Raw genomic sequence first — 54,243 nt, forward strand, 5'->3', positions numbered from 1 at the left:
AACAAATAATCTCAGGATTAAGGGGTGCTTCATAGGGATCGTCAATCCCTGTAAACCCCTTAATTTCACCTTTTCTGGCTTTGGCGTACATCCCTTTGACATCCCGCGCTTCACACGCTTCTAGGGACGCTTTCACATATACCTCCACAAAGTTAGGTTCTATGGCTCTAACTTCGTCGCGAATTGCTTGGTAGGGGCTAATGGCCGCGGTAATGGCGACAACTCCATTGCGGCTAAGTAGGTGAGCGACAAATCCAATCCGCCGAATATTGGTATCTCGGTCTTCTTTGCTAAATCCCAAACCTTTTGATAAGTTGGTACGCACCACATCTCCATCCAAAATTTCCACTTTGCAGCCTCTGGCTTTCAACTCTGGTTCCAGAGCTTGGCTAATAGTTGTTTTGCCAGAACCGCTCAGTCCGGTGAACCACAAAATAAAACCTTTGTTCATGTTCAATTGCTTTGTAACTAATTAATGGTGACATTTACCCGACGCCTGACTTTACTATCGGGGTTCCCCATTTTCAGATTGTTTTTTGATGGGAATTGCCATCTTACAACAATAGCTTAAAAGTAATTGTGGAGTTATAGATTTGTGTGAAAAAATAAAATATCCAGTCTTGGAGGCAACAGGAATTGGTAATATCGGTAATATTGAATTCTCCGGCGAAAGGTCGAAGGGCTGGATCAACGCAGTCCTTGAGCCATCTCCCATCTTCCATCTTCCATCTTCCATCTTCCCTCTTCCCCCCTTGGGGGGGGGTAGGGGGGGGTTCTTCTTAGATATTCCATCTTCCATCTTCCATCTTCTTTCTACTTAAAATTTAAAATTTAAAATCCTCATGTCTTCTGTCTTAACAGCCGATGTTTTAGTAGTTGGTGGCGGTACTGGTGGCACAGCAGCCGCCATACAAGCAGCCCGCTGTGGTGCCAAAACTATTTTGGTGAGTGAATTTCCTTGGTTGGGCGGTATGCTTACTTCGGCTGGGGTTTCGGCTCCCGATGGTAACGAATTAGCCGCTTTTGGGACTGGTTTGTGGGGTGCTTTTCTCCGCGAACTTCAGCAGCGACATCGGGAAGGTTTAGATTGGGGCTGGGTCAGTTTTTTTACTTACGATCCGCGCATTGGTGCGTCCATTTTTGCTGATTGGGTTAAGTGTTTACCAAATCTGCGCTGGATTTCTGGACAAAAAGTTCAAGGTGTGCTAAGGGAAGGCGATCGCATTGTTGGCGTTCAATTCCCCGATTTTATGGTGTCAGCCACAGTCACTTTGGATGCCACGGAATTGGGAGATTTATTGGCTGTGGCTGAGGTTCCTCACCGTTGGGGTTGGGAGTTTCAAGCAGAATTTGGAGAACCTAGCGCACCGATCGCACCTAACGATCTGACACAAACATATCCCATACAAGCTCCCACTTGGGTAGTAATGATGCAGGATTTTGGGGAAGGTGCTGTAGCGCCAGAAATTCCCGCGCCACCGATTCATGATCCCGATCGCTTTACCGGAGCTTGGGATAATTATACTCCTGAAGAATTTCTAAATTATGGCCGACTTCCGGGTGGGTTGCTAATGATTAATTGGCCGATTCGGGGTAATGATTATGGCTTTAAGGTCGATCGACTAATTGGATCTGAAACATCGCAAACAGAATTCCTCCAAGAAAGTCTGTGGCATAGCCAAAGTTTCGCCCGCTACATTCAAACCCAACTAGGCCGCCGTTATGGTTTAGCAGAGAACATTTTCCCCACTTCTAAAAGTTCTGCCTTATTTGCTTCCCCCCTAACCGAAAGTTCTCTCTTATTTCATTCCCCCCTTGGGGGGGGTTTTCATTCCCCCCTTGGGGGGGGTAGGGGGGGGTTAACTGGGCCTGGGGAGGGCTTGACTGGGCCTGGGGAGGGCTTGACTGGGCCTAGGGAAGGCTTGACTTCAGCCTTCGCCCTCCACCCCTACTACCGAGAAAGTCGCCGCTTGCAAGGAGTAAAAACAATCCGAGAACAAGATATTTTGCCCGTTGCCGGCGGCAGAGTCGCGAAGTTGCCCATAAATGCTGAGGGAATTTGTGAAACAATTGCGATCGGCAACTACGCCAACGATCACCACTATCCTAGTGGCGACATTCCCTTGCAGCCAAAATCGATCCGCTGGGGCGGGCGATGGACGGGAACTCCTTTTACCATTCCTTACAGTGCGCTGATTCCGGCGAATACCGATGGTTTGCTAGTTTGCGAAAAAAATATTTCTGTTTCTCACATCGCTAATGGTGCGACTCGTTTGCAACCTACGGTAATGAATATTGGACAGGCGGCGGGGATGGCGGCAGCTTTGTGTGTGCGGCGGGGATGTCAGCCGCGGGATTTGCCAGTCAGAGTTTTGCAGGAGGCTTTGCTGCAAGATGTGGAGGCTAGGGCGGCAGTTATTCCTTTATTTAATTTGACACCGAGTCGATCGGATTGGCTATACTGGCAACGCTATTATCTCGATCGACCTTCTTCATATCCCGCCAGTGGCAATTGTCCTTTGTCTGTAGATAAACCGATCGCTGACAGCAGAAATACTCAAAGTCCCTGGCATGGGATTTTCCACCGCCGAGGCGAACAAGATTACGCCCTGACGCTGACTGATGCGCCCTCCCATGGCGATCGAATTTGGAAACTGGTGACTTTAGATCCTGAAATCGACGAGTTTTTACACAGTTGCGAAACTCAGAAGCTTCTGAAAGTGTGGGGGAGGCTGAATTTAGCTGGTTTGTGGCTGCTGGTGGAGGCAGTTGAGTTGCCAAAATCAGGTTTTTTGCATAAGTCCTGAAATTTCCCAGAATTTTATCCTGATAGATGGGGGAGAGTCTGTATCAGTTAATAGACACTGACACGGATATTAACCTCATGCAAAATTACACATTTCTTCCTGTACTTGGTGTTTTGAGCGCTAAGGTCGATCGAGTTTTTTCATCTCTAGTCGAACTGCTCGAAATTGCCACCGCGAACTACATTTTCTCTGCCCAAACTCAACAAAAGGGCGATCGTTCTCCTGAAAGAGGCAGCGGACGCCGAGAGTTTCATCTCCTACAAGCATTTTAATGACGTTGCATGAAAGCGAGTTCCGTTATTGAGTTTGTTTTGACCGTCTGTGTCGATCGCTCAATCTGATTTTCTGGGCTGCTAGTTTTTCAGATTTGCCTGGTAACTTCACTTCTTGTTTATTGTCATTCGGATATCCTTTTATGTGATGAGAAAGTCTAAACCTTCAACCGCCATTTATGGAGACAGTGAGTCTCCTATTTGGCGGTTTTGTATATTATAGCAATCTAATTAGCAGTGCATCAAGGCTGTTTTTCATTACTAAAACAATAGATTTTATATAAATTCATCCCGATCTGCCTGAGTAGTGTCCGTATCTATAAATATACACCGATACGGATACTACCCATGAAAAACTACACCGCAATTGCTTTATTGAGCCTGTCTGGCATCTTCTTGAGTGCTACCGCTAGTCTATCTATTGAATCTCCTATCGCACAGTTAGAAACTTCCACTGCTCAATATATGTTGTCAGCGCAAACTCAACAAAGAGGCGATCGTCCTCCCAGCAGAAATACTCAACGCCGTGATTTCAGCTCCGCCAGCACTGAAACTAACTCGCTACAATAACTTTAATGGCCTTGGATGAAATCAAATTATTCCACAAAGTTGGTTAGAGGTTGGTTTCGAGCTGTTCAGCCGATAGCTCGGATTTTCGATAATTCTAGTTTTTCAGATTCGGGAGACAAATCTACTTTTTGTTACCAGTGACAAGAATATAATTTTTGGTGTAGCAAAACACTATCAAATCAACCTTTAACCGCCATTTATCTAGAGTTAGACTGCTAGACAAATCCAAGACTTGTCTAGACATTATTGTTGCTTGATTCTTATTTAGCTTTAACTTTGTTTTGATGGACAAAAGCATTGTTCGGCCTCAACACTGTATGTCTTTTTTGTCTGATTCTGATAGCTCTTGTATAGGTTTGTCAATAGCATTTTTCAAGTTTTCTTTGATTTGTTTAGAGTAAATTCGTAGACCATAAAGGCGACAAGAGAAGCAATGAATTATCGCCATCAAATCTTCCACTAATTCCTGTTGAGGAGACAACGACTCCTGATTTGCTACTACAATTTCACATCCGACTGAGATTGCAAGTTCTTGAATAAATTCAAAGGCAAAACGGCACATTCTATCTTTGTGTGCAACTACTATGGTTGATATTTCACCTTTAAGCATTGACAGCATAATTGCTAGAAACTTTTTTCGCTTAAAGTTTAGTCCGCCCCCAATTTCTGATACCCACTCATCGACGGCAAACCCTCTACCTAGACAAAAAGCTTCCATTGCCAGTACCTGATTTTTTAATTCTGGCTTTTGACTGCTAGAAGAAACTCGGCAGTAGACAATTGTTTTTCTCTTGGCTTCTATGGGCTTGAGTCCGTTGGCTATCAAAAGGTCATCTTCTGTGTAGAATCGATGACCTGACAAGGTACGCTTGGCTGGCAACTTTCCGCTGGCATCCCAGCGCTGAAGGGTCTTTACAGAAAGTCCAAGTTTTTCAGCAAATTGGTGAGGTTTAAACATAAATACACTTAGAGGTTTGTCAATAAGTGTACCATTTTGTCTATTTAATTACTAGCCAAGGACTTGCTCAGCCTGTGGCCAATCGGCAGTAGTTGGTAAATTTTTTATTCTAGCGAGTCGCGGGAGCATTTTGCCCAATTAAATTGGTAAATAGGGGGATTGGTAGCAACCTTTCTGACGACAGTCAGTTATGCTGGATTCCAAAGGGGTTTAGATCCCCAAGGTCTTTACCCCTAGAAGGCTCTACCCTGGTCAGTCACGGTATCGAGAGCTTCTCATCTGTTGTGCTAATAGATGGTGCCTTTATTTTGTCTGGCCTGGAATTAAAACCGCTTTCTTCAGCTAAAGCTTGACTTAACTGATATGTTGTTGTTACCCTACCCTCCTTTTCCTCCCCAACCAGTGCTGAGTCTAGCTATGGTGGGGGTTTGCCAGAGAGAATAAAAATGAAAAATGACTCCTTGGATCTGGTCAAAAGCCTCAGCCCTAGCGCAATGGATCAGATCATGCTTTATTTGGCGTTTAGCGCCATGCGAACCAGTGGGCACAGGCACGGTGCGTTTCTAGACGCGGCTGCAACGGCTGCTAAGTGTGCGATTTACATGACTTATATGGAGCAGGAGCATAACCTGCGGATGACTGGACACTTGCATCACATTGAGCCTAAACGGGTGAAGGTGATTGTCGAGGAAGTTCGGGAAGCCCTGACAACGGGGAAATTGCTGAAAATGCTGGGTTCCCAAGAACCTAGATATTTAATTCAGTTTCCTTATGTCTGGCTGGAACAGTATCCTTGGGTTCCGGGACGCCCTCGCATTCCTGCTACTAGCTTGACGGCGGATGAAAAAAAATATCTGGAAGGAAAGATTCCTCCTAATCCGCCAGATGCTCAATTAATCAATTCTTTTCAGTTTATGGAGTTGATCGAGTTTCTGCACCGGCGATCGCAAGAAGAAATGTCTCCAGAAAGACGGATGCCTTTGAGTGAAGCTCTAGCAGAACACATCAAACGCCGTTTGATCTATTCGGGAACTGTGACTCGTATTGATTCTCCTTGGGGAATGCCGTTTTATGCCCTCACTCGCGCTACTTACTCTCCCGCAGAGCAGGAAGAACGGACTTTCACTATGGTGGAAGATACTGCTAGATATTTCCGCCTGATGCAAGATTGGGCCGAAAAGCAACCTAAAGTGATGCGGGTTATGGAAACCTTGGATATCCCGCCGGAACGGCTTGACCAAGCTGTTGAGGAATTAGATGAAATTATTCGTAATTGGGCCGATCGCTATCACCAGCGGGGCGAACCGACAATGATTTTACAAATGGTTTTTGGACCCCAAGAAGATTAGTCCTGAGTCATTAGTCATTGGTCATTAGTCATTAGTCATTAGTCATTAGTCATTAGTCATTAGTCATTCATGAATTGACCGCTTGAGACTAATGACTAATGATTATTGTTGACCAAACTAAGCGAAAAAAGCTGTCCAGGCTGAGGCTAACACGATCGCTGCGATCGCTCCGATCAGAGTATTGATAAAATTAACCACTTCATTGGTGAGCCACTCAAACTTTGATTGGAGGGTTGCCCCAATCACGCTCTCGATGTTAGTAGCAATAAAAGCTGCAATAACACAAAAAACAATTCCTGTCAAGTCTATTAAACCCACAGCCCAACTCAAAAGTGCGATCGGAATAGAGGCGAAAATACCAGCGAGAGTTCCTTCTAAACTGACAGCCCCTTCCGTCCCCCTAGGTACTGGCTTGAAAGTAGTAATCAAAAACGTCCGCTTTCCATAAGCTTTACCAATTTCACTAGCAGTGGTGTCGGCAAGTTTAGTACAAAAACTCGCCGCATAGCCCAGCAATAACAGGGAAATTACATCTTGTGAGACAGGCATCTTGCCTGTCTCCCCTAAAATAGATAAAGCTAAAACTCCCAAGGCACAAAGAGTAGCAGTTAAAGCAGAACCCCAGACATTTTCTGGGCCTCGCGCGCCGGAACGCTTTTCGGCTATCCCTTCTGCCTCTTTTTGGGCTTGGCCAATCCGAGTAACTCCCGATCCGACGAGAAAATAGAACATCACCACAGCATAGCCTTGCCATCCCAAACAGCCCCAGATGATGACACCCAACAGCCAGCCGTGAAATTGTCCTGCGGGAGTGAGTAATTTTTTGGGAGTAATCGTGGCGATCGCCAGTAAAATTGTATTAAGGGCGATCGCCACCAACCAAGGATTAGACCAAGATAAATAATTAAACCACAACTCAGAATTCTGCACAGTCATCTTTTTACCTCCATGAACAAAGTCTTATTTCATCTTGCCTTCCCCGTGAGCGATATTGCTCAAACAAAAGCCTTCTATGTGGACGGGCTCGGCTGCGAATTAGGTCGGGAATCCCCGAATTCGGTGATTATGGGTTTGTGTGGCAATCAAATTGTCGCCCACCTTAGCCACGAACCTTTGACACCTCAAAGAGGTATCTATCCCCGACATTTTGGATTAGTTTTTACCTCCGAGGCAGACTGGGAAAGCTTGTTAGAAAAAGCACAACAAAACAACTTGAACTTCTATCAAGAACCGAGAAGACGGTTTGTGGGTTTGCCTACAGAACACCGCACTTTCTTCTTAGAAGACCCTGCTCACAATATACTGGAATTCAAGTATTACTGTGAAGCTGAGGCAATTTTTGGGCGCAGCGAATATGCCGAAGTAGGCGATGCGCTTTGATGGCAGGGGGAAATAATCACCGCACCAGATAAACTTTCGGATGGAATCGAATCACCGGCTGGCGGATGTCGCCCTATAACTTTGTCAGCAGCAGCAAGTCTGGGATAGATAAAAGACCATTTTACTTTTCATTAAGTTAACCTAGTCGTGAACTTGCAATGGTTCTGAAAGTGCTTCAGCAACTGCTTTTAAGCTCCGAGAATTTCTCGCCATCATAGCATGAGCAAATACTGACAACTTCACATCTTTGGCTGCGGATATTTGGGAACTAGAAGCAGGCACAATGATGAAATCCCAAGGTGTCCAAATAGAAGTAAAGTTAAGCTTTTTCAACAGATTAGCATCTCGATTCAAATCTTCTAAAAAAACACTACCAGGACGCATTTGAACACAGCCTTTTCCCCACAAAGTGTAAGCAGTCCAAGTGCCACTATGAGGAGAAGATATGGCAATAAATCGCTGCACTCGGTTAATTCCGCCTAGCCTTTGCAGATAGTAGCGAGCGACCAAACCTCCCATACTCAATCCTACTAAATCTAAAGGCTGTTCTGGGTCGAAGTTTGTATCTATATAATCTGCCAGTTGTTGGGCTAATTCTTCCAGGGTAGTGTTGCCCCAATTGGGTGCGAGGTCAAGGCTATATACGGACCATCCTAGTTGGGTAAGATGGCCGGACATTTTATTGAAAATCCCCGATTTTCTGAAGATGCCATGAATCAGTAACACTGGGTTATAGCTAGAATTGCTATTCATGATTAGCTGGAAATTTTATTTTTAATAGGTGCTGTTAGTTCTGTAACTAAGGCATTGATACTTTGGGGGTCTGTTACCATTTGGCGGTGCAGCAAAACCTTGAGTTTGACTTCTTTACCTACTGGCATTTGGGAGCTTTTTGCCGGGACTATCATTATGTCAAAGGGTGTCCACATAGAGGTGAAATTGATGCGTTTGAGCATGGTGACATCTTGATTTAAATCTCGCAGTAAGTCACTATCGGGACGCATATGCAAGTATCCTGGTAAGGGGAGAGAATAGGCGGTGAGAGTGCCGCTGTGGGGGGAAGATATGGTGATGAAACGCTGGACGCGATTAATCCCTCCCAGTCGCTGAACGTAGTAGCGGCTGACTATGCCGCCCATGCTGTAGCCTACTATGTCGATCGCCTGTTCTGGATCGAAAGCCTCAGAAATGTAGTCTGCTAGTTGCTTCGCTAGTGAGTCGAGGCCGATGCTACCGTCGTTGGGGGTGAGGTTGAGGCTATGTACAGGCCATCCGAGTTGGCTGAGGTGGGCTGACAAAGTGTTGAAAATTGTTTTTGTATCCCAGATACCGTGTACCAGGATGACTGGATTGCGATCGAGCGAACTGTTCATTTGGAGAGGAAATTTCTGATCGACTACAGCATAAATCACTCACCTAGGGAGTTTGACCCCTAGTGGGACAGATGGCCAATCGGATCGAGTTAAGTCGGAAATCTGTCATCAATTCTGAGATAATCGTAAATAAGTGCAAAGCTCAGACTACTATTACTGAGTAAAAATTACTATAGTATCGGTGTTTTTACTCACTAAATGTAAATTTTGATGAATAAATATAGACAAAGGTTTCTTTACCTCGTAGTCTAACTTTGTTGACAATGCTGCTAGAAATATAGAACAAGTCGGGATGGGGAATCGCCACGACTCTAAATGGGCGCAGAGGGATTGTCAGACTAGCAACGGTTAGCAGAACCCAATGAAGCGTCAAGAATCACTGCTGCTTTAGCGGGCGTGAGTATTTCAAAAGCTGGTACAAATTTCTCTAAAAAAACAAAAGGAGTAAATCTAATGTTTGGTTTTATCAAAAATTTCTTCGGCGCTATTTTCGGGTTTATCGGCGGATTGTTGGGCTTCAAAAAGTCTGAATATTTTCTAGATTTGGGAAACTCTGATGGGAAGGAGTCACCGAAAGTTGAGCTTGCTGCTGCTAAACAGCCTGAACCAGTAGTCGCAGTCCCAGCAGTAGCAAAAGCGAGTGATCCCAAATCGGAACCCGCCAAGAAAGCTAAGACAGAAACAGCCAAAAAGCCTCAGCCAGAAAAAGAACCTGTGAAAGTAGCCACAGCAACAGCAACTAACGGAAAAGTACCGAGTTCTAGCGAACCGACTCTGACCTTTGCTCCTAATAATTTAATGCCAACACCAAATACCAGCCGTAGGACTCCTGGACCCAGCATGAATAATTTCCGGGAAATGGCTCGTCAGGTAAAAACCAAGTAGGTAATATAGCAGTCCTAAATGAGTCGTAAAGTTTTTTACCCCACCCCAACCCTCCCCTTATGAAGGGGAGGGAGTAAGAAATTCACAAATGATTTAGGATTGCTATAGGTAATAGGTAATAGGTAATAGGATATTGGAAAATTGCAAATACTAATATTAAAAATTTAACACTGGTGTTTGTGATTTTTAATATTTAACTTTTTATTACTATTACCTATTTCCTAGGTTTTTCAGGAAGGCTAATCCGCTGTATAGCTGGAAAGCTGCATCCCAAGGGGTTTCTGATTTGCGATCGACCTCTACATAAGATTCGATGTTGCTTAACATATGAGTGTAATCCAGAACTGTCTCGGCAAAGGGAGTAAATTCTGACCACACTGTCACATCAAGCTGTTGGTCAAGTATTTCTAGTAAGTGATTCCAGTTGATTCTGGTGGTACTTTGAGGGATTTGTCGAGGTTTTTGGGAACCAGATTTGGGTTTTTTGGGGGCTGAAGCGGGAATATCTGCTGAAATTTGGGTAAAGTCAATTCCTTGTTGAAATTCGTAACTTTGGTCGCAAATTCGGAGAATACAGTGGCGACTAGGGATGTGTAAATCGCAGATTTGAGCGTAATCTTGGGTGATTTCTTTGTGGCGAAATTGGTCGGTTCTGCGATGGGGTGAGTAGTCCATGATTTCCATAAACATGGGTAATAATCCTTCTACTCTTTGGCTGATTTCTGACCAGTTAAATTCGATCGCACCTAGTCTATCCAGTGTATCTTTACAAACCACGACGGGGGGAGACAGGGATTGGAAGTGTTGAACTCGAAAGATTTGGATTTTTTGAATATCGGCTAGGGTTCCCCAGAATACGGGGATTCCGGCGTTGAGGAGTTCTTCGCCGTAGATTTGGAGTTCGGCGATGGGGCCGGTTTTATACAGTCTCCAGCCGCGGCTTTGAACTTGCATCCGAGTTGTATAGGTGTCGGTTTGAAAGATTCTGCTGATATTTTGGATGGCTGCGGGTTTGTCTTCGGGGGTGACGGCTTCCAGGATCAGGAGTGCTGGTTCGAGGTTGCTGGGGTCGTTTTTGGCGGTTTCTATGGCTTCTTGGAGTCTATCTTGTGCTGCGGTTTCAATCCGTTGAATCCCTTGACGGGCTTGGGAGATGATTTTGGGATTGGTGATGTCGCGGAGTATTTGTTTGTAGGTGGTTTCGGCTTTTTTGGGGTTATTGGTGAGTTCGTAGTAACGGGCTATGTAGTATTTCACCCAGGGATTTTCGGGGGATTCTGTTTGAAGTTGTTTGATGAGTTGGGCAGCTTGTTTGTATTCTTTGTCTTCTAGGGCGGTGACGATTTGGTGGATGTCTGTCATGGTGGTTGGGGGAATGGCGTCTTTTATATGTTGACTGATGTTTGGTTGATTCCGCCAGTGGTTAACAATTTTTGCTTTGATATGTTAAATTATGGATATTATATGAAACTATTAGACCTCTCCCATAATTATTGTGTAACAAGCATCCTGCCTGTTCTTGACGGGTGCATCTGTGTTTGGCAAATATATTCGTATACCAATAGACCTTTGCACGTTCAGTGCAGTTATCCATCTCGTCCTTTGGTAAAAATTATTACTTTATACGAACCCGATAGGAAAATTTGGATGGATTTTAAGTTGAGGATAAATCAAAATGAACAATGACATTTTGCAAGAAACGATGGTGGAACAAAAGGTAACTTACACGCTGGAAATCCATGGTAAGTTTATTATTATTGAAAATGTTCCTGCTAGAGTGTGTTTGGAAACGGGAGAGCGATTTTTTTTACCTGAAACTGTGGAACAGTTGCAGAAGATGATTTGGGAAGATAGAAAGCCTATTAGGGTGATTGAAACACCTGTTTTTGAGTTTGCTTAGCGATTGGTTGAAGTTGAGTTAAAAATGATGAAAATTAACACCAAATAAAACAACTTTTAGTTATGGTGCAAACAGCAGTTAAACTTACTTTTGAGGATTTCCTAGAACAGTATCCCGACGGTTATGGCATCTACGAACTTGTAAACGGAAAAATTGTCGAGGTGGACGCAACAAGAGCTCATAAAAATGTAGCGCGCTATCTAGTCAAGTGTTTTGATAGAGAAAATGAACGTTTAGGACTTGACTACATCCTTGATAAGGACATCCGAATTAGAACTGTAACGGCTGGGGGACAAGAACAAGGTAGAAATCCTGATGTTGGGGTTGTAAGTGGCTTGTTGTGGAATAGTAATGTATTAGCTTATGGTGCTTTAAGGGAACCGATTCAGTTAGCGGTTGAGGTGGTTTCAACAAACTGGGAAGATGATTACGTTGATAAGTTCGATGAATATCAACGGCTGGGTATTTGTGAATATTGGATTGTGGATTATTTGGCGATCGCATCTAGATATTATCTGGGTAATCCGAAAGTGCCTACCATTTTTGTTTACCATTTAGTGGAAGGGAGTTATCAGGTTCAAGGGTTTACAGACTGCGATCGCATTATTTCTCCAACTTTTCCCGAATTAGACGTGACTGTCGATCGGGTTATCAAAAGCAGTCGAATTCAAAAACTGTAATATAGGGGCGGATGTTTGTTAAACAGGAGTTACCCATCAGAACCAAAGAAACCGGGTTTTTTGTGGCTTTTGTGGGCTGTAACGAAGTATAATGCAAAAAAACCCGGTTTCTGGCCACCCGTGCGTCAGTTCTATTAAAGTTGATTGGAATTAACGCTTAATGTGTAAGTACCTTTGCTAGTGCGATCGCCTCCTTTAACAACTATTTTATAAGTGCCGTTACTAGGCAATTTTAGGGTGATTTGAGACTCTCTGCGATTCTGGGAGTTGCCTGTTTTTTCGGCAATCTTTTTGCCGCTGCTGTCGAACAGTGTTATGTTGTGGTCGAATGCTCTGCTTTTGAGGTCGATCGCGATCGGTTGACCTGCACTTCCTGGAAATGTGTATTCGCGGGATTCGCCTTCTTTTAAGGTTTCTCGCTGCTGGAGGAGGGAGAGAGAGGTGAGTTTTGGGCGATCGGGATTGCTCAAATCTAAGCCATAATTTGTCACGGGTGTATCCAAACCGTTTCCGCCTCTGACTGCGATGATAAAGGCTGTTTTGTTGTTGACATCTCGGACTACTTTGTCAATAAATTGTCTTTGTATTTTTTCTGCATTTAAAACTTTTGGCTGGTTAAAATTGGGTTGTGAAATACAGAAAAGAACTGCTCCGTCTTGATAGCGGGCTGCGTAAAACCAATATTTTTGACCGTTAGCTGTGAACTCATTTTGATTGAATACAGTGAATTTGTCAAATTGTAGTTGCTGGTTTCGGCGGCAATCTTTATCAATGTAGATTTCATTGGCTGATGGCGTTCGCTGGGCGAAAACTGCTGGGATGCAGGCAGCGGCTAGGATTGCTGTGATGATGGTGATGATTATGGGCGATCGCATTTTCATAATTTTCCCTTTTTGTTTGAACTAAAATTCCCCAAAAAATTACTTTTCTGATTAGGAACAGCCTTCTATATACTCAACTTCAGGAAGTTTCCCTGAACGGAAGCGATCTACACGATTTTTGCTAGTCTCAAAAACGAGCCGGTAGTTTTTGTCAGCCGCATCTTTGGGGACAAAAGTTAAATATTTACCATTTTGAGGTGGAGCGCTAATATAATGATGTGGAGTTACTTTAATTTGTCCTGGATACAGCTTAATAATTTGCTCTTGAGTATGCCCGATTTTAGCTCCTGTAAGGGTGGTCATGCGCTTGTTGTTAATATCTACTCTAGCAATACGACCTTTTACTACCATAAAGGCAATTTCTTTTGGTTCGACCTGTGGGTGAACGTAGGAACATTCATATTCGTCACCACCACCACTCCCACTTCTAATTAATCTAATTCCAGCAGATTTTGAGGCTTCATCAACGGTCATTCCTACTCGGATCGGACCAATACCATTAAGCGCTAGTTGCGATCGCTCTGTGAGTTGCGCTTGAGCATTGACAGATGTTACCCAAACCGCAAAAATGACAATTGTGCCGATTAGTAATGTGACAAACTTGGTGAGATTGTTTAACTTTAGCATCGATTGCTATTCCTCCTTTATCTCTGTAAATATTTCTCTAATTCGGCCGTGCGCTGTTTAGTCGATCGCTCCAAACACTCATTCAAAAAACCTCGATAACCCGTACCCCCACGATTCCTATACACTTCAAATTCGCAGCTATTATCTCGCACTTTAATCCATCCTAATTGTGCTTCTGCAAGTAGGGCTTTCTCTTCCCCATTCAACTTAGCAATCAGTTGTTTGTAAACATCATTCAGTTGCTTGTCTGCGAGTTCATACCTCAACCGAATACAGGCTCTGACTTCTACATCTCCTTGAGGCCGATCGCAATTAAGTTGTTGAGCGATCGCAGAATGTCCAGATTGTGCCAAAACTGATGTTGTACCGACTATTGCTAAAAGTGCGATCCTCTTCGAGGGCTTTGCTAACGACCAAAAGTGCGATCGACCTTTCTTCAAATCTATTTTCATTGGTTCTCACTTTACCTATTTTATGAATTTTTGGTGGTTTTGCAATGGATAATTCGGAATTATTTAACCACAGAGGACGCAGAGAACACAGAGAGAGCAGAGAGAAGTTAATAATTCTTATGTTTCTAGACTCTTTTTTGATTGCTAGTCAACTCACCTATCTGATATTTTCTCTTAACAGCATACAGAGTAGACCTGATTAATTTAAAATTTGTTTTCATATTTACTGAATTCAATTCGCCCTCTTTTTCAGATTGCTAAAGTGTGCTTGAGAGCAGCATCTACGGCCATCATATCTGAAAAAACACCTATTTTGCGATCTATTTCTACTTCGAGAAGCGTCACAAGATTGTCCGTCATAATTACCGAATCAGCTAAAAGTCCTGTTTGTTTTCCTTCCGCTGTTGCTAAGGAAACAAAAACGCGACTTGGGTGTCCCGAACGCACTAAATTGCTAGTAATCATTGCCGTAATTGTTTGTCCAAAACCAGTCCCCAGATTATTAGCTTGAATTATCAAAGCAGGACGACGTTTCGCAGTACGCAAGTCTGCATTGGGAAACAAAACCAGGACGATATCACCGCGATGATAAGGCATCGTAAGCATCCATTTCCGGTCGTTCCCAATCAGGAGCAAATCTCGTCAGCCGCAACCTTAAATCTGAGGCTTGTTCCCGATCGATACCGCGAGATGGTAAGTCTATCAACCCTGATTTGGGCAGAAAAGTAACAATAACTTGTGCTTCTTCTATGTCTGCCGGCATTTCCAATAACTCTATTTTGCCATTTCGATATATGCCTTCTATTGACTGTAACATATTACTCCTGCGATAGTTACTCATTTACATTTTACCTGCGATTGCCAAACCAAGCAAGTATCTTGATTTTTTTCGATATATTAAGATTTTTCAAATATCGTTCCAACTAAAGATAAAGCGACAATTGGAGCAGTGACTGCTCTGAGAATTCTACTCCCCAAAGAAACAGGCTCAAAACCAAACTCGATCGCCATTTTCACCTCACCCTCAGTCCATCCACCCTCCGGGCCAATTGCTATGACAATCGATAATTCTCTCCCAGGGGGCGGGCACGGGGGCACCGCCCCTACAAAGGCGGAATCGAATTCTTGCTCCCCCCTTACCAAGGGGGGCTGGGGGGGTTCTAATCCTCGCTCCCCCCTTACCAAGGGGGGTTGAGGGGGTTCTAATCCTGGCTCCCCCCTCACCAAGGGGGGTTGAGGGGGTTCTAATCCTGGCTCCCCCCTCACCAAGGGGGGTTGAGGGGGTTCTAATCCTGGCTCCCCCCTTACCAAGGGGGGCTGGGGGGGTTCTAATCCTGGCTCCCCCCTTACCAAGGGGGGTTGGGGGGGTTCTAAATCCATCAAACAATCCCACAAATGCCGATTATCCCCACGAGCCACACAAATATATCGATATTTTTGACCGCAATCTTTCACCGCCAAATCAAACGAAACAGGCTCAAAAATACTCGGCACAAATTGACGTTCCGACTGTTCCGCCGCCTCCGCAGCAATCCGCTTCCACCGATCGACCTTTTGACTGCTCGGTTTCAGCAAAGTGCGATCGCTAGTCACCGGTACAATGCTTGCCACACCTAACTCTGTGGCCTGTCTGACAACCTCGTCAAACCCGTTTCCTTTGGGCAAGGCAGCCATCAAACTCACCTCGACGGCAAGTTCCTTGTCAACCGGGATTTCTTCTATTATCGACGCAATTAACCCTGTTTCCTGGGCTTCTAGGACTGCTAGCCACCAATGCCCTCTTCCGTCCATTGCAATAAATTTATCGCCTGTTTGTAACCTGAGTACGCGATGTAAATAATGTTGTTGTTCGGCGTTTAAGTCTATCGATTTGTCGGAAATTTTGGCGGCATTAATTGCTAATCTTTGTAATTGAGCCATTTAATTTTTGATTGCTCGTTTTTGATTATATTTTTTTTATTTAACCGCAGAGAGCGCAGAGAACGCAGAGGAAGAGAGGAGAAAGGCAAAGCATTTATAACCACGGGAATTATTGGAGAAATTCAAGGTTTTTTTATGCCAATGCTTTGCCTTTATACTACTTGTTTCAGAGGTCTATTGAAGACTATCGAAAATTTCCTTATGCTTCCTCCTTAATCTTGTTCAAATAATTTGAAATTGCTTCTGTCGCTAGCTGCGTGATTGGCTTACCCTGACGGGCTGCTTCTTCTTTGAGCTCGTTGTAAATTTCATCGCGAACACTAATTCGGCGACGGACTTTACCAGTAGCCGCGGCTGTTTCGTTCTCATTTTCGTTACTAGACGTAACTTCTAATTCATTAATCTCAGTTGTCATCGAGTCAGCAGATTGGTAGTTGGTTATAAATTGACGGATAGATTCTAACCCGACGCGATCGCAAAAATTGCCAAAACTCTCACTTTGTTGCTGTTTTTGCTTAAAATAAACAAAAATTGGCTCTAGAAAAGCTTCAAAGTCGTTGACGTGCAGCTTTTCCTCAATTGGTTTTGCCAGCCTCGTTTGTTCAGGAGAACCGCCTAGCCAAATCTGGTAAGATTCCGGCGAGCTCCCGACAAACCCCAATTCTGCCATATAAGGGCGGGCGCATCCATTGGGGCAACCAGTCATTCGGACTACAAAATGTTCGTTTTCTAAGCCGACTTTGGTCAACAGCGCCCGAATTCGCTCTAAAATGCTCGGTATCACGCGCTCTGATTCGGTAATCGCTAACCCGCAAGTCGGCATCGCAGGACAAGCCATAGCATAGCGGACTAAGGGGTCGATCGCAGTTTCTCCCTGAATCCCACAGCGTGATAGAATTCCCTGAATTTCCTGTTTGATATCTGGTGAAATATCGTAAATCAGCACGTTTTGGTGCGGTGTCACCAACATCGGCAAGTTATGTTTCTGCACGATTTCCCGCAAAGCGGTTTTTAGCTGAAATGAACCTTCATCTTTAATCCGGCCATTTTCTACAGAAATGCCCACAAACAGTTTACCGTCTCCTTGTTCGTGCCAACCCAAGAAATCGAAATACTTCCATTCTGGCAAGGGTTTAAACTGTTCTAGTGGCTTGCCAAAATATTCGGCTACTTTTTCCTGGAACCACTTTACACCTTTGTCGTTAATCAGGTATTTCAGTCGGGCGTGTCTTCTGTCTGTGCGATCGCCAAAATCTCTTTGAGTTGCTACAATTGCCTTGACCAAATTGTAAACATCATCCTTGGCAACATAGCAAATCTCATCAGCAACTCGCGCAAAAGTCTCTTCTTTATTGTGAGTGCGGCCCAAACCACCACCAGCAAACACGTTAAAACCTTCCAACTCCCCAGCTTCATTGGTAAATACTACTAAGCTCAAATCCTGAGAGTACAAGTCAACGGAATTATCTCCCGGTACTGTCACGGAACATTTGAACTTCCGCGGCATATAGTGCTGGCCGTAAATCGGTTCTTCGCGATCGTCGTGAAATATTGTACCATTGCCATTTGACTGTCTGGCTGCTTTCACTGCGGGGTCTTCTTCAGCACTCACAGCCTTTTCCCCATCCAGCCAAATTTCGTAATAAGCTCCTGTTTGCGGTGTCAGCAAATCGGCCACATTATTAGCGTATTGCAGTGCATACTGGTATTCTGGCCGATTTTTGTACGGTGCTGGCGGTGCCATAACGTTGCGGTTCAAGTCGCCGCAAGCTCCCAAGGTTGACCCCATATTTTTAATAATTGAGGAAAACACTGCTTTAAGATTTTTCTTGAGCACGCCGTGTATTTGGAAGCCTTGGCGTGTGGTGACACGGAGGGTGTGGTTGCCGTATTCTTCCGATAGCTTGTCGAGGGTGAGGTATAGCTGCGGGGGCACGAAACCGCCTGGATTGCGGGTGCGCAGCATGAACTGATAGTCTTTTTCTTGGCCTTTAACTCGATTGTCGCGGTTGTCTTGCTGGTAGGAGCCGTGAAATTTGAGAATCTGAATCCCGTCTTCGGTGAAGTGGGTTGTTTCTTGCAACAATTCTGTCGCAACTGGTTCTCGTAAATAGTTGCTCCGTTCTTTGAGGCCTTCGGATTTAGAGGGTTTGCGCGCCACTGGCGCTGAAGTGGAAGATGTAGTCATGGAATGTATAGTATCCGTTATAATTAGATAAGGATCGATCGAATATTTCTTGACAATTTGACACTTGACAAATTTGCACTTGACAAATTTCCTCAGAAGTGCTGGATCGGCTCTGTTAACAACTAAGTTAATAACGGTAATCCGATAGGAATTCTGACGGTGCTTAATTGTAACACGATCGAACCCTTGGGCCTTGCCGCTCTCAATAAGACTTTATAGTTCGATCGCTTAATTCCACAAAACTTTAGAAATAAGTAACCTCAACCTCTGAAACTATGTCACTGTATGATGAAGATACGTTTGTAGTGCTAGAAACAAATCAGCCAGAGCAGTTTTTGACTGTTGCGGAATTATTAGAAAAGCTCACAGCTATTTTAGCATCTTCCCAGGAAGAATTGCCCCCTGATGTCCAAAAAATATCTTCTGTGGAACAGCAAGCCAAGTATTTAATTAATACTTATTGTGAATTAGATGTTGGTCCTGGAAAGTTTTTGCAGTGGTACGCAGTCCGTTTGGAAAAGTAAAATTTGTTGTTTTAACTATTCTTCCAACTGTTGCACGGCTGACACTTCAACTGCGGTAACATCGATCGTACCGGGCGGTGTCAACCTACTAAAATGACCTTGTTCTACCTTCAAAGGTTCACCGCAGTTGGCACACTGACACTGAGTTTGATTTAACGCTGTAAATTCATTCCCACAGACGGGACATTTACCTTCAACCAAGTTGCGTTTCAGCCACCACTGGAGACCAAAAAAAGCAACCACAGGTGTAAGTAGCAAAAAACCTACTAAAATAAAAATCGATTTAACTACCCAACCCAAACCCAGTGACGCAAACAGCCACGCGATTCCCAAGAGTATCAGCCAATTGCTAATAGCGGGTAGCTTTAAAGAAATTTTGGGGGTGCCTTGGTTCACGATGGTCTCCTTGGGTGTCTTTGCAGGTAGGCATAGTTCTATCCTAACCAATAAATTCTCAGTCGTCTTGGAGTTAATCTTTCCATTGTACATCCCTAAACGACTATTATATTCTGTTAGATCCCCGACTTCTGAAAGTGCTGCGGGGTTCTAGGTATTCTGACGCCACTCAATCTGGCCCAAATATATTAAAAATCTTTGCTATCGATTGACAAAGGGCTCCAAAACTAAACTCTACTATGGTTTGTTCCCTCAACCAGTGGCGATCGCACCTTTTATCCTCCCCCTGAAGCATTTCTATACAAGCAACTGCTACTGCGCCTGGATTGCGGTGAGGAACTCGCCATCCCAGTTTACCATCTTGCAGCGGCTCGGCTGAACCGTCGGCATCTCCCGCCAGTACGGGTATTCCGCAAGCAAGTGCTTCCAAGTAAACTATACCAAATCCTTCCCAAGAAGGCATCACGTAAGCATCAGCAAGTCGGTAATGTGACGCTAAATTTTCCGTGGGTACAAAACCCGCAAATATTACTCTTTCAGCAACTCCCAAATCTGCTGCAATTTTGGCTAATCTCGATTCATCGTCTCCGCGTCCAATCACTAAGTATTTCACATTGGGGAAAGTTAGCGCTATTTGTGGCAAAGCTTTAATTGTGATATCTACACCTTTGTAAGTATCCGTCGATCGCAATCTGGCGACAGTCATCAATACTTTAGCACCACTCAGATTGTATTTTACCAATAAATCCTCCGATTTGGGACCGATCGCAAATAAATTTTCATCGACTATACAAGAGACTAGGTGAAATTTTTCAGGACTTAAGTGATTATTGTAGCAAGTGCGATCGCGGGTATACCTGCTAATAGTCCAAATACTATCAGCTTTGCTCATCGCTATTTGATATTTAGGTGGCAGTGTTTCCCAAACTTCCTTGCCATAAGTTAAAATCGTGTAAGGAATTCCTAAAGGTTCGCACAAATTTTGAATCAGCGGTGCGAGGTTAATGTGACCGCAGAAAACTCGTTCAGGGCGTTTTTGAACTAAGTTAATCAGTATTTTAGCTGCAAAATTCAGACGGCCAAACCAAAGTGGCTCAGTTTTGAGGTAAGAAAACTTGAGATTTTTTGACTCGAAGGGATTGTGGCAATTTGGGGAATCTCGCAATAAAAAAACTTCCGCTGTTGGCGGAGAATTTGTCCCGGCGCTAACAGACAAGTAAGCTTTCAGAATGTCTTTAACATAGGATTGAATCCCACCTTCGCTGGAGAATATTTCTAGGAAGCAGAATAGATAATTTGGCGATCGCATCTTCTATGATTATCAGTGGACAACAGTCAAATGCTGCGCCCGCTTGCGAGTTCAGCTTCGTCGAAGAGTCATATAAAATCATCTCTTCATCGTCCTGTATTAAACTCTCTCCTCTCTGCCTTCGCGTACTTCGCGCCTTCGCGGTTAAATCATTCCGATACAACCGGAATTGATATCAACACTTAACAGTCTACGGTCAACTGTCCACAGACACAAAAAACCCGGCCATTGCTGGCTGGGGTAGAAAAATATCAGGGTGCATCTACTAATATGTTTCCAGTATAGCACCCTTTGTGGGGTATAACCCCTCATTGGTGACACCACCAACCAAAAATCAATGAGAATAAGTTATAGTTAACCCGAAAAAATATTGATAAAACTTGTATTTGCCCTAGTTCTGTTGTTGCTAATTTAGAATTGAAGATTTAGAATAAATCTGTGCTAGACCTAAAATTAATCCGAGAAAATCCCCAAGCTGTCCAAGAAAGCCTCAACACTCGCGGAGGCAACTATGAAATCGAGCCCATCGTGCAACTAGACAAGCAGCAGCGAGAGTTGGAAGGGAAGCGATCGCAACTGCAAGCCCGCAGCAACGAAATTGCCAAACTCATCGGTCAAAAAAGAAAATCGGGTTTAACCCTAGAATCTCCCGAAGTTCAAGCATTGCAAGCAGAAGGCAATGCAGTGGGAACAGAGTCCAACGAACTGCAAGCACAGGAAAAAGACCTAAAAGCTCAAATAGAAGCTCTATTATTGCCGTTGCCGAACTTGCCCAGTTCGTCAACCCCCATTGGCAAAAATGAAGATGAAAACATCGAAATACGGCGCTGGGGAGACGAATACATTCCCCAAAATACGGGGATTTTGCCGCACTGGGAAATCGGCGAAAAATTAGGAATACTCAACTTTGAACGCGCTGTCAAAATCTCTCAACCTCGCTTTGTCAGCTTAATTGGAGCAGGCGCAGCCCTAGAAAGAGCGATTATTCAATTCATGCTCGATAGGCACACAAAAGCTGGTTATGTAGAAGTAATTCCCCCATTTTTAGTCAACACTGAATCTCTCACAGCAACAGGTCAATTACCCAAATTTGCCGAAGAAAGTTTTAAATGCGACCAAGACGATTTGTGGCTAATTCCGACTTCCGAAGTTCCGGTTGTCAATCTGTATCGAGGTGAAATCTTGACAGCAGAACAGTTGCCAATTCATCACTGTTCCTTCACTCCTTGTTTTCGGAGGGAAGCCGGCAGTTATGGCAAAGATACGAGGGGATTAATTCGATTGCACCAATTTAATAAAGTTGAATTAGTGAAACTGGTACATCCGAGTACATCCCCGGAGGAACACGAAAAGTTAGTGCAGGATGCCGAAGGAGTTTTGCAGGCGCTGAAGTTGCCTTATCGGACGATCGAACTATGTACAGGCGATTTAGGTTTCGCGGCGGCAAAAACCTATGATTTAGAGGTGTGGCTGCCGAATGCCGGCAAATACCGGGAGATTTCCAGTTGTTCCAATGTCGCAGATTTTCAGGCACGGCGAGCAAATATTCGCTTTAAAGAAGCGGGCAAAAAAGGCACTCAATTCGTGCACGCGCTCAACGGTTCGGGTTTAGCTGTGGGCCGTACAATGGCGGCAATTTTGGAGAATTATCAGCAGCCAGACGGGACTGTAAAAGTGCCGGAAGTCCTCCAATCCTATTTGGGACGAGAGGTGTTATAAATTGGTTGGTAGTGAGGACTAAAGGGGTGCATCTCAATGAGTGCAAATATATTCGTAGGGGCGAAGCATGACCGCAGACAATTTATTAGTGATAACCAGAGATTTACAGCGGTCATGCTTCGCCTATGCAAAATCGAGATGCTCCCGACTAAAGTCTTCACTACCAACTGGGAAGAAATATTTTAATGCTTATTATAGTAGTCGCAAAACATCTAAAACCCCAACTCCTTGCATAAGTTGGGGTTCTAGATTTAGTATTCATTTTCAATTTTTTCGTTATTCTAGATGATTGACAATTATTTTTACCAGTTAAGCTGCAACTGTGTTGGAGTTGGACGCTGCTATCGGTAAATTCTGATTTACCACTACCCACTTGCCTGTCATGGGATCGCGGTAAGTAATAAAGGGATTAGATTTCAATGGTTTAGTCGCTGAGGTTAAAAGCATTTTGATACACTCCTAAGAACCGATCCTGAATCAAAAAATAACTTGATATTTATGATAATCGCAGATTTTGAATTAAATACGTGTGATTAATACATCAAAAAAATGTGATAAATTTTACATTTTTAGGTGATATATCGCACAGGCTTAATGCGATCTATTACCGCTTTTTTAGTGATAGATGTCACTTGTTAAAAAAACGAAAGTTAAAGTTAGCTTATAGGCGATCGCTTTTAACTTCGACAGTGCCACTATTTTAACTGTACATCTGATATAACTAAGTAAGGTAAAGATGTTTATCAGAGATCCCCCTCACAAACCTATGGTGCTATTTGGATTTGGCAAAAAGTCGAGCCTGCCCTCTTCCCAGGACGCATTGCCGGGACGGGCAGAGTCGATGCCGGTACCGGCAACTCACTTTGTTAACGGCAATCCGCTCAAACCTCCTTTTCCCAACGGCATGGAAACTGCTATGTTTGGTCTGGGCTGTTTTTGGGGAGCCGAACGCAAGTTTTGGCAGCAAGATGGAGTTTTTTCAACCGCCGTTGGTTATGCGGCTGGGATTACTCCAAATCCTACTTACAACGAGGTTTGTAGCGGGATGACGGGACACAATGAAGTGGTTCTGGTTGTGTTCGACCCCCAAAAAGTTAGTTACGAAACGCTGCTCAAAGTTTTTTGGGAAAGTCACAATCCGACTCAAGGAATGCGTCAGGGAAATGATTCGGGCACTCAGTATCGATCGGGAATTTACACTTATTCAGCTACCCAAAAGCAGCTAGCCGAAGCATCGCGGGATGCTTACCAGCAAGCTCTCAAGGCAGCAGGTTACGGCAATATTACTACTGAGATTATTGACGCTCCTGAGTTTTATTACGCAGAAAGCTATCATCAGCAGTATCTGGCTAAAAACCCTAACGGCTATTGCGGTTTGGGCGGTACAAAGGTTTGTTTGCCTGCAATGTCTCAAGTTTAAAAAATTTAAGCTCAGATTGAGGCTGATTTTTGTCAACAGGCAAGATGCCTGTTCCACAATCTCGAAAAAATTATTGTGGGGCGGGTATCTTCTCTGTTACCAAAAGGTAAATGGGCTAGTTAAAAACAGGTGAAAAATGCTGGCTGCTGTCATAATCATCAATGTATTCATATCTCTGGTTGGCTTTTATATAGCTTGGAAAATATGGCGAATGGGTAGGACGATCGCACTTTGTGAAGCGAGAATCACCGCCCTGGAGCGCTGTAGCACCAATGTCCTTGCCAAATCACCGAATTTCTTTGCTAGAAAGCAACAAGGTGCTCACCAGTTGCGGCGCAATTATCAACAACTGGAATGGCAACTTCAACAACTTCAGCAACTTTTGGGATTGCTAGGTTTGGGGCGAATGCTTTGGCGGCGGCGCGATCGACCATTAAGGTAATCGGAAATTATTATATTTGTAGCTGGTAAAAGTATACTTTGGGAGGTCGCGATCGCAATGTCAAATAAACGTTCAGGATTATTTATTGGTGGTTTGCTGGTGGGTTCGGCCATCGGGGCTCTGACGGGCTTGCTGATGGCACCGAGAACGGGCAAGCAGACGCGGCAGATTTTGAAAAAATCGGCGGATGCTTTGCCGGAGTTGGCCGAAGATTTATCAACTAGCGTACAATTGCAAGCCGATCGACTTTCGGAATCGGCACTGCTCCATTGGGACGAAACTTTGATTAGACTTAAAGAGGCGATCGCCGCCGGTTTGGAGGCGACTCAACGGGAACGCCAAACACTGTCTGAAACTGAAGTCGCCACGACTACCTCGCCCCCGGAGCACCGCTAATTCCACAACTGTTCGGGACTACCTTTGGGACTGATCCACACAATCAAGTAAAATTAGACCCACATATAAATTCCCCAACCCCCAATCCGAGATTCCAGTGCGCGAACCCATCTTTTGGTTAGGACTTTCGATTTTGCTAGTCGCAGTCAGTTTAACGGCTGTGTTAGTGACTCTCATACCTGCGGTGCAAGCCTTGACGCGGGCTGCGCACAGCGTGGAAAAGCTCGCTGATACCCTTTGTCGTGAATTTCCGCCGACTTTGGATGCCATTAGGTTAACCGGGCTGGAAATTAGCGAATTGACGGATGATGTTAGTGAAGGGGTGCAAAGTGCGGGGGAAGTTGTCAAGCAAGTCGATCGCAGTCTTGGTACTGCCAAAAAGCAAGCGCACAATGTCCAAGTTACAACTCGTAGCCTGGTGACTGGGGTTAAGGCTGCTTGGAAAACTTTAACTCGAAAATCGCCGCTGTCTGGGGGTAGGAGTCGAGGGGGCGATCGATTGTCACCCACTCAAAGAAGTGTAATTTCGCTGAGGGATTCGGGTTTAGATGAGCGAAAACAGCCGGGATACAAGCCTACGGATTCATCGGTGGATCAATAAAAAAATTGATTTCCTGATATAGCAATCCTAAATGAGTCGCAAGTTTTTTACCCCACCCCAACCCTCCCCGAACTCGCGGGGAGGGAGCAAGAAATTCACAAATGATTTAGGATTGCTATAGTAATATCAAATCCTCTCTTCATTGGAATTATTAAACTCTCTCTTCTCTTCCTTCGCGTCCTTAGCGCCTTCGCGGTTAAATCATTCCGATACAACCGGAATTGATATAACCCACATAGAAAGAAGGTCGGTTACTATCAGGAAATCTGGCAGGTCATCACTTTGAAAGTTGACAGCAATGCCACGGGGCATTGCTATACATAATCCTTTTATTCTTCGGTAGTCAAGACTGAATCTGGCTGCGGGGAATTTCTGTAAAAACTGGCAATAATCGCTACCATCAACCACCACAGCATATTCACTTCCGGTCGATACCAAACTGTATCGAAAAAGCCGTGGGCCATCATGCCGACTAAAGTGGCGATCGCCGCTATCAACCAAAACCCCTGATTAGATGTGGGACTTGGGGATTCTTCCTGGGAGTTAAGCTGCTGAAATTGTGCATCCCGCAGATTTTTGATCTGCAACAAACCTTGATTGATGGTGACAGTCAGCAGCCACAGAAAACAAGTCAAACCGATAAAACCAGTTTCTACCGCTATTTCTAGAAGCACCGAATAAGCACTCAAAGCCGTGTATTTCGGCTTCATATACAGTGGATAAACTTTATTAAAAGCAGTGTTACCGGGACCAATGCCGAGAATTGGTCGATCGCGAATCATGTCAATCACCGCAGTCCAAACATTAATCCGAAAATTGTTGCTGCTGTCACCGCGGCCGATAAACATACTCGTCACTCGTTCTTGCAGGGATGGTACTAAAACTACTCCCAAAATTAACGCCACAGCTAAACCTCCTAACCCCAACGGCAGGGCTAAAGTCCGCCAGAACCGAGGCATTAAAGGACTATACCAATACCACAGCAGGATTAAAAACACCACCAGTAAAGCTACAAAACCGATCCAAGCCCCACGGCTGTCGGTGTAGCGCAAACACGCGCAATTCACGATTAACATGGTCAATGCCAAAGCTTTAGTTCCCCATCCTTTCCACACAAAAAGTGCTGCTGCACTCAATGCAATTGCCGGTAGCAGATAGGAACCAAGCAAGTTGGGATTTCCTAAAAAACTGTAAACTCGCGTGACATTTGCTTGACTAGAAGTGGGGTCGTTCCAAGTAGCTAGGGGTGGCACTTTATCAATCCACTGTCGCACGCCGTAGAAACTGACGATGAGAGAGACGTTCAAAAACACGGCGATTAACCACGATCGCCAACGGGGCGATCGCAATATCCTAGCCATCAATGCAAAAAACAGCAAATACAGCGTTAGCTTCGTCCAGCCTGTAAAAGCTGCTGCTTTCACTGGGGACATGGCGGTGGCGACGGTAGCAATGCCCCAGTACAGGAATACTAGCAGGTGAATCGGTGTCAGGGCGATCGCGCGATCGTCGGAAACCGTCAGCAGCACCCAAAAGGCAGCGCCAGCAGCCATCAACACACCCACCAGGGCATTGTTGACAAAGGGGCCCAAACCAAACGTCAAAGCCAGCAATACAAAACCCAGTGGTTCTGCCCATTGCATCAGCCAGCTACTTTGCCGCCAACTTCGCGCATTACCAATGGCGACATTCAATAAATAACTTCCATTTTGCCATTGTAAAAGTGGGAAGTTTGCTAGAGTTAATTTTTGCCAAACTGAATTCATTTCAATTTAAAATTAGGAAGTGGTTATTGGTGATTGGGGATGCCTGGTGATGGGTTATTAGTTATTCGTTATTCGTTATGAGAATCAGAAATAACAAATAACTAATCACAACTAACTTTACCTTTCCAACAAATCAGTAGCATTGACGCAAGGAAGCGAAAGCACATAGCGATACCCAGATTCCGGCGTTCCTTGAATTGAGAGTTTACCGCCTTGAATTTCCACCAACTGACAGCACAGCAGCAATCCCAAACGCTCCCTATCCCCGTAGCCAGCTAACACTGGTGTGGTATCGGCGGCATTTTCCGCTACCAAAGTCGCCAACTCAGAGAAAGAAAGCTTTAATGGCTGGGAAGCTTGTACTGCTGGCGAATATTGAGATTCAATTCCCAATTCTCGGCTGTGGGAGTTCCCTAGGGAAGTTTGACTCGATTCAAGTTTTAACAAGTGGTCGGAGTAGAGTTTAGCATGGGGCAAACTTTCTCCCAACCAAGGGTGAAACACCCAAACTCCCATATTGATGCCATCATCTTTGCGAACAACGTGTACTCGAATTACGCTACCTGCCCCAGCAGATTGAATCACGCTAAAAATTAAGTGGTGGAGCATTTGCTGAACTTTTTCTTTGTCTGCCAGCCAAATACGGGGCCCTGGACTGATAGACAGGTTAATTTCTTGCTCTCTTTTAGATGCCGGTTGCGATAGGTTAGTCACAACCTGCTGGCACAAAGTTTCTATATCTACTGCTGTTCGCTTGACGGTGAAACAGGATTCATCCAATTCTGCGAGTCCTAAAATTTCTTCAACTAGCGATCGCAAAGACCGACTACTATCTTGGATTACATCGATATATTCTTTTTGCTTACTTGTCAGGGGACCATAAATTTCTTGGTTCAACACACTGGCCATCCCATTAACTGAAGTGAGGGGAGTCAGCAATTCTTGGGCTAAATAATTCAGCAGTTTTATTTTTATTGAGTTACTAGACAAATTGATAGGTTTGTTACTCATTGCTTATTTTTCTTGGTTATTATCAAGGGTTTATTTTTTAGGGGTGGCTCAGACCTCTTTCCAAAGTTTATCAGGAAATTGGGTTGCGAACCCCGTCCTTATAGGAAGGCTTAATGACTACAGACCCCTTCGATGAAGCTGAGCCGGCACCGCTACTGACTAACGACTAATGACTAATGAATTAGCCCTTCTAAAGCTACTTGCAAGTCTTGAGTGAGTTCGGCAACTGCTATTCTGCGACTGGTTTGATATCCCTCCCAGCGATCGTCCACGGATATCGGTTCGCCCACGGTCATTGTTACTTGCTGTTTCCCCAAATGCGGTCGCCCGAAAGGATTTCCCCCTTTGATGCGAGCCAGTACGTCGGACAGTAGTAAAGTTGTTTCGGCGAGGCGTTCTGCCGTCAGTTGTTCTTGTACATATTTGCCCGTAACGGACACGAAGCTTTCTACCAGTCTCATGTGCCACATTCGGAGACTGGCTTCTTCGGCTAGGCGATCGGCTAATCCTCTTTCTAAGGGACAAAGTGCTGCAATATCTTTGATATCTTCTCGATAAATATAGTCCCATCCTGCTTGTTCCAATCGGCGGCATCTGTCGATCAAACTGCCTTTTGGCTTCAAGTTAAAATACTGTTCTGCCACTTGTAAAGCCACATCTAAAAGTGATTTTAATCTAGAGATAATCACTTCATTGTCCAAATCATTATTGGTGATTTCCGTCATCAGTTCTGATATTGATTTATCGGGATGTGGGGGTAAATCTTGATGATAAAATCTCCGATAAAACTGTTCCATTACTGACAATAAATAACTTCCCAATCGAATTAGTCGTAAATATTGAAATTTGTGATGGTGAATTTCGGAATTCGGATGATTCGTCTCTAAATTGGCAAAAGTGTTACTATCTAATGCTGTTAATCCGCAATCATTTTCTAACTGAGTTAAAAGTTTTTCTAGTTGTTCCCAAGGTGGCTGGACATAGCGGTATTGAATACCAAGTGGTACAATTACCACTTTTTCCGGGCGTCCGGCTTTTCGTAAATCTTCAACGCACCAGAATCCCATTTGAGCAATACCGGGTTCGAGGGGGCTAACTATTTCATTGTGACCGTTGGTGGCGCCTTCGGGAGCGGCGGCGATGGGAAATTGGCTGTTAGCAAATAAATCGCGCGCCGATCGCAATCCAGCTCGATCGATCTTACCGCGAACGATGGGAGTTCCACCGAGCCGAGAGTATAGCCAACCGACACCCGAACCAGCCCACAGAGGAATTCCGCGATCGTAGATAAAGTGGGAATGTACGGGAAATTTCAGGGGAATCCCTTGTTGGCGCGCCACTTGGGGTACGAGTTTCCACACCAATTGTCCCAAACAGTAGGGATCGTTTGAGTTGGGGTGGCGGAAGGCTAGTAAGAAGCGAACTTTTTGATTTTGAAATTGGTGAAACAGTTCGGCGAGGGTTTCGACATTTTCCGCTTGAAAGTCGCTAATATTTGTCCGAAATCGCAGCCACCAGGGGAGTATTTGTTGGCAGCCTTGGACGATTAGGGGGTTGTACGCTGGGGGGATAAATTCCAGGGGTGGCTGAACTTGGCTAATTGAATTCGGCATTTGGGGATTGGAGATGGGAGATTTCTCGGCTGCTGTCAGCAGTAGCAATTTTGACTAACTTCCTACTCTATCAGGACTTACGCAGAAGAACTAAAGAAAATAGGTTTTTTACGCTATAGTCGTCCCTTCATCCGATGGAAATTTCTACTGTTTTACGCCGCCCAAATCCCAAACTCCAAATCCTAGGGCGCTGCTTGCAGAATTACTTCTTGGAATTGAATTACATCCGATCGCGGATCGCAATGAGTGACTTTAACTTCAAATCGATCGCCTATTTCGACCGATCGACCAAAGCGCATAGCTAATTCTAAACCCAACTCTTCCAACAAAATCAATCCCAGATTGCTATCTTCCCTCAGCCAGCGCAACATTAAAGCTTCCCAGACTTGATCTGGGTTGCGCCGCAAATATTCCAATCCCCAATAGCGATTGGTTTGGCGTTCAACACTAGAAGCTTCTCTGACTGCTGTACCCAGACACATCACAATGTCCTGCATTTCTTCAGCAGAAAAAGGCTGGGGTTCGCCCCGCAGATGAGCTTTAATTTGGAAATGAGTCAGTAAATCGGTATAACGACGGATGGGAGAAGTAACTTGAGTGTATGCTTCCAAACCCAAACTAGAGTGTCTTCCAGGGGTGAGATTCATTTCGCTGCGGGGCATACAGCGGCGCACAGCACAAGCACGGGCGGGGCCTGCCGGCACAGCTAAAAGTTCTTCCTCTGGTGGGAGTTCTGGCTGGGGCTGATGGCGATAGGGTATGGCTAGGCCGTGAGTTTGACCGTAGCGGGCGGCCACTTCGCCGGCGAGGATCATCATTTCAGCTACTAGCAATCGGGCGGTGGAGTCATCGATGACATAAATGTTGATGTCCTCGCCTTTGACTTTGATGACCGATTCGGGCATGAAAATGCTGATTGCACCTTGGGTTTCCCTCCATTTTTGCCGCAGTTTTGCCGCTTCTGCTAGTGCAGCTATTTCCGGTTCTGCTGGGATTCCCAACTCCAGCATCTCGTCTACCTCATCGTAGGTTAAGCGGTAGGTAGGTTTCACCGTGCTGATGTGAATGCTGTAGTCTTGGGCTGCACCGGTTTCATCTAAGATCACGCTGAAGCTGAGAGCGCTGCACTCTTTACCTTGAATTAAGCTCATTGGCCCGGTTGCCAACTCTGGGGGAAACATGGGTATCATCCCTGTGGGAAGATAAACTGTCGTGGTGCGCTTCCTGGCTTCGAGGTCGAGTTCGTCTCCGGGGGAGAGTAAGCGGGTGGGATCGGCGATGTGTATCCACAGGCGCTGCTGGCCGTTTTCCAGGAATTCTAAGCTGAGTCCGTCGTCTATTTCTGTAGTGCTTTCATCGTCGATGGTGTAAACCTTGAGGTGAGTTAAATCGAGACGACTGGTGTCGGCATCGCTTGGGAGATTTTCTAGGCAGCGTTGAGCTTCTTCTAACACCTTGGCAGGTAAGTGTAGGGGAATTTGGCTACGCCGCAAAAACAGGTTTTCGTGGTGACTCCACAGGCCGAGATCGACTAATAGTTGAAAGGCTGCTTCCGGTGTTTCGGGACGTTCTAGGCTGGCTAATGTTTCTAGGGCTGGGGTGCGGTGTGTTGCTTCTTCTCCCAGGGTGGCAAATCTTTCTAGGGCATCGAGGCGATGGCGATCGCTATTTGCCCAGTCTACACTTTCCCCGACCAGTCGCTGCTTGACTCGATCCCAAAATCCTTGGGCTTCTTGATGTCGTTGCTGTTCTACTTCTTGCTGGTGTTTGATTTCTGCTACTTGGGCTGCGGAACGCGGTTCGTAGCGATCGCCCTTTTGCTTGAAATACAATTTATCTGTGGACAACAAAGAGTAAGCTGCGTAACACTGAGCAGGGGTTTTTTCGGAAAAGAGTAGCATTGCTAAGGATTCCGGGTCCGCGGCTTCTCCGTCCCCTACTAGCAGTTCCCAAGCTACTTCGAGACTGGATGGATCTGAGTAAACTTCTACTTCTTGATGAAATTTTGGGATGTCCGAGGGTTTGTAGGTTTCTCCGGCAATTTCGTAGGTGATTTGTTTCGGCGGTATGCTGTGCGGTTGACCGTTTTCGTCTACCACCACCCAGTTTTTTTTGCCGTCTGGGCGATCGGCAACGGCTAGACGGCGGTCGCCGTGCAGTCTAAATTCTACTAAGGTTCCCTTCTCCACTTGCCAGTTATATAATTTATATTTTAGATTTTTACATGGGCTACTTGTCTGGTTTCGACTTGGGGATTTTAGATTTTGGAGAATTGTATTTTTTCTGGTTAAATCACGTAAAAAACGTTACTTTTGCCTAGTTTTTATGACCGTCCAAAATCTAAAATCTTAAATCCAAAATCCGATTAACCTTCTTGGTTGACGAAGGGCATCAAAGCTACAATTCTGGCTCGTTTGATGCTTCTGGTCAGGTCTCGTTGTTGTTTGGCTGTCAAGCCTGTAATCCGCCGAGGCAGGATTTTACCCCGTTCGGTGACGTATTTTTTGAGTAAATCGACATCTTTGTAGTCGATCGGATCTCCTGGTTTAATTGGCGATACACGCCGGCGAAAGTAAGTCATGGTTCTTTGGTAATTGGTAATTGGTAATTGGTAATTGGTAATCGGTAATCGGTAATCGGTAATTGGTAATTGGTAATTGGTAATTGGTAATCGGTAGACCCTCACAAATAACAAATAACAAATAACCACTGACTACTGACCACTGACCACTGACCACTGATTACTTGATCTCTTTGTGACCAGTATGCTTGTTGCAATGGGGGCAGAACTTTTTGAGTTCTAGTCTGGCCGTCGTGTTCCGACGGTTTTTGGTCGTGGTGTACCGAGAAACGCCTTTTGAGCGTTTGCTGGCATTAGTTCGGCACTCAGTACACTCTAGAGTAATTATGATGCGGACGCCTTTAGCCATAATTCTAAATAAATTTCGACTAATTTAAACACAATTTATTATCTTCTCACATTGCTGTGCACTTGGTCAAGCAATCTTTTGACTTTGATGTCTAGGGAGTAGCCACGGCGGGTGCCGACGACGATCGTACCACCGAGGCGATCGTGAAATGCCTGGGGAAACCGGGCGGTGTCGGTGAAAGCAACGCTACAGTCGATCGCCAGGGGTAATAGGAGTAACAAAACGGCGGCATTGGTGGATGTGAGTCCCCCTATACCTAGGAAGGCTAGGGCTGCACAGCCACCAAGCACAGCCTCGCGTTTGCACAGTTCTTGGAGGCCGGGAGTGCGATCGAGTCTGGGATCGACAATTTTCATGTCCAAAGCCCAGCGGCCGAGACTTTGGCCTTTATTTTTCCTGACGATGGGTACTCGCAAGATCAGCCAGATTATAACAAAAAAGATGATTTGGACGATCGGATTTGTACCAAGAAGCAAACTGGGTAGCCCAACGGCGATCGCATCAATGCAGAAAGCAGCGGCGCGACGGCCGATTGTGACTTTGGGCAGGAGAGGAACTAGATCGGAACTCATGGGCAAAAAAGAATTACTTTAAAGTGCGTAAGTCCTGTTTATATCATAGCTGAAACTTCAGAATTTATTGCACCCTTTAATAAACGTCATCATGGCTTCCAATATCAACCAAGAGAATCACCATTTCTAATAATTCCTCATCTTTAGAAAGTGGATTTTTCTTTGTAATCTTCCTAAAAGACCGATTAAATCCACATATCCTCAGACATCGACCTTACCGCCTCACCAATAGTTTGTAGATTGAATAAAACCCAAGTCTGTACCAACTCATCATCTAAAAAATTCTGCTTTCCCCTGACACTGTATTTTTCAATTTTTGCGATCGCCTCATAAATATCCTTGAGTCGTTCAGTATCACTTCTCATAACAAAATACAATCCTGCAAAACCCGATCGCGAATTCGATCCTTTAGCCCCTTCTCCGTCACCACATCCACCTTCCGACTTAATAAATCCTCCAAATCTCGAATTAACCGCACAGGAAACCAAGGCGAAATTTTCTGTAAATCATAATCCACCAACAGATCGATATCGCTACTCTCAGTCTCCTCACCCCGCGCCACCGAACCGAACACCCGCACATTAAAGGCCCCATGTCGCAGCGCCACCGCCAGAATATCCTCGCGCTTGGACTGTAATAACTGTTGTAGTTTCATCATACAATTTCCTCAAGCATGAATTTAATATAAACTGCGTAATGTCTCCAAAAGTGCGATCGCCACGCCCCAAATATCCATTAAAGCAAATAGTCATCAGATTTGCCACCGCAGTCATTGCTGCTTTGATTTTTATCAACATTCCTCACTCCTTAATTCCCATGTTTCCAGAATCCCCATCAATAGCTAGTCTACCGCCAGAAATCGAGAACATCCTCGCCGGCAAGCGCAGAATTGTCACCATTGGCGACAGCATCACAGAAGCCGGCAAATACCCCGGAGGTTACGTTTGGCTACTGCAACGCTATCTAAATGGTCTGTATCCCGATTGCGCGATCGAAATCATCAACGTCGGCATCTCCGGGAACAAAGCCACAGATATGCAAGCACGTTTCCAGCAAGATGTCATTGACAAAAAACCAGATTTAGTCATGATTAACGTTGGAGTCAACGACGTTTGGCACGCATTCTTTGACTTCCAAAACCATCAATTTCATCCCCAAGGAAACTTAACCACAGGAGTAACTTTAGCAGAATACCAACAAAAATTAACCCAAATGGTGGAAGCAGCCAAAGCAGCAGGAATTCGAGTGGCGCTACTTTCTCCTACTCCCATCCGTGAAGTTCTCGACGGTCCAGAAAACCAGCGTTTACAAGAATATATTATCGCCATGCGAGAAATTGCTTTACAGAATCAATGCTTATTTATTGATTTAAATAAACCTTTTCGAGAAGTGATAGGCACTTTTCAAAGACACGCTGGCAAAACTCTAAATTTGTTAGCAGCAGACGGAGTACACCCAAATCCATCGGGGTATCGAATCATGGCTTTTAGTATTTTGCGAGGCTTGGGAATACCAACAAAAGATATTGAAAATTTGGAAATCAAGAATTGAATTGCCGAGAGTCTGTGCCTCAGTAAACATAAGTTTGGTAGGGGCGGGTTTTACCAACAATAATTGCCTAAAACCCATAATCTCATAAACCCGCCCCACCCAACTGAATTTCCCCCCTTGGGGGGGGGCAGGGGGGGTGACTTCTTCCTTCTTCCTTCTTCCTTCTTCCTTCTTCCTTCTTCCTTCTTCCTTCTTCCTTCTTCCTTCTTCCTTCTTCCTTCTTCCTTCTTCCTTCTTCCTTCTACTTATCGCTCGATTATTCAATTGGTGGATGATACCGTTTCAACCAACAACTACCAATAATCACCAAAGCCACGACTACAATAATTTCCGTCCAAAAAAACGATAAGAAATCACTGGCAGTTCCCACGGGAGGCACTCCCGGCTGAGCGTTACGAATAGCCGGAAAAGCAAACAACATCACAGCCGTCCAACTCAGCATTCCAATTTCCGGTAACTTACCCGATTTCATCACTTTCAATGCCAGCAGCAGTGCCATAGTTGATAGCACCCACATAATCACGATAATGGTTAAAGCAAAAAATTTTACCGGGAGCGATCGAGTTATGCGGACATCGATATAAATAAAGATAGATGAATTTTCTTCCAGAGGCTTGTATGTGATGTCAAAACCGGGAACATCGGCATTGAACTTAAATAGCAGCGGTACGGGGTTGAGTTCAAAAGGGGCAAATTTTTTCCGAATCGAAGGCAGCGGATCGATGGAAATAGCTACTTTAGCAATGTGCCTGTCAAAGGGATAATTGTTAATTTTACCCTTGACTAAATTGAACTTTAAAGCCGGAAAAATCATCGGTTTACCTGCTTTGAAAGTAATCTCTGAATCTTCTATATTTGCACCGTTAACTGTCATTAACAAATCTTGAGCTGGATAGGTAGGCCCTTTTTTGTAAATGCCTTTTAGTTCAAATTCTAAGCGTGTTTCTAATTCGTTTTTTACGGTATCTACTCCGATCGCAGTCATTGTCACCTCTACTAAGCCTTTGGGAGCCGCAGAGCTTTCTGGATTTGGGCTGTAAGGTTCTTGAGCATGAGCTACTGGAGAGTAAATAGATAAAGTAATTGCAAAAATTAGGATGAGATTGCAAATTAAAATAAGTATTTTTTTGAGGTTATTGTGGTTGACAATTTGCATGAATTAGATAATAATTCGGAATGATTTAACCGCGAAGGCGCTAAGGACGCGAAGGAAGAGAAGAGTGAGTTTAATACAAGACGATGAAGATAGGATCTTATATCAGAAACCGGATTTTTTACCAGGTTCGATGGTAATAATATTAGCGATGTCTTGTTCAGACATCGCACTTTTCCTTGAGATTCCAGCGGACTGCTAACCTATGGTTTAAGGAAGAAATACATTTGATGTGAAACTTCCATGCAAACCGTAGGGAATATGATATTTTAAATGCAACCGCGCCACAGGCCCTTTCGCGATATCCCTAGCATCTAAAATTACTAAGGTCGATCGATGATTAGCAGCATCGTACATCAAAACCAGCAGCCAGCCATCATCCTCAGCAACAGCATCGGGACGCGCCACAAACACTGGTTCCCCAGCAAAACCGCGCGGTGCCGCACTCCAAAGTTGCCTTTCACCAGTCAGGAAATCAAATTTGAGAATGGCTTGCAGAGGAGCATTGCCGGTGGGAGCATCGGCGGCACCAATGTAAAGATATCGGTAAGGCTGTCCGACGTTATTTGGATGTAAAGTTGGAAATTCGCAGCACCGAGTTTCAACTACTTGATGCTCCACTGTTTCCGCTTCTAAATTCAGCTTGAACCGCCACAATTCCCCGGCGGGAATGCTATCGAAATCAATCTCGCGAAAATCGCCATCTGGCTCGACATTGGGGAATGATTCGTAGCATACTGAGTCTACAAAGACTTCGCCGTCTTCTTCCCAGGCGTTGCAGTGGTGGAAAACAAAACATGGTTCTGTTTCTAATATTTTCACTTTATCGGTGCCGTTGCGCGGAATTAAAATTACTTGCGTGGGCTTGTTGGATGAAAATTGAATGCACTGGGCCGCACTCCGCATTCCTAACACGAAAGGTATAGGATTGAAGCTGACGGGATTTTGGAAAAATATACAGTAATTGGGGGTAATTACCATGTCGTGTAGAAAGGCAAAACCTGGTATTGCATGGGCGTGTTTTTGCAAAAGTTTGCCACTTTCGTCGAGTTCGTAAATGGTAATTACGCTAGACAAACCAGGTTTGACAGAAAAGTTTATGAGTCTGTCTCCGGCTCCATTTTTGCCTTTTTCAATTCTGGGGTGAGCGGCGAAAGCTTCACCGGGCTGCAAGATGCCGTCTAGGGTATCTAAGCCGATGGTTTCTAAGGTGGAAGGGTCTAGTCTGTAGGGTTCTGCTGCTTCCCAAAGTGCTAATAGTTTGTCTCCCCAATAAATGATGTTGGTATTGGCAATGTTTTTGATTTTGAGGTCAAATATATTACTTAGCCAACCTCCTGGTTTCTGGGTTCCGAAAACGCCTCGATGGAGGATTTTTCCGGCTGTTTTTTCTGCTAGATAGCCTTCGGTGTGGATGAATCTGTTGCGGAAGTAGGCCCGCCCGTCGGAAATTGCGATCGCACAAACCATCCCATCGCCATCAAAGGGGTGGTGAATTTGTTCGCCGTTGATATCTAGCAAACCCGGCCCGTTGCGAAAGAATGTACCTTGTAAGTCGGGGGGGATTTCACCTTCTATTTCGTCTATCCAGTAGTCGGATTCGTTGCGCTGGGATTCGTAGCCGCGTTGCCAGTCGGTGCGATCGTATGATGAGGTTTTGGCTGTTGTTTTTAGTTCGGAAGTTTTTAGGTTTTGCATTGGTAGAATAAGCTTTTATTGATTTAACCACAGAGGCCACAGAGAGATGGGGAGGGTAGGCACGCACCATCCACTACCCCTACAAAACGATGATTTGTCTGAGAATGAAACAGCCCTGGGGCTGGGGGGGTGACTTCTTCCTTCTTCCTTCTTCCTTCATTTACTATCTGCGGTTCGGCTTTCTGAGATTACTGTTGGTACTAAGTCGGGAAAATATTCCGGCATGAAATGTTGTCCTGTTGGTTTGGTGCTTCCCATTTCCGCTTCTAATAATGGCAGTGTGTTTTGATTGTTTGGGCCAATTTCTGTGTTTTCAGCGGGTAGCCAACTTAGGAATGGTAGCGGTAGAAGTGTGGACAGGTTGGTGATGAGGACTAGCAGCCAGAGATTGTCGAAATTGCGATCGGTAATTCCTAACCAGTGAGTCAAAACTGCACCACCTTCGTAGGACAAAAGTCCGGCTAAATTGGTGATGGACATCAGCAGCGCAAATAAAGTTGCTTCTACGCCGGGGGGACACAATCGCGCGCACAATACCAGCACTGGCATATAAGCAATTTGCCCGATTACTGTTAAGATGAGGCTATCTCCGATGCTGAACCACTGGTCGTCTATTCCTAAAGCTCGGTTGGCGTGAGTTACTAATATTAAACTTGTCAATCCCAAGACTGTGGCAATTACTGTTGACCAGCCGAAAATTACTCGAAATGGAATTGTTTTGAGGAAGCGCTGAAACAGCCAGATACCGACAATTGCCGCCAGACTGGTAACTAGGCGCACGCGGCCGAGAAATTCTGGTTGGAAGCCTAATTCGTTGGTGGTGAAAAAGAAGAAGGCGGAGTCGGAACTTGGGGTTGCTTGCCACAGGAAAAGAAAGGCGGTTGGCAACCAAATTGTTTTTTGGCTAACAGCTTGTCGCAGTTGTTTGACTTTATTTTTTACTGTTTCAAAGTCGGTTCTTTTTTTGACTTTTTCTTCGCTAATTAACCAGGCTGTTGCTGAGACGATGAGCGGGAAAGATGCGGTGATTAAAAATATGGTGTGGGTGGAGAAGTTTTGGAGTAGGGAACCGCTGAGGTAGGCGGTGATTAGTCCGCCGAGGGCTGATGCGCCCCAGGATAGGGATTGCAGGGAACCGGCATCGGTAAGGGATTCTTTTCGGGCTCTTTCGACTACTAGGGAGTCTGCGATGACGTCGCTGACGGCGAGAGAGAGGGCACTGAGGGCGATCGCCCCTGTAGCGGCCAAGGGTGTCTGTACTATTGTGGCTAGCGCCACCCATGCTGAGGTTCCCAACAGCCCGGAAAGGACGATGTAAGGCCGTCTGCGGTAGCCAAATATCGGCAACCCGTCCGACATGAAGCCGAATAGGGGTTTGATCATCCAAGGTAGGGCGACGACGCCCAGCATGGCTGAGACTTCCGCGGGGCTCATGCCGAGTTCGTCTTTGAGAAAGAAGCTGACGGCTAAGCGGGCTAGTCCGAGGATACCTTGGACGAAGTAAATCAGTAATATGGCTATGAGTTCGGGGGTTGGCTCATTCCCAAAGAATACTTTTTCTTTTAAAGATTCTTTGAGTTTGCTGACACCGGAGGAGGAAAGGAGCATTTGAGAAATATTTCTTAATGAATCTCAATATTTATAACACATTCTTAATGGGTTGCGGGAACTGTCGGAGGTAGGATGCCACAGTGGTGGGCTTCTGGCAAGTGGTATAAAATTGTATTTATCTCGAATTAATGCGTGTTTTGTAATTATGAAAACAGATCCTTTGAAACCTTTGGAATAATTAACCGCGAAGACGCGAAGTACGCGAAGCAAGAAAAGAAAGAGATGTCACAAATACTGAAAGGAGTATTTTTATGATTGTGAATCCTGACAATGTGCCGGATATTACAGGCTCTAAATATCCCCTGCAATTTCAATCTGCGGTGGCGGGCAGGGTGAAAAAACGCTTGGGCGATACTGCCGGATTGCAGAATTTTGGGGTAAATTTGGTGAGACTTGCGCCGGGAAGTTGTTCTGCTCTGAGACATTGGCACTCTCGTCAAGATGAGTTAGTGTATGTTCTGGAAGGGGAGATTACTCTGATTTCTAATGCGGGGGAGGAAGTGCTAAAACCGGGTATGGCGGCTGGTTTTCGGGCGGGTGATGCTGATGGGCATCATTTAGTCAATCGAAGTAATTCTGATGTTGTTTATCTGGAAATTGGCGATCGCACTTCTGGTGATTCGGCTCATTATCCTGATGATGACTTAATCGCACAAGCTAGTGGGAATGGTTGGATTTTTACGCGCAAAAATGGCGAAGTTTATGAGGATTAAAAAGTAATGAGTCAAGTCAATCTTTGGAGTTCTGCGGAACACGCTTTGTGGTATCTTGCTAAAGCTGATAGTATCCCCCACCGCACGGAAGGTGAAGCTGTACTTTTGGGGGAGGTTCCGCAAAATGTACGGCGGATTCTGGATATTGGTACGGGTGATGGGCGGTTGTTGGGTTTGCTTAAGTGCGATCGCCCGGATGTTGAATGTGTGGCGATCGACTTTTCGGCTACAATGCTGGAAAAAGTCAGAACTCGTTTTGCTGACGATCCAAAGGTGACAGTAATTGAACATAATCTTGATGATTCTCTGCCGGATTTAGGCAAATTTGATGCGGTGGTTTCTAGTTTTGCAATTCACCACGTAGAGGACGATCGCAAACGTTCGCTTTATACCGAGATTTTCGAGCTTTTGGAACCCGGAGGCATTTTTTGCAATTTGGAACACGTAGCGTCGGCAACAGAGGCTTTACACCATAAATTTCGAGAAGCGCTGGGTATTAGCGATTCGCCAGACGATCCATCTAATAAATTGCTGGATGTGGAAACGCAACTGCGCTGGTTGAGAGAAATTGGTTTTGACGATGCAGACTGTTATTGGAAGTGGCTGGAATTGGCTTTATTAGTTGGGGTGAAACCTGTTTAGCTGCGGGTAAGGACTGCATTGTCCTGTGCTTTAAAAATTGGAAATAGTCACAATTAGTAAGGTGCGTCAGATTTTTAAACCCTCAATAATCGTTCTAGAAATTATCCTGACGCACCCTACAGTTTGATTTTAGTATGGGTGGCTCGCACATTGGGATCTTACCCAGTTAGAGGGCTGTTTTAAGAGTTATTAACCAAACGATCGAATTAACAACAAACAAAAAGGTATAAAAAATATAGATTGATGGAGCGCAGATAGCTCGACCTAAAGAAGGCATTTTAAGTGTTTTCAAAAAACCGAGCGGGTGAACAAGACCTTCCGGTATAGAACGGGTATTAAAACTTTCATCTAAGGCGCTTTCATTATTCAAGAATTGGGTAACTGCATCGGCTCTTTGTATGTAATAAAATTGCACCTTCCAGTAGGTAGCTTCTAAAAACCAGAAACCAAAAATTATAACGTATCCTAGGGGAACCAACGCATCTATTTTACTTGTAAACACCCAACCAATCAACGCTACCCAAATGGTAATTGCCGCAGTTTTTAATTGAAGCAAAATTGTATTGAAGTTAGCTATTTTTTTCTCTAGTTCCTCTGCTCCTTTTTGCAGCATTGCTAGCTGAAATTCAAATCTATCCATGTTTGACTCGGCGAACGTTTATATTACATTTATCTAAAAAATTATAATCTTCTTTTCTTTCGGTGTCCTTAGAGAACTTCGCCTGACGCACCCTACAAGTCAATGTTATACCAATTTTAAAAAAGAATGCAACAGTAGTCTTGTCCCTCCCCTTTATAAGGGGGGGTTAGGGGGGGGTCAAAGATTGTTGCACGATTTTAGAGAAATGGTATTAGATTATATAGTAAGGTGCGTCAGATCCCGAAATTCCCGATCGCCGTTAGAGAACTTCGCCTGACGCACCCTACAAGTCGATTGTTGTGTGAAATTTGCGTCCAGGACTATTAAAGTCACGCACCCTAATAAATCAAATTAGATCCGGTACTTGAGGTTTAATTCGTCGCTCGTACCAATTCATTAACGGCGTAGAACTAATGCCGTGCAAAATCACAGAAATCACGATCGTTGAAAAAGTAATCCAGGCAATTTGTTCTCCGAGTTCGCCTTTTAAACCTTTCCCAAAAGCATAGGTAAGATAATAGATAGAACCGACACCGCGAATGCCAAACCAACCGCACAGCCAGCGACTGGCGGGGTGCAAAGGACTGCCAATCGTACTGATCCAAGCTCCCAAGGGGCGAATCAAGAAAAACAAAAATCCCGCCACTAACATCGTATCTGCTGCAAAAGCCAACATAGGTTTTAGGCGCAACAAAGAACCTAAAAGTAAAATAGTGGCTACTTCCATTAACTTTTCAATGCGCTCGGTAAATCGCAATTGGGAAAGCGGTTTTTCTGGGTCGCGGTAACTGCGCTGCACTACAATTCCTGATACAAAAACTGCCAGAAATCCGTAGCCGTTGACTACTTCGGTTAGAGAATAAGTGAGCAAAATTGTACTCAGGGCGATGAAATCTTCCATTAATTCATCGGCTGGTCTGTAGCGTTGCAATCTTTTATCGATCCAGGTGACAGCTTTAGCTACTAAAATGCCCATGACAATTCCAGCGGCAACTGCCCAGATTATATCAATTACTACCCACTGCGAAAACCAGTTCGGCCAATTACCATCTTTTAGGGAATAAATTCCGAAATAAACAAAGGGAAAAGAGAGAGCATCGTTTAAGCCACCTTCTGAGGTTAAACCAAAGCGCAATTCATCTCGATCGTCTAAATGTGCTAACTGAACTTCGGAGGCTAAAACTGGATCGGTGGGAGCGAGAATTGCTCCTAATAAAATCGCAGCCCCCCAATCTAAATTCAAAAAGAAGTGACCGACTGCTGCTATACTAAAAATCGAAATAGGCATTAAAAAACCGATCAGGCGCGCTGTGGAATTCCAAGCCCAAAGTTGCAGGGGGCGGTTCATTTTTAGGCCGCAACTGAAGAGAGAAACAATCACTACAAATTCTGTGAGTCTTTCTAAAAATTGAGCATCAGGGCGCAATTCAATCAGTTTGACACCGTAGGGGCCCAATCCGATGCCAACTAACAGGTAAATTAAGGCATAAGACAGTGGCAATCGGGAAATCCATCCTGAACCTAATGTGACAATCAGCAGGAGGATGCCAATAACTAGCAAGTTGAGAATGTAATTATCCACCATAGCGATCGCACTTTAATCAAGTTGAACAATTGCAATCGTGGCACGTAAAAGCTGCCCGCGCATCTGCCAACCGCTAGAGTCTGCTATCTTCCCAAAGTTAGATTTATTTATTATTAGTTATTTATTTATTACTGACTTTTTTCCGTAGCGATGATGTGCAAATCTACGTGTTTGAGCGATCGCACTAATTGCTGAGTCAAAGAACCCCGCAACAACAACTTCCAGCGGGATTGCTGGCTTTCACCAATCACAATTTGAGTAATGCGATACTGTTTAGCTACATCAGAAATTGCTTTGGCTATATTCTGACTCTGCACCCGCAGGAATTGCCCGTTAAATTCTTGGCAAAGTTTCTGGCACGTTTCAATGTGTAAGCTTTCGGATTTTGTTAAAAAGCGATCGGGGTTCTCCACAAATAAAACATAAAATGGTGCATTCATGTAACTAGAAATTCTCCCACCCCGTCGGAGAAGCTGCAAAGAATTTGGATAAGTGGAAACGCATACTAAAACTCGTTCGTGAATGTTGCAAGCTTGACCTTTTAAAGTTGCGGCCTCCTCTTCAACGTTGTCTGCGACTTCTCGTAATGCTAGTTCTCGTAATGCAATTAAATGACGACGCTGAAAAAAGTTTTTTAAAGATTGTTCAATTTTTTCGGGAGCATAGATTTTACCTTCTAGTAACCTTTCTTCTAAGGTTTCTGGTGTCACATCAACCACGAGTATTTCGTCAGCTTCTTCCAGAATGCGATCGGGTACTCGTTCTCGCACGACAACTCCGGTAATTCGCGCTACTAAATCGTTGAGACTTTCTATGTGCTGAATGTTGAGAGTTGAATAAACATCAATGCCAGCATTCAGGATTTCTTCGACATCTTGATACCGCTTTTCTCTGAGAGAACCGGGAATATTTGTATGAGCCAGTTCGTCGATTAATGCTAATTGAGGGCTGCGGGCGATGACAGCTTCTGTATCCATTTCTGTTAGAGTTGTTTCACCTCGCAGCATTTGTTTTCGTGGCACTACTTCCAGTCCCTCAGCTTTGGTTGCTGTCTCTTTTCTGCCGTGAGTTTCTAACAATCCGACAACTACATCAATGCCTTCTGATTTGATTGTGTGTCCTTCTTCTAGCATTCGGAAAGTTTTGCCAACACCGGGGGCCATCCCGATAAAGATTTTGTGCTTTCCCCGACGGCGGGTGCGATCGTAAGTGCGATTCGGCTGGGCGTAAACTGCGTCGGGGTTATTTTCGAGTTCGCTAGAGTGAATCATAGCTAAATAGTTAGTTGGCAGTTGATAGTTGACAGTGGGTAGTTGGTAGTTGGCAGTTGCTAGTTGCTAGTTGTCAGTTGTCAGTTGCTAGTTGTCAGTTGCTAGTTGGTATTTGGTAGTTGCTAGTTGTCAGTTGCTAAAAACAACAGATAACAAATAACAAATAACAAATAACAAATAACAAATAACAAACAACAAACAACAAACAACAAATAACCAATAACCAATAACTATTTTAAAGCATCTAAAGCTAGATTGAGCTTGAGGACATTAACTCCGGGTTCACCGAAAATGCCGAGAAATCTGCCGTCTGTATTTTGGGAGATCAGAATTTCGACTTGATTGGGATTGAGCGATCGCACTTTTGCTATCCGTTGAACTTGCGCTCTAGCAGCCTCTTCGCTAAGATGAGGGTCGAGGCTAGAACCAGAAGTATACACTAAATCAGCCGTAGGTGTGATGCCAGCTTTGTTGAGACGATCGATTTCAGATTGAATTCCCTGAAAACCATCTTTATCATTACCTCTTTTCAGCAAATCTGAGTTGCTGGGACCGATATTACTAGCTCCAGAAACACCTGTTCTTTGACTTAAATTCTCGGCTTTTGTCGGAGCGTAATCTGGGAAAGTGCTGTAATTTGTGGTACTGGGACGGCTCACAAAATATTTTTCAGAGGTAAAATTCTGGCCAATTAATGAGGAGCCAAGTACAACTCCTTGCTTAGTAATTAAGCTACCATTTGCCTGGGAATTGAAAGCTATTTGACCGATGGCTAGCAAAATCAAGGGATAAACAATGGCTGTAATTCCCCACAGGACTAAAGTCACGCGAATTGCTCTGATTATTTCTCTCATATTTTTGATTTTGGTGTTGTGAAAAAGTTAATTTTTGGTTTTAGATATTCAGCTAAAGGGAGCATCCCGAATTTGCAAATATATCGGTAGGGGCGAAGCATGACCGTAGTAAATCTTTCCTTTTAACCAATAACTTATCTGCGGTCATGCTTCGCCTATGCAAAATCGAGATGCTCCCGTTATGCTTCGCCCCTACGAATATATTGGCAAAATTGAGATGCAACTCAGCTAAAATCTTTCCGGCTGAAATATAACCACCAACAGGTAAATAGAAAGCGCGATAATTACCAAACCAAGCAGACTTAAACCCCAGACAGCTTTGCGGGTCAAATCTTCGCCAGAAGCTGCATAAACAGCGGGCGCAATGATGGCATTGAAACACATTACTAGAAATAGCTGCACCGGGATTGGGTGACGCTGCCACAGGGTTTGTGCTAACTCAATAATTGCTTGAAAATCCGTGGGCAAAACATCATTCAGCCAATTATTACGTTTCATGAATCCTCCTTGTTTTGGAAATAAGTATCTTTGTTTATCAGTTGCCGAACTTGTTCTATGCTAAGCCAACGGCTGCAATGCAAATATCGATAATTTTGATGGCAATAAATGGCGCGATCGCCCCGCCAAATCCGTAGATTAAAATGTTCCGCTGCAACAGTTGATTTGCCGTTAAGGGGCGAAATTTTACCCCGGTTAATGCTAGGGGAATCAAAGCGGGAATAATCAAAGCATTGTAAACTAATGCCGATAATACTGCCGATTGACCGCTAGCTAAACCCATCACGTTCAAAGCGCCAACGGGGGCAAACATTGCGGGAATAATGGCAAAATATTTCGCGATATCGTTGGCTAGGGAAAATGTAGTCAGCGCACCGCGTGTAATCAGTAATTGTTTGCCGATTGTCACTAAATCAATCAATTTTGTGGGGTCGGAATCTAAGTCCACCATGTTTGCAGCTTCTTTCGCGGCTTGGGTTCCCGAATTCATGGCTAAGCCTACGTTTGCTTGGGCTAGGGCGGGTGCGTCGTTGGTGCCGTCCCCGGTCATTGCTACTAATTTACCCTCGGCTTGTTGCTTGCGAATTACTTCGATTTTGTCCTCTGGAGTTGCTTCGGCGATGAAGTCGTCAACGCCGGCTTCGTCGGCAATTACTGATGCTGTAATTCGGTTGTCTCCAGTCAGCATAATTGTGCGGATGCCCATTTTTCTGAGTTGGTCAAATCGATCGCGAATTCCCGGTTTAATCACATCTTTTAAATAAATAATGCCGTAGATGTCGCTGCCTTGACAAACTCCCAAAGGTGTGCCTCCCAGCCGGGAAACTCGCTCGTAAGCTTCATCGAGATCGGGGCCGATGTTACCACCGCGCGATCGCACAAAACCCTTCACCGCATCCACCGCACCCTTGCGAACCTCCGTACCATCGGGCAAATCCGTGCCAGACATCCGCGTTTTTGCCGAAAATTCCAGCCCGGTGGCGTTAGCGCGATCGAAAGTTGCTGTAGCGCCCAATTTTTCTGACAAACGGACGATCGACTTACCCTCCGGTGTCTCGTCAAACACGCTTCCAGCCAGCGCTACAGCAGCCACATCCTCCAGCGAGTGACCGTTTACCGGGATGAACTCCTCAGCTAAACGGTTGCCCAGGGTGATTGTCCCCGTTTTGTCCAAAATCAGCGTATTCACGTCACCACAGGCCTCCACAGCGCGTCCAGAGGTCGCTACGACGTTAAATTGAGCCACGCGATCCATCCCCGCAATCCCGATCGCACTCAGCAAACCGCCGATCGTGGTTGGAATCAGCGCCACCAGCAGCGAAATCAGCGTCACCACACCCACCGGAGTTTTCACGTAAGTTCCCACCGGCGGAATCGTAGACACCACAATCAAAAACACCAGAGTCAGCACCGCCAGCAACACCGTCAGCGCGATCTCATTCGGTGTTTTCGTGCGTTCAGCGCCCTCCACCAGCGCGATCATCCTGTCCAAAAACCCCTTACCGGGGTCGGCCATCACCCGCAGCGTTAGTTCGTCGGAAAGGATGCGCGTCCCGCCCGTAACGGAACTGGCGATGTCCGAACCCGGTTCCTTGAGCACCGGGGCGGATTCCCCGGTGATTGCAGATTCGTCTACAGAGGCGACACCCGCGATCACTTCGCCATCAGCGGGAATGATATCGCCTGCGATTACTTTAATTTGATCGCCGCGTCTGAGGGATGTGGAGCTCACTTCCTGCAATGAACCGTCTGGTAAGAGTTTGCGGGCGATGGTGTCGGCTTTGGTCGATCGCAGTGCGTCTGCTTGGGCTTTGCCGCGCCCTTCTGCTACGGCTTCGGCAAAATTGGCAAACACCAAAGTAAAGAACAAAATAAACGTGACTAAACCGTTGAAAACGACTTGATTTTTGCCGGGAACCGGGCCGAAGAGAGTCGGATCGATGGTTAATAATCCAGTCACAATTGTGCCTACCCACACCACAAACATCACTGGATTTTTCAACATTACCCGTGGATCTAGCTTGATGAAAGCTTGTTTGAATGCTCTTTGGTAAAGGCCTTTGGTATTTGCTTTGGGTGTATGTCTGCGGGAGTCGCGAGCACCTCTGGAACGGGAATTTTTCTGAGGATCGGTGGTATTGGAAGAAGCCATATTTTTGATTTTTAATGAACCGCAGAGGACACAGAGAACACAGAGAAAGAGAGGATTGATGTTGACATTTTTTTGCTACAGAGGTGGAGAAGTTGGTGTGGCTAAAGGTGTTGCGGGTACTGTGGTCGGTGCAGGTTCAAATTTGCCACTGCTAATTTCATATCCTTCGGCAATTGGTCCTAAAGCTAGCACTGGGAAAAATGTTAATGCGCCTAGAATTAAGATTACTCCAGCGGTGACGCTGGTGAATAACACTGAGTCGGTTCTGAGAGTTCCTGTTGTTTCTGGTACTGGTTGTTTGTTGGTCATGCTGTCTGCTAACAGCAGCAGTGCAACAATCGGAACATAGCGCCCTAATAGCATACTAAAACAGGTGCTTAAATTCCACCACATTCCGGTAGCTGCTGGTTGAGAGTCTGCCAATCCTTCAAAACCTGAACCGTTGTTGGCGGCGGCCGAAGCATATTCGTACATCACCTGAGAAATCCCGTGAAATCCGGGATTGCTGATGCCGCTCAAGCTGTCGGTAAATGCGAGGGTAATTGCGCCGGGAATTAAAACAGCGATCGGATGAATTAACAGCACAACGCTGGCTAAAACTATTTCCGGTTTTTCTATCTTTCTGCCTAAAAATTCTGGGGTTCTGCCCACCATTAATCCGGTGAGAAATACGCTCAAGATTAAGTAGATAAATAGGTAAGCTGTACCCGTTCCTTGTCCGCCCCAAACTATTTGGAGAAACAAGTTAAATAAAGTAGCAAAACTGCCGGGAGGCATTAAAGAATCGTGCATTCCGTTGACCGCACCGCACATTGTGCCTGTTGTAGTCACTGCCCAAAGGGCGGTTTGGGCCCAGCCAAATCTAATTTCTTTTCCTTCTAAATTTGGCTGCACTGAGCCTAGTAATTTGTTGATGAGAGGATTGCCTTGGAATTCGCCTACTGCTGCAATGCCAATCAAGAAAACGTAGATGCTAAAAACCATCCAAAAAATTAGCCAGCCTTGTTTTTTGTTATTGGCAAATATCCCGTAAGTATGAATGAGCGCTGCCGGAATCGAAACCATGGCTATGGTTTCCAGCAGGTTAGTAAAAGGGTTGGGATTTTCATAGGGGTGAGCCGAGTTAATGGCAAAGAATCCGCCGCCGTTTTCTCCTAGTTGTTTGATGCTTTCAAAGTGAGCAACCGGGCCGCGGGCTATTACTTGGGTGCTGCCTTCTAAGGTGGTGGCAACTGCCGGACTTGCTAGGGTTTCTGGTACGCCATTAATTAGTAGAAGCAAGCCAAGGATTAAAGAAATTGGTAGCAGAATACGGGTGATAGATTGAATTAAATCGATGTAAAAATTGCCTAGGGGTCTACCTGTTAATCCTCGAATAAAGGCAATGCCTACTGCTAAACCGGTGGCGGCTGAGGTGAACATTAAAAAGCCCAAAGTTAACTGGGATAGGTAAGTAAATGTTGTCTCGCCGGAGTAATGCTGTTGGTCGGTATTGGTGAGGAATGAAATAGTTGTGTGCAGGGCAGTATCCCAGGTTGGTGCACCTAAGCCTGTAGCATTTAAAGGGAGCAATCCTTGAAGCATGAAAATGAGGAACACAAATATGCCCATGGCGATATTGCTGTAGAATATCGATCGCGCATATTGCCAACCTGTCATTGAATCTGCCGAGCGAATATTGCCAGCTTGATAGATGAGTTGTTCTAGGGGTTTAGCGGCGCGATCGAGGATGGTTGCTTCTCCCATGTATACTCGTGCCATGTAATTGCCAAAAACCGGGGCGATCGCTACTACTATGATTAGCGTTAAGGCGATTTGAATTAATCCTTCAATCATAAGGGAGTCAATACTTTCTTAAAAGTGCAGTCTACTTTTAACAATCAATATACTTGAAGTTAGGGTGGTTGATAATCAACCCCCAGGTATAAGTTGCTGTTTACCAATTATGTATAACTGCTATATGTTTTAGTGGTAGACCAATGTTTAGATTTTTTAAACTACCTATACTTAGAGATATATTTTGGATATAAACGCGGGTCTTTTGCGTCAAGATAAATGAAATATACCGATAAAATATGGATGAATTAATGATGTTAAAAAAAATATTTAAAATCAAGGAAGACTTGGCTCTGGGAGAGAAATATTGGCGGGGCCGATGGTCGATCGCTATTTTATTTACCATTGTGGTAGCACTAGAATTTAGCACGCCTTCGGAATATTTATTTGGATATTTGTATACTGGACCGATTTTAATGGCAAACTCGCGCCTGAGTCGGTTGGGTAAGTTGCAAATTACCCTGGTAGCGGCGCTATTGACTCTGTTAAATTTGGTTCTTCCTTATGGAGAAAAGATCGCCCTAGCAACTGTAGCAAATAGGGCGATCGCCGTCATGGCTTTGGGAGTGACTGGCTATTTGAGCGATCGCAATCAGCAGTACGAAGAGGCGATCGCCCTTACCAAAGCGCAATTGCAGTCCCAGCAACAATTAGCTAGCATCCGAGAAGATTTTGTGTCTACTTTGAGTCATGATTTAAAAACGCCGATGCTGGGCGCGATCGAGACTATTAAAGCTTTTAAACAGGCCAAATTTGGCGATGTGACTTCTACTCAGCAAAAAGTTTTGGAAACCATGACGCGATCGCACAAAATGACTTTACAATTAGTAGAAACCATGCTGGATGTTTACCGCAACGATACTGAAGGTTTAAAACTACAGCTTGCTCCCGTAAATTTAGTAACTTTAGCAGAAGAAGTAATTGCCACTCTCATCGATTTATCGGCGGCGCGTCGAGTTTACATTAATATTAGTTACGGAGAATCAGATTTTCGTCGCTCTTTGTGGGTAAAAGGCGATGCAGTGCAACTTCAGCGCGTTTTTGTGAATTTATTGACCAATGGGATCAACCATTCCCCTCGTGGTGGTAAAGTAGAAGTGGTGATGGAATTTTATTCAAGTTATCATATCGTGAAAGTTATTGATAGCGGGTTGGGAATTACAGCAGAGGAACTGCCGCACTTGTTCGATCGTTTTTATCAAGGAAATGGCGATCGGCAAGCTAAAGGATCGGGATTGGGGTTATACTTATCTCGCCAAATTATTGACGCCCATGATGGTATAATTTGGGCAGAAAATAAATTGCCTCACGGTGCTTTATTTGGATTCCGACTCCCTGCAATCCCAGAGAAATGAAACCAGCTTATCCCTTGCGAATTCTCTTAGTTGAAGATGACGAACTGTTTCGGTTGGGGCTGCAAACCCGATTGCATCAAGAAAATTGCTTGCAAGTAATTGCGGAAGCCGAAGATGGCGAAACAGCGGTAGAATTGACTCAGGAACACTTACCGGATGTGGTGGTTCTCGATGTCGGTTTGCCGGGAATTGGTGGCATTGAAGCTTGTCGCCAAATTAAACAGCGGCATCCTGCAATTCCAGTTTTAATTTTAACATCTCATTCTCAAAAATCATTAATTGAAAGATTGATTGCAGCGGGGGCTCAGGGCTATTGTCTCAAGGGAATTGCGGCGGAAACTTTGGTGTTGGCAATTCGCTCGGTAGCGGCGGGTGCTTCCTGGTGGGATCGAGCCGCCACTGCGGAAATTAGGGCGGTTTTTGCTAATCCTGAACCTGTTAAAAATAGCCCTAAATCGGAAGTTTTGGAAAATCCACTGACGAAGCGAGAACAGGAAATTTTAGCTTTAGTGGCGGGGGGGAAAAGCAATCAGGAAATTGCTCAAATATTGTATATTGCGCCAGGGACGGTGCGGGTTCACGTTCATGCGATTTTGCAAAAGTTGGAAGTGCGCGATCGCACTCAAGCTGCTGTACTCGCAATTCAAAAAGGATTGGTTGCTGAAGAACTGTTAGGCAGTCAATTTTAAGTGTGGCAGTTTATAATTGTAAACAAAACATTTGTGACTCAGAACTATGAGATTTATTAATCCCAAAATAGACTTTGCCTTCAAGAAGATTTTCGGTTCTAACGAAAGCCGAGAAATTTTGATTAGTTTTTTGAACGCTATGCTGTATGCCGGCGAATCTGTTATCGAAGATTTAGAAATCATCGATCCTTATTTATCTGCTCAAATTTTTGGTCGTAAAGATAGTTACTTAGATGTCAAAGCTACTATCAATGATGGCAGAATTGTAATTATCGAAATGCAAGTTTTGAACGTGCCTGCATTTGGCAAGCGAGTTTTGTACAATGCTGCCAAAACTTATGCACTGCAATTAAATCGAGGCGATCGTTATTATAGACTGAGACAAGTTATCGCTTTGAACATCACCGATTTTGAAATGTTTCCAGGTCAATCTGAAGTAATTTCGCGGTTTGCTTTCAAAGAGACGCAGCGGCTGTTTGATTATCCTGACAGCGAGATTGAGTTGGTTTTCATCGAGTTGCCGAAATTTAATAAAGAATTGTCGGAATTGGTAACGCTGACAGATAAGTGGATTTATTTTCTCAAAAACACTAGCAACCTAGAAACGGTTCCTGAAACCATGAGTACAGTGCCTGAAATTGAAAGGGCTTTTCAAATTGCAAATGACACGAATATGAATCAGAAAGAATTAGATGAATTGCAAAATCAAGAGTTTTGGATTCAAGATCAACAAGGTGCGATAGATCTAGGCATTCAGCAAGGCATTGAGCAAGGCATTGAGCAAGGCATTCAGCAAGGCATGCAGCAAGGCATTGAACAAGGCATTCAGCAAGGAAAAGCAGCATTGATAGTTCGTCAAATGATGCGGTTAGTTGGTGAAATTTCACCGGATATTCAAACGCGCATCCGCGAGTTAAATCTTGAGGAATTGGAGAATTTAGGAGAAGCAATGTTGGATTTTACGAGTATTTCAGATTTGCTGACTTGGCTGCAAGAACATTCTGTTTAATTCTCAAAAACTCGATCGAGACTCGATATCTAAATTTTACTAATGACATTGCTCGACTGAGTTGCTAGGTTGGACACACCTTAAATTTCCTTATCTTCATCTATCTTCAGGTGTATTATGTCCGAGTATATGGGTTTAGTCTCCACTTCGATCGCATTTATAGACTCCGCCGTTGCCGACAGCAAAACTCTCCGCGACGGTATCGAACCGGGGACAGAAGTAATTACCCTCGATGCGGCGAGGGATGGAGTATCACAAATCGCCGAAGTGTTGCGGAATCGCAGCAATATTAAAAGCATTCATATCATTTCCCACGGTAGCCCTAGTAGTTTGCAGCTAGGCGCGATCGCTCTTAATTTGACAAACTTAAAAACCTATGCTAAGCAATTGCAGTATTGGGGGCGATCGCTGGCAGAGAGTGCAGAGATTTTGCTGTACGGGTGCGAGGTAGCTGCGGGCGAGAAAGGCGCTAACTTCGTGCAGCAAATCAGTCTGTTAACCAAGGCAAAAATTGCGGCTTCTAGCACGCCTGTAGGCAGCGCAGCTAAGGGCGGAAACTGGGAACTAGATTATACAACGGGAAGGATTGTTGCTGGAATGGCGATCGACCCAGCCACCAGAACCGCTTATCAATTTGCCTTCCCCCGAACCCTCTACGACGGCACAAACTATTCACCACTACCACCAACATCAGCACCTATACCAGGCATCGGGACAACAGCCGGTACTCAATTAGCTTACGGACAAGTACCTCTTCCAGGCTTCGGTGGTCTTCTACCTGTTGGTGCGTACTCGCCCAACACGGGCATTAATACTGCTAGCGTTACCGCGGCGAATAACACTACAGGCTATGCAGGCTATACCAACTACCGATACACTCCTACTCCTGCGCCAGGAACATTTACTCTAGTCAGTCCAACTTTCCCCGCCCTCAGCCGCACCAACGGCTATAGCGTGTCTTTCAACGTTGCAGTGACGGCGGAAAACAGTAATAGTGACGATCGCGCCGGTTTCAGCATCATCGTCATTAGCAGCGACGCTCAAAATGGCATTGAACTCGGTTTCACCAACCGTAACCTCGGCGCCAACGGAGGCATTTTTGCGCAGCAAGATAATCCCCTGTTCACTCGCGGGGTAAATGCGAATCTTAACATCAGCACTGCTACCGACTACAAACTGGTAGTTCAAGGCAGCACTTACACCTTGTTTGCCGGTGGTGTAGCAATACCAAGCCTGACGAATCAGCCGCTGCGGAACTATACGGCATTTAATCCAACAAACAGCCAGCCAGCTTTACCCTTCAATCCCTACAGACAGCCAAGCTTTTTATTTTTCGGCGACGACACGGATCAAGCAAGTGCCACTTTTACTCTCGGCAACATCTCGGTTAATAACTTCCCGGTGGCAAATCCTGACACCTATACTACCCTGCACGATAAAGTTCTCAACGGACTTCCATCCGTCTTAAGCAACGACACCGACGCCAATAGCGACGCGCTGAGTGCTAGTTTAGTCACAGGCCCGACTAACGGGGCGATCGCCCTGAAATCCGATGGCAGCTTCAATTACACGCCCAAGCAACGGCGATGGCGGCAACGATCTCATTTTCGGGGGTAGCGGCGATGATGTGGCGATCGGCGGCAAGGAAGATGACTTGATTTGGGGGGAGAAGGGCAATGACACATTGGTCGGATACAACGGTAACGACTGCTTGTTTGGAGGCACTTTTGACCCATTTAACCCCGACTTGACACCCTAGACGGTGGCAAGGGCAATGATGTACTTGTTGGTGATACTGGCGACGATCTATTGTTTGGCGATCGCGGTGCTGATACTGTGTGTGGTGGCGCCGGGGACGATACTATTTTTGGAGAAAGTGCGATCGACCTTAACGGTGAAGCAGATTCCTTGTGCGGCGGGGTAGGGGGCTGAAAAACTTTTGGTAGACACCTATTGACATTCTTCCCGGATTGGGTAACTATTAAGTTGTAGTATTATTTGAATGCGAGGTAGTAATTGTCAACAAATCACCGGATGAGTTGAGT

Annotated in this window: 58 protein-coding genes (1 of these 58 only partly in view); 23 read left to right on the forward strand and 35 right to left on the reverse strand. The window is 44.9% G+C overall.

Annotation, left to right across the window (positions count from 1 at the left end):
- A protein-coding gene (gene cysC, locus AAFP11_RS07860; protein WP_341736536.1) for an adenylyl-sulfate kinase crosses the window boundary here: on the reverse strand, positions 1-451 show its 5' portion. The gene continues 74 nt to the left of window position 1, outside the view; only the first 451 of its 525 coding nucleotides appear in the window; it begins with the start codon at positions 449-451; its stop codon lies off the left edge, out of view.
- A gap of 391 nt (positions 452-842) precedes the next feature.
- Here cysC and AAFP11_RS07865 point away from each other — a divergent pair, with 391 nt between their 5' ends.
- From AAFP11_RS07865 to AAFP11_RS07875, 3 genes are all read left to right on the forward strand, one after another.
- A complete protein-coding gene (locus AAFP11_RS07865) occupies positions 843-2,807 on the forward strand; it encodes an FAD-dependent oxidoreductase (protein ID WP_341736537.1) in 1,965 nt (654 codons plus the stop codon).
- 77 nt (positions 2,808-2,884) lie between these two features.
- Positions 2,885-3,079 (forward strand): hypothetical protein, encoded by a 195-nt coding sequence (locus AAFP11_RS07870; RefSeq protein ID WP_341736538.1) that lies wholly within the window; start codon positions 2,885-2,887, stop codon positions 3,077-3,079.
- Between the two features lie 348 nt (positions 3,080-3,427).
- The gene (locus tag AAFP11_RS07875) at positions 3,428-3,649 is read left to right on the forward strand and encodes a hypothetical protein (protein WP_341736539.1); all 222 of its coding nucleotides are present in this window, start codon (positions 3,428-3,430) and stop codon (positions 3,647-3,649) included.
- A 307-nt stretch (positions 3,650-3,956) separates the two neighbouring features.
- On the opposite strand, the gene AAFP11_RS07880 is transcribed toward AAFP11_RS07875, so the two are convergent.
- Entirely contained in the window at positions 3,957-4,607 is a 651-nt protein-coding gene (locus AAFP11_RS07880) for an IS607 family transposase (RefSeq protein ID WP_341736540.1), read from the reverse strand.
- A gap of 446 nt (positions 4,608-5,053) precedes the next feature.
- Here AAFP11_RS07880 and hetR point away from each other — a divergent pair, with 446 nt between their 5' ends.
- A complete protein-coding gene (gene hetR / locus AAFP11_RS07885) occupies positions 5,054-5,956 on the forward strand; it encodes a heterocyst differentiation master regulator HetR (RefSeq protein ID WP_341736541.1) in 903 nt (300 codons plus the stop codon).
- 117 nt (positions 5,957-6,073) lie between these two features.
- Here hetR and AAFP11_RS07890 read toward each other — a convergent pair whose 3' ends face one another.
- Positions 6,074-6,892 carry a TIGR00297 family protein gene (locus AAFP11_RS07890; RefSeq protein ID WP_341736542.1) on the reverse strand — a complete coding sequence of 273 codons (819 nt, stop codon included), beginning with the start codon at positions 6,890-6,892 and terminating at the stop codon, positions 6,074-6,076.
- Between the two features lie 12 nt (positions 6,893-6,904).
- Here AAFP11_RS07890 and AAFP11_RS07895 point away from each other — a divergent pair, with 12 nt between their 5' ends.
- Entirely contained in the window at positions 6,905-7,336 is a 432-nt protein-coding gene (locus tag AAFP11_RS07895; RefSeq protein ID WP_341736543.1) for a VOC family protein, read from the forward strand.
- Positions 7,337-7,477: 141 nt separating this feature from the next.
- On the opposite strand, the gene AAFP11_RS07900 is transcribed toward AAFP11_RS07895, so the two are convergent.
- Both AAFP11_RS07900 and AAFP11_RS07905 read right to left on the reverse strand, forming a co-directional pair.
- Positions 7,478-8,089 (reverse strand): alpha/beta fold hydrolase, encoded by a 612-nt coding sequence (locus tag AAFP11_RS07900; protein WP_341736544.1) that lies wholly within the window; start codon positions 8,087-8,089, stop codon positions 7,478-7,480.
- A gap of 2 nt (positions 8,090-8,091) precedes the next feature.
- Positions 8,092-8,709 carry an alpha/beta fold hydrolase gene (locus AAFP11_RS07905; RefSeq protein ID WP_341736545.1) on the reverse strand — a complete coding sequence of 206 codons (618 nt, stop codon included), beginning with the start codon at positions 8,707-8,709 and terminating at the stop codon, positions 8,092-8,094.
- 453 nt (positions 8,710-9,162) lie between these two features.
- On the opposite strand from AAFP11_RS07905, the gene AAFP11_RS07910 reads away from it, so the two are divergent.
- Positions 9,163-9,594: a hypothetical protein gene (locus tag AAFP11_RS07910; protein WP_341736546.1), complete on the forward strand. Its 432-nt coding sequence runs from the start codon at positions 9,163-9,165 to the stop codon at positions 9,592-9,594.
- Between the two features lie 210 nt (positions 9,595-9,804).
- On the opposite strand, the gene AAFP11_RS07915 is transcribed toward AAFP11_RS07910, so the two are convergent.
- A complete protein-coding gene (locus tag AAFP11_RS07915) occupies positions 9,805-10,956 on the reverse strand; it encodes a tetratricopeptide repeat protein (RefSeq protein WP_341736547.1) in 1,152 nt (383 codons plus the stop codon).
- A 313-nt stretch (positions 10,957-11,269) separates the two neighbouring features.
- On the opposite strand from AAFP11_RS07915, the gene AAFP11_RS07920 reads away from it, so the two are divergent.
- Both AAFP11_RS07920 and AAFP11_RS07925 read left to right on the forward strand, forming a co-directional pair.
- The gene (locus AAFP11_RS07920; protein ID WP_341736548.1) at positions 11,270-11,494 is read left to right on the forward strand and encodes a YgiT-type zinc finger protein; all 225 of its coding nucleotides are present in this window, start codon (positions 11,270-11,272) and stop codon (positions 11,492-11,494) included.
- A gap of 62 nt (positions 11,495-11,556) precedes the next feature.
- The gene (locus AAFP11_RS07925) at positions 11,557-12,174 is read left to right on the forward strand and encodes a Uma2 family endonuclease (RefSeq protein WP_341736549.1); all 618 of its coding nucleotides are present in this window, start codon (positions 11,557-11,559) and stop codon (positions 12,172-12,174) included.
- A 134-nt stretch (positions 12,175-12,308) separates the two neighbouring features.
- Here the strand turns inward: AAFP11_RS07925 and AAFP11_RS07930 are convergent, their stop codons facing one another.
- From AAFP11_RS07930 to sir, 7 genes are all read right to left on the reverse strand, one after another.
- On the reverse strand, positions 12,309-13,055 hold the full coding sequence (locus AAFP11_RS07930) for a PPC domain-containing protein (RefSeq protein ID WP_341736550.1): 747 nt from the start codon (positions 13,053-13,055) through the stop codon (positions 12,309-12,311).
- Positions 13,056-13,106: 51 nt separating this feature from the next.
- Entirely contained in the window at positions 13,107-13,682 is a 576-nt protein-coding gene (locus AAFP11_RS07935; protein WP_341736551.1) for a hypothetical protein, read from the reverse strand.
- A gap of 17 nt (positions 13,683-13,699) precedes the next feature.
- Positions 13,700-14,134 (reverse strand): lysozyme inhibitor LprI family protein, encoded by a 435-nt coding sequence (locus tag AAFP11_RS07940; RefSeq protein WP_341736552.1) that lies wholly within the window; start codon positions 14,132-14,134, stop codon positions 13,700-13,702.
- 249 nt (positions 14,135-14,383) lie between these two features.
- Complete coding sequence (locus tag AAFP11_RS07945) at positions 14,384-14,731, reverse strand: type II toxin-antitoxin system PemK/MazF family toxin (RefSeq protein WP_341736553.1); 348 nt, start codon at positions 14,729-14,731, stop codon at positions 14,384-14,386.
- The gene (locus AAFP11_RS07950; RefSeq protein WP_341736554.1) at positions 14,712-14,975 is read right to left on the reverse strand and encodes a hypothetical protein; all 264 of its coding nucleotides are present in this window, start codon (positions 14,973-14,975) and stop codon (positions 14,712-14,714) included. The genes AAFP11_RS07945 and AAFP11_RS07950 overlap by 20 nt, the downstream gene beginning before the upstream one ends.
- A 56-nt stretch (positions 14,976-15,031) precedes the next feature.
- Entirely contained in the window at positions 15,032-16,054 is a 1,023-nt protein-coding gene (locus tag AAFP11_RS07955) for an RsmE family RNA methyltransferase (protein ID WP_341736555.1), read from the reverse strand.
- A 199-nt stretch (positions 16,055-16,253) separates the two neighbouring features.
- A complete protein-coding gene (gene sir, locus AAFP11_RS07960) occupies positions 16,254-18,242 on the reverse strand; it encodes a sulfite reductase, ferredoxin dependent (protein WP_341736556.1) in 1,989 nt (662 codons plus the stop codon).
- A 275-nt stretch (positions 18,243-18,517) separates the two neighbouring features.
- On the opposite strand from sir, the gene AAFP11_RS07965 reads away from it, so the two are divergent.
- Complete coding sequence (locus tag AAFP11_RS07965; RefSeq protein ID WP_341736557.1) at positions 18,518-18,766, forward strand: chlororespiratory reduction protein 7; 249 nt, start codon at positions 18,518-18,520, stop codon at positions 18,764-18,766.
- 15 nt (positions 18,767-18,781) lie between these two features.
- On the opposite strand, the gene AAFP11_RS07970 is transcribed toward AAFP11_RS07965, so the two are convergent.
- The gene (locus AAFP11_RS07970; RefSeq protein WP_340525762.1) at positions 18,782-19,162 is read right to left on the reverse strand and encodes a DUF2614 family zinc ribbon-containing protein; all 381 of its coding nucleotides are present in this window, start codon (positions 19,160-19,162) and stop codon (positions 18,782-18,784) included.
- Between the two features lie 169 nt (positions 19,163-19,331).
- Positions 19,332-20,471 carry a glycosyltransferase gene (locus AAFP11_RS07975; protein ID WP_341736558.1) on the reverse strand — a complete coding sequence of 380 codons (1,140 nt, stop codon included), beginning with the start codon at positions 20,469-20,471 and terminating at the stop codon, positions 19,332-19,334.
- A gap of 438 nt (positions 20,472-20,909) precedes the next feature.
- Between AAFP11_RS07975 and serS the strand changes: the two genes are divergently transcribed.
- Positions 20,910-22,190 (forward strand): serine--tRNA ligase, encoded by a 1,281-nt coding sequence (gene serS, locus AAFP11_RS07980; protein WP_341736559.1) that lies wholly within the window; start codon positions 20,910-20,912, stop codon positions 22,188-22,190.
- Positions 22,191-22,499: 309 nt separating this feature from the next.
- On the opposite strand, the gene AAFP11_RS07985 is transcribed toward serS, so the two are convergent.
- Positions 22,500-22,637: a hypothetical protein gene (locus AAFP11_RS07985; RefSeq protein ID WP_341734534.1), complete on the reverse strand. Its 138-nt coding sequence runs from the start codon at positions 22,635-22,637 to the stop codon at positions 22,500-22,502.
- Positions 22,638-22,956: 319 nt separating this feature from the next.
- On the opposite strand from AAFP11_RS07985, the gene msrA reads away from it, so the two are divergent.
- The 4 genes from msrA (at position 22,957) to AAFP11_RS08005 (ending at position 25,049) form a co-directional block, all read left to right on the forward strand.
- A complete protein-coding gene (gene msrA, locus AAFP11_RS07990) occupies positions 22,957-23,610 on the forward strand; it encodes a peptide-methionine (S)-S-oxide reductase MsrA (RefSeq protein ID WP_341736560.1) in 654 nt (217 codons plus the stop codon).
- Positions 23,611-23,746: 136 nt separating this feature from the next.
- Positions 23,747-24,052 (forward strand): hypothetical protein, encoded by a 306-nt coding sequence (locus tag AAFP11_RS07995; RefSeq protein ID WP_341736561.1) that lies wholly within the window; start codon positions 23,747-23,749, stop codon positions 24,050-24,052.
- 57 nt (positions 24,053-24,109) lie between these two features.
- Positions 24,110-24,448 carry a YtxH domain-containing protein gene (locus tag AAFP11_RS08000; protein WP_341736562.1) on the forward strand — a complete coding sequence of 113 codons (339 nt, stop codon included), beginning with the start codon at positions 24,110-24,112 and terminating at the stop codon, positions 24,446-24,448.
- Positions 24,449-24,545: 97 nt separating this feature from the next.
- Positions 24,546-25,049: a DUF948 domain-containing protein gene (locus tag AAFP11_RS08005; RefSeq protein WP_341736563.1), complete on the forward strand. Its 504-nt coding sequence runs from the start codon at positions 24,546-24,548 to the stop codon at positions 25,047-25,049.
- A gap of 329 nt (positions 25,050-25,378) precedes the next feature.
- On the opposite strand, the gene AAFP11_RS08010 is transcribed toward AAFP11_RS08005, so the two are convergent.
- From AAFP11_RS08010 to AAFP11_RS08050, 9 genes are all read right to left on the reverse strand, one after another.
- On the reverse strand, positions 25,379-26,815 hold the full coding sequence (locus AAFP11_RS08010) for an IctB family putative bicarbonate transporter (protein ID WP_341736564.1): 1,437 nt from the start codon (positions 26,813-26,815) through the stop codon (positions 25,379-25,381).
- 117 nt (positions 26,816-26,932) lie between these two features.
- Positions 26,933-27,826 carry a histidine kinase dimerization/phospho-acceptor domain-containing protein gene (locus AAFP11_RS08015; protein WP_341736565.1) on the reverse strand — a complete coding sequence of 298 codons (894 nt, stop codon included), beginning with the start codon at positions 27,824-27,826 and terminating at the stop codon, positions 26,933-26,935.
- Positions 27,827-27,999: 173 nt separating this feature from the next.
- Complete coding sequence (locus AAFP11_RS08020) at positions 28,000-29,439, reverse strand: 1-acyl-sn-glycerol-3-phosphate acyltransferase (protein ID WP_341736590.1); 1,440 nt, start codon at positions 29,437-29,439, stop codon at positions 28,000-28,002.
- 182 nt (positions 29,440-29,621) lie between these two features.
- Positions 29,622-31,628, reverse strand: coding sequence for a ribonuclease R family protein (locus AAFP11_RS08025; RefSeq protein ID WP_341736566.1), 2,007 nt, complete (start codon positions 31,626-31,628; stop codon positions 29,622-29,624).
- A gap of 176 nt (positions 31,629-31,804) precedes the next feature.
- Positions 31,805-32,020, reverse strand: coding sequence for a 30S ribosomal protein S18 (rpsR, locus tag AAFP11_RS08030; protein WP_006631377.1), 216 nt, complete (start codon positions 32,018-32,020; stop codon positions 31,805-31,807).
- Between the two features lie 160 nt (positions 32,021-32,180).
- Complete coding sequence (gene rpmG, locus AAFP11_RS08035) at positions 32,181-32,369, reverse strand: 50S ribosomal protein L33 (protein WP_265238844.1); 189 nt, start codon at positions 32,367-32,369, stop codon at positions 32,181-32,183.
- A gap of 38 nt (positions 32,370-32,407) precedes the next feature.
- Complete coding sequence (locus tag AAFP11_RS08040) at positions 32,408-32,941, reverse strand: RDD family protein (RefSeq protein WP_341736567.1); 534 nt, start codon at positions 32,939-32,941, stop codon at positions 32,408-32,410.
- A 185-nt stretch (positions 32,942-33,126) separates the two neighbouring features.
- Positions 33,127-33,306 carry a HepT-like ribonuclease domain-containing protein gene (locus tag AAFP11_RS08045; protein WP_341736568.1) on the reverse strand — a complete coding sequence of 60 codons (180 nt, stop codon included), beginning with the start codon at positions 33,304-33,306 and terminating at the stop codon, positions 33,127-33,129.
- Complete coding sequence (locus tag AAFP11_RS08050) at positions 33,303-33,596, reverse strand: nucleotidyltransferase family protein (RefSeq protein WP_341736591.1); 294 nt, start codon at positions 33,594-33,596, stop codon at positions 33,303-33,305. The genes AAFP11_RS08045 and AAFP11_RS08050 overlap by 4 nt, the downstream gene beginning before the upstream one ends.
- 41 nt (positions 33,597-33,637) lie before the next feature.
- Between AAFP11_RS08050 and AAFP11_RS08055 the strand changes: the two genes are divergently transcribed.
- Entirely contained in the window at positions 33,638-34,492 is an 855-nt protein-coding gene (locus AAFP11_RS08055; RefSeq protein ID WP_341736569.1) for an SGNH/GDSL hydrolase family protein, read from the forward strand.
- 256 nt (positions 34,493-34,748) lie between these two features.
- Here the strand turns inward: AAFP11_RS08055 and AAFP11_RS08060 are convergent, their stop codons facing one another.
- From AAFP11_RS08060 to AAFP11_RS08070, 3 genes are all read right to left on the reverse strand, one after another.
- Positions 34,749-35,648 carry a DUF4436 family protein gene (locus AAFP11_RS08060; protein ID WP_341736570.1) on the reverse strand — a complete coding sequence of 300 codons (900 nt, stop codon included), beginning with the start codon at positions 35,646-35,648 and terminating at the stop codon, positions 34,749-34,751.
- 207 nt (positions 35,649-35,855) lie between these two features.
- Complete coding sequence (locus AAFP11_RS08065; RefSeq protein ID WP_341736571.1) at positions 35,856-37,343, reverse strand: carotenoid oxygenase family protein; 1,488 nt, start codon at positions 37,341-37,343, stop codon at positions 35,856-35,858.
- Between the two features lie 156 nt (positions 37,344-37,499).
- Positions 37,500-38,951: a folate/biopterin family MFS transporter gene (locus AAFP11_RS08070; RefSeq protein WP_341736572.1), complete on the reverse strand. Its 1,452-nt coding sequence runs from the start codon at positions 38,949-38,951 to the stop codon at positions 37,500-37,502.
- Positions 38,952-39,205: 254 nt separating this feature from the next.
- On the opposite strand from AAFP11_RS08070, the gene AAFP11_RS08075 reads away from it, so the two are divergent.
- On the forward strand, positions 39,206-39,667 hold the full coding sequence (locus AAFP11_RS08075; RefSeq protein WP_341736573.1) for a cupin domain-containing protein: 462 nt from the start codon (positions 39,206-39,208) through the stop codon (positions 39,665-39,667).
- Positions 39,668-39,673: 6 nt separating this feature from the next.
- Positions 39,674-40,309, forward strand: coding sequence for a class I SAM-dependent methyltransferase (locus AAFP11_RS08080; RefSeq protein ID WP_341736574.1), 636 nt, complete (start codon positions 39,674-39,676; stop codon positions 40,307-40,309).
- Between the two features lie 166 nt (positions 40,310-40,475).
- Here AAFP11_RS08080 and AAFP11_RS08085 read toward each other — a convergent pair whose 3' ends face one another.
- The 7 genes from AAFP11_RS08085 to kdpA form a co-directional block, all read right to left on the reverse strand.
- Positions 40,476-40,949 carry a hypothetical protein gene (locus tag AAFP11_RS08085; RefSeq protein ID WP_341736575.1) on the reverse strand — a complete coding sequence of 158 codons (474 nt, stop codon included), beginning with the start codon at positions 40,947-40,949 and terminating at the stop codon, positions 40,476-40,478.
- A gap of 346 nt (positions 40,950-41,295) precedes the next feature.
- Positions 41,296-42,534 (reverse strand): sodium:proton antiporter, encoded by a 1,239-nt coding sequence (locus AAFP11_RS08090; protein ID WP_341736576.1) that lies wholly within the window; start codon positions 42,532-42,534, stop codon positions 41,296-41,298.
- Positions 42,535-42,662: 128 nt separating this feature from the next.
- The gene (locus tag AAFP11_RS08095; protein WP_341736577.1) at positions 42,663-43,805 is read right to left on the reverse strand and encodes a sensor histidine kinase KdpD; all 1,143 of its coding nucleotides are present in this window, start codon (positions 43,803-43,805) and stop codon (positions 42,663-42,665) included.
- A gap of 230 nt (positions 43,806-44,035) precedes the next feature.
- Positions 44,036-44,659 carry a K(+)-transporting ATPase subunit C gene (kdpC, locus tag AAFP11_RS08100; protein WP_341736578.1) on the reverse strand — a complete coding sequence of 208 codons (624 nt, stop codon included), beginning with the start codon at positions 44,657-44,659 and terminating at the stop codon, positions 44,036-44,038.
- 228 nt (positions 44,660-44,887) lie between these two features.
- Positions 44,888-45,157: a K(+)-transporting ATPase subunit F gene (gene kdpF, locus AAFP11_RS08105; RefSeq protein WP_341736579.1), complete on the reverse strand. Its 270-nt coding sequence runs from the start codon at positions 45,155-45,157 to the stop codon at positions 44,888-44,890.
- A gap of 55 nt (positions 45,158-45,212) precedes the next feature.
- Entirely contained in the window at positions 45,213-47,309 is a 2,097-nt protein-coding gene (gene kdpB / locus AAFP11_RS08110; RefSeq protein ID WP_341736580.1) for a potassium-transporting ATPase subunit KdpB, read from the reverse strand.
- Between the two features lie 75 nt (positions 47,310-47,384).
- Positions 47,385-49,145 carry a potassium-transporting ATPase subunit KdpA gene (kdpA, locus tag AAFP11_RS08115; protein WP_341736581.1) on the reverse strand — a complete coding sequence of 587 codons (1,761 nt, stop codon included), beginning with the start codon at positions 49,143-49,145 and terminating at the stop codon, positions 47,385-47,387.
- A 254-nt stretch (positions 49,146-49,399) separates the two neighbouring features.
- Between kdpA and AAFP11_RS08120 the strand changes: the two genes are divergently transcribed.
- The 6 genes from AAFP11_RS08120 (at position 49,400) to AAFP11_RS08145 (ending at position 54,130) form a co-directional block, all read left to right on the forward strand.
- On the forward strand, positions 49,400-50,500 hold the full coding sequence (locus tag AAFP11_RS08120; protein ID WP_341736592.1) for a HAMP domain-containing sensor histidine kinase: 1,101 nt from the start codon (positions 49,400-49,402) through the stop codon (positions 50,498-50,500).
- Positions 50,497-51,189 (forward strand): response regulator transcription factor, encoded by a 693-nt coding sequence (locus AAFP11_RS08125; protein ID WP_341736582.1) that lies wholly within the window; start codon positions 50,497-50,499, stop codon positions 51,187-51,189. Before AAFP11_RS08120 ends, AAFP11_RS08125 begins: the two co-directional genes overlap by 4 nt.
- 46 nt (positions 51,190-51,235) lie before the next feature.
- On the forward strand, positions 51,236-52,198 hold the full coding sequence (locus tag AAFP11_RS08130) for an Rpn family recombination-promoting nuclease/putative transposase (RefSeq protein ID WP_341736583.1): 963 nt from the start codon (positions 51,236-51,238) through the stop codon (positions 52,196-52,198).
- Between the two features lie 117 nt (positions 52,199-52,315).
- Positions 52,316-53,815, forward strand: coding sequence for a DUF4347 domain-containing protein (locus tag AAFP11_RS08135; RefSeq protein ID WP_341736584.1), 1,500 nt, complete (start codon positions 52,316-52,318; stop codon positions 53,813-53,815).
- Entirely contained in the window at positions 53,751-53,957 is a 207-nt protein-coding gene (locus tag AAFP11_RS08140) for a hypothetical protein (protein WP_341736585.1), read from the forward strand. Before AAFP11_RS08135 ends, AAFP11_RS08140 begins: the two co-directional genes overlap by 65 nt.
- Before the next feature lie 50 nt (positions 53,958-54,007).
- Complete coding sequence (locus AAFP11_RS08145; protein WP_341736586.1) at positions 54,008-54,130, forward strand: hypothetical protein; 123 nt, start codon at positions 54,008-54,010, stop codon at positions 54,128-54,130.
- Positions 54,131-54,243: the final 113 nt, after the last annotated feature.

Source organism: Microcoleus sp. CAWBG640 (genome assembly GCF_020883015.1).
Lineage (GTDB): Bacteria > Cyanobacteriota > Cyanobacteriia > Cyanobacteriales > Microcoleaceae > Microcoleus > Microcoleus anatoxicus.

Bases quoted from the DNA above. Each gene is read 5' to 3' on its own strand.
- AAFP11_RS07865 (WP_341736537.1), top strand. From the start codon at position 843: ATGTCTTCTGTCTTAACAGCCGATGTTTTAGTAGTTGGTGGCGGTACT.
- AAFP11_RS07870 (WP_341736538.1), top strand. From the start codon at position 2,885: ATGCAAAATTACACATTTCTTCCTGTACTTGGTGTTTTGAGCGCTAAG.
- AAFP11_RS07875 (WP_341736539.1), top strand. From the start codon at position 3,428: ATGAAAAACTACACCGCAATTGCTTTATTGAGCCTGTCTGGCATCTTC.
- AAFP11_RS07880 (WP_341736540.1), bottom strand. From the start codon at position 4,607: ATGTTTAAACCTCACCAATTTGCTGAAAAACTTGGACTTTCTGTAAAG.
- hetR (WP_341736541.1), top strand. From the start codon at position 5,054: ATGAAAAATGACTCCTTGGATCTGGTCAAAAGCCTCAGCCCTAGCGCA.
- AAFP11_RS07890 (WP_341736542.1), bottom strand. From the start codon at position 6,892: ATGACTGTGCAGAATTCTGAGTTGTGGTTTAATTATTTATCTTGGTCT.
- AAFP11_RS07895 (WP_341736543.1), top strand. From the start codon at position 6,905: ATGAACAAAGTCTTATTTCATCTTGCCTTCCCCGTGAGCGATATTGCT.
- AAFP11_RS07900 (WP_341736544.1), bottom strand. From the start codon at position 8,089: ATGAATAGCAATTCTAGCTATAACCCAGTGTTACTGATTCATGGCATC.
- AAFP11_RS07905 (WP_341736545.1), bottom strand. From the start codon at position 8,709: ATGAACAGTTCGCTCGATCGCAATCCAGTCATCCTGGTACACGGTATC.
- AAFP11_RS07910 (WP_341736546.1), top strand. From the start codon at position 9,163: ATGTTTGGTTTTATCAAAAATTTCTTCGGCGCTATTTTCGGGTTTATC.
- AAFP11_RS07915 (WP_341736547.1), bottom strand. From the start codon at position 10,956: ATGACAGACATCCACCAAATCGTCACCGCCCTAGAAGACAAAGAATAC.
- AAFP11_RS07920 (WP_341736548.1), top strand. From the start codon at position 11,270: ATGAACAATGACATTTTGCAAGAAACGATGGTGGAACAAAAGGTAACT.
- AAFP11_RS07925 (WP_341736549.1), top strand. From the start codon at position 11,557: ATGGTGCAAACAGCAGTTAAACTTACTTTTGAGGATTTCCTAGAACAG.
- AAFP11_RS07930 (WP_341736550.1), bottom strand. From the start codon at position 13,055: ATGAAAATGCGATCGCCCATAATCATCACCATCATCACAGCAATCCTA.
- AAFP11_RS07935 (WP_341736551.1), bottom strand. From the start codon at position 13,682: ATGCTAAAGTTAAACAATCTCACCAAGTTTGTCACATTACTAATCGGC.
- AAFP11_RS07940 (WP_341736552.1), bottom strand. From the start codon at position 14,134: ATGAAAATAGATTTGAAGAAAGGTCGATCGCACTTTTGGTCGTTAGCA.
- AAFP11_RS07945 (WP_341736553.1), bottom strand. From the start codon at position 14,731: ATGCCTTATCATCGCGGTGATATCGTCCTGGTTTTGTTTCCCAATGCA.
- AAFP11_RS07950 (WP_341736554.1), bottom strand. From the start codon at position 14,975: ATGAGTAACTATCGCAGGAGTAATATGTTACAGTCAATAGAAGGCATA.
- AAFP11_RS07955 (WP_341736555.1), bottom strand. From the start codon at position 16,054: ATGGCTCAATTACAAAGATTAGCAATTAATGCCGCCAAAATTTCCGAC.
- sir (WP_341736556.1), bottom strand. From the start codon at position 18,242: ATGACTACATCTTCCACTTCAGCGCCAGTGGCGCGCAAACCCTCTAAA.
- AAFP11_RS07965 (WP_341736557.1), top strand. From the start codon at position 18,518: ATGTCACTGTATGATGAAGATACGTTTGTAGTGCTAGAAACAAATCAG.
- AAFP11_RS07975 (WP_341736558.1), bottom strand. From the start codon at position 20,471: ATGCGATCGCCAAATTATCTATTCTGCTTCCTAGAAATATTCTCCAGC.
- AAFP11_RS07985 (WP_341734534.1), bottom strand. From the start codon at position 22,637: ATGCTTTTAACCTCAGCGACTAAACCATTGAAATCTAATCCCTTTATT.
- msrA (WP_341736560.1), top strand. From the start codon at position 22,957: ATGGTGCTATTTGGATTTGGCAAAAAGTCGAGCCTGCCCTCTTCCCAG.
- AAFP11_RS07995 (WP_341736561.1), top strand. From the start codon at position 23,747: ATGCTGGCTGCTGTCATAATCATCAATGTATTCATATCTCTGGTTGGC.
- AAFP11_RS08000 (WP_341736562.1), top strand. From the start codon at position 24,110: ATGTCAAATAAACGTTCAGGATTATTTATTGGTGGTTTGCTGGTGGGT.
- AAFP11_RS08010 (WP_341736564.1), bottom strand. From the start codon at position 26,815: ATGAATTCAGTTTGGCAAAAATTAACTCTAGCAAACTTCCCACTTTTA.
- AAFP11_RS08015 (WP_341736565.1), bottom strand. From the start codon at position 27,826: ATGAGTAACAAACCTATCAATTTGTCTAGTAACTCAATAAAAATAAAA.
- AAFP11_RS08020 (WP_341736590.1), bottom strand. From the start codon at position 29,439: ATGCCGAATTCAATTAGCCAAGTTCAGCCACCCCTGGAATTTATCCCC.
- rpsR (WP_006631377.1), bottom strand. From the start codon at position 32,020: ATGACTTACTTTCGCCGGCGTGTATCGCCAATTAAACCAGGAGATCCG.
- rpmG (WP_265238844.1), bottom strand. From the start codon at position 32,369: ATGGCTAAAGGCGTCCGCATCATAATTACTCTAGAGTGTACTGAGTGC.
- AAFP11_RS08040 (WP_341736567.1), bottom strand. From the start codon at position 32,941: ATGAGTTCCGATCTAGTTCCTCTCCTGCCCAAAGTCACAATCGGCCGT.
- AAFP11_RS08045 (WP_341736568.1), bottom strand. From the start codon at position 33,306: ATGAGAAGTGATACTGAACGACTCAAGGATATTTATGAGGCGATCGCA.
- AAFP11_RS08050 (WP_341736591.1), bottom strand. From the start codon at position 33,596: ATGAAACTACAACAGTTATTACAGTCCAAGCGCGAGGATATTCTGGCG.
- AAFP11_RS08055 (WP_341736569.1), top strand. From the start codon at position 33,638: ATGTCTCCAAAAGTGCGATCGCCACGCCCCAAATATCCATTAAAGCAA.
- AAFP11_RS08060 (WP_341736570.1), bottom strand. From the start codon at position 35,648: ATGCAAATTGTCAACCACAATAACCTCAAAAAAATACTTATTTTAATT.
- AAFP11_RS08065 (WP_341736571.1), bottom strand. From the start codon at position 37,343: ATGCAAAACCTAAAAACTTCCGAACTAAAAACAACAGCCAAAACCTCA.
- AAFP11_RS08070 (WP_341736572.1), bottom strand. From the start codon at position 38,951: ATGCTCCTTTCCTCCTCCGGTGTCAGCAAACTCAAAGAATCTTTAAAA.
- AAFP11_RS08075 (WP_341736573.1), top strand. From the start codon at position 39,206: ATGATTGTGAATCCTGACAATGTGCCGGATATTACAGGCTCTAAATAT.
- AAFP11_RS08080 (WP_341736574.1), top strand. From the start codon at position 39,674: ATGAGTCAAGTCAATCTTTGGAGTTCTGCGGAACACGCTTTGTGGTAT.
- AAFP11_RS08085 (WP_341736575.1), bottom strand. From the start codon at position 40,949: ATGGATAGATTTGAATTTCAGCTAGCAATGCTGCAAAAAGGAGCAGAG.
- AAFP11_RS08090 (WP_341736576.1), bottom strand. From the start codon at position 42,534: ATGGTGGATAATTACATTCTCAACTTGCTAGTTATTGGCATCCTCCTG.
- AAFP11_RS08095 (WP_341736577.1), bottom strand. From the start codon at position 43,805: ATGATTCACTCTAGCGAACTCGAAAATAACCCCGACGCAGTTTACGCC.
- kdpC (WP_341736578.1), bottom strand. From the start codon at position 44,659: ATGAGAGAAATAATCAGAGCAATTCGCGTGACTTTAGTCCTGTGGGGA.
- kdpF (WP_341736579.1), bottom strand. From the start codon at position 45,157: ATGAAACGTAATAATTGGCTGAATGATGTTTTGCCCACGGATTTTCAA.
- kdpB (WP_341736580.1), bottom strand. From the start codon at position 47,309: ATGGCTTCTTCCAATACCACCGATCCTCAGAAAAATTCCCGTTCCAGA.
- kdpA (WP_341736581.1), bottom strand. From the start codon at position 49,145: ATGATTGAAGGATTAATTCAAATCGCCTTAACGCTAATCATAGTAGTA.
- AAFP11_RS08120 (WP_341736592.1), top strand. From the start codon at position 49,400: ATGTTAAAAAAAATATTTAAAATCAAGGAAGACTTGGCTCTGGGAGAG.
- AAFP11_RS08125 (WP_341736582.1), top strand. From the start codon at position 50,497: ATGAAACCAGCTTATCCCTTGCGAATTCTCTTAGTTGAAGATGACGAA.
- AAFP11_RS08130 (WP_341736583.1), top strand. From the start codon at position 51,236: ATGAGATTTATTAATCCCAAAATAGACTTTGCCTTCAAGAAGATTTTC.
- AAFP11_RS08135 (WP_341736584.1), top strand. From the start codon at position 52,316: ATGTCCGAGTATATGGGTTTAGTCTCCACTTCGATCGCATTTATAGAC.
- AAFP11_RS08140 (WP_341736585.1), top strand. From the start codon at position 53,751: ATGGCAGCTTCAATTACACGCCCAAGCAACGGCGATGGCGGCAACGAT.